The following is a 57,166-nucleotide window of genomic DNA, read 5'->3' on the forward strand; positions in this document are numbered from 1 at the left end:
ATCGACATTGCCCGGGACCCCAAGCGGGACCGCGGCAACCAGTGGGGTCCCGGCAGCGAGGACCTGGTGGTTTCCAGCGATTCGCTGACCTCCCGGTGGTATGTCCGGGCCAACCTCTCCATGGACCAGGCCCGTCTGGCCTGCGGAGAGATCCTGCCTCTGGCCCGCAGCGGCGCCCCCGCTCAGGAGGCCGCATTCCTCACCCAGCCCATGACCTATCCTCAGCTCATGGATCGTCTGGCGGGGGTGGAGACCTGCTCGGTGTTCCGCGTACTGTAAGCGTGCGCATAGAATACAGGGCAGTCCTGTGATTTCATCAACCTTGGAGGGATAGAATATATGGCACTGATTGTACAAAAATTTGGCGGCAGTTCCGTCGCCAACGCGGACCGGGTGCGCAATGTCGCCCGGATCATCACCGAGAACTACCGCAAGGGCCACAGCGTAGTGGTGGTGCTCTCTGCCCAGGGCGACACCACCGACGATCTCATCGAGAAGGCCCAGGAGATCAACCGTCACCCGTCCAAGCGGGAGATGGATATGCTCCTGTCCTCCGGCGAGCAGATCTCCATCGCTCTGTGCGCCATGGCCATCGAGGCCATGGGCTACCAGGTCATCTCTCTCACCGGCTGGCAGGCCGGTGTGAACACCGACTCGGCTTACAGCAGCGCCCGGATCAAGCGCATCCAGACCGAGCGCATCCAGAATGAGCTGGACAAGAAGAAGATCGTTCTGGTGGCTGGATTCCAGGGCATCAACAAGTACGGCGACATCACCACTCTGGGCCGCGGCGGCTCTGATACCTCCGCTGTGGCGCTGGCCGCCGCTCTCCATGCTGACCTGTGCCAGATCTACACCGACGTGGACGGCGTGTACACCGCCGATCCCCGCCTGGTCAAGGGCGCCAAGAAGCTGGAGGAGATCACCTTTGATGAGATGCTGGAGCTGGCCAGCCTGGGCGCCCAGGTGCTTCACAACCGCTCTGTGGAGATGGCCAAGCGCTATAACGTCAATCTGGAGGTTCTCTCCAGTCTCACGGGAAATCCCGGTACAAAAGTCAAGGAGGTTGTCAAAACCATGGAAAAGACTCACGTCAGCGGCGTTGCGAAGGATAAGAATGTGGCCCGCCTGGCCCTCATCGGCCTGGCTGACGAGCCCGGCATCGCCTTTAAGATCTTCTCTCTGCTGGCTAAGAAGAACATCAACGTAGACATCATTCTCCAGTCCATCGGCCGGGATGAGAGCAAGGACATCAGCTTCACCGTGGCTCGCGGCGACAGCGAGGAGGCCCAGAAGATCCTGGAGGAGAACAAGGATTACATCGGCTTTAAGGCTATGGAGGTCAACAACCAGGTGGCTAAGGTGTCCATCGTGGGCGCCGGCATGGTGAACAACGCCGGTGTGGCCTGCAAGATGTTTGAGGCCCTCTCCTCCGCCGGAGTCAACATTAGCATGATCTCCACCAGCGAGATCAAGGTCTCCGTCCTGGTGGATGAGCGGGAGGCTGACCGGGCTGTTCAGGCCATCCACGACCGCTTCTTTAACGAGTTCGGAAGCGCCAACTGATCAAAAAACAGGTCTATATTGAATTTTCGGGATGGGAAACTGTGGAAGTGCATAGTTTCCCATCCTGTTTTCAAGAAAAATGGGGCGGATTCTTTAAAAAATCGATTTTTTTGCCGAAAGTGCGGAATCCAAGCGTTTTTTCCTTTTTTTGTGTTGCAAAAAAAAAGGACTTCTGGTAAAATAATAAATCGACTGGATAACTAACGTGCATTATGGAAAGCAAGGCAACTTGCTTTCTTTGGATTAAGGGCACTTTGCCCTGTTAGGCAAGGAGAATCAAAACACATGGATAGAAATGAGAGAGAGGCCCGCCGCCACCAGGAGGACCGAGCTCTGAATAAGGCTCTGATCTGGGTGGGCGTGGCCATCGTTCTGGAATTTTTGCTGGTACTGGTAAATCGTTACTACATTAACTACAATACGAGTACTGAGTCCATCAATCGGGTTTTGGCGATTCAGGCCGCACTGGTCGGTCTGCGGTGGGTCAGCCTGGCTGCTTTGGTTGTCTGTGTGGTTTGGATGCTGGTTCAGCTGTCCAAGAACGGAAATGCGGTGCTGCCCGGTGTGCTGGCCATTGCGGCCGGCGGGCTGCTGCTGTGCAGCCATGTGATCCTGAACTTCCGGGACGCCGGTCTGCGGATGATGTTCTGGATGGTTCCTGCCTGGGCTGCTCTGGCTCTGGTGTATTATCTCTATCAGCGTGAATTCTTCTTCTCCGCTGTGATCAGCGGTCTGGGCCTGCTGGGCCTGTGGTTTGTGCGCCACGCCAGCCCTCTGGGCCTGTACACCATCCTGGTGGTGGTCGTGCTGGTGCTGCTGACTCTGGGTCTGTTTTTGCTCAAGAAGAAGGACGGCCTGTTCCAGCTGGGCAAGGGCAAAGCCCGTCTGCTCCCCGCTGAGGCCAACTACTCCCTGATTTTCCTCAGCTTTGTGGTCAGCCTGGTGGTGATCGCCCTGGCCGCCTTTGTGGGCGGTTCTATGGCTTACTACCTGCTGTATGCCATGGTGGCCTGGCTGTTTGCTCTGCTGGTGTATTACACCGTCAAGATGATTTAAAATGAAAAAAGCTGTCCCCCAACGGGGACAGCTTTTTTGCGCCCTTTTTCACCCTTCCAGGACGCGGATGCGGGGGACCACAGTCCTGCGGTAGAGGGGGATGGCGATGGCCACGGTGAGCAGCTCAGCGAGAAGGAAGCACAGCCACACCAGCTCCGGCTTCACACGGATCAGAAGCAGGGCGATGGGGAGCAGGAAAATGATCTGACGCAGCAGGGAGACCAGCAGCGAGCAGCTGCTGCGGTCCAGGGACTGGAAAGCGGCGGAGAGAACAATGCTCACGGAGGCCACGGCGAAAGCTAGCGCGGTCATCCGCAGGGCGGGCACGCCCATCTGAACGGCCTCCTCCGGCGCCTGGAAGCACCAGCGCAGCAGAGGGGAAGCGGCCAGCGAAAGGATTGCCGTACCGGCCAGACCGGTGCACACCCCCAGCTGAAGTCCGAAGCGAATGGACTGGGAAATGCGCGGAGCGTCTTTCGCACCGTAGTTGTAGCTGATGATGGGGATGAGGCCGCTGTTCACGCCGAAGATGGGCATGAACACAAAGGACTGAATCTTGAAGTAGACCCCCAGGACGAATACCCCGGTCTCCGACCACAGGTTCATGATCTGGTTGAGCCCCAGCGTCATAAAACTGGAGAGAGACTGCATGACGATGGCTGGAGCGGCAATGCGCAGGATCTCACCGGTAAGCGGGGGAGAGAAGTGGAAGCGGCGGGGAGAGATGGGAAAGCTGCGGCGAAGACGCCACAGAAGAAAAAAGCCGATGCAGGCGCCGGAAATCTGTCCGATCACGGTGGCCACCGCGGCGCCTACCACACCCATATCAAAGATAAAGATGAAGATGGGGTCCAGCACGATGTTCAGCAGCGCGCCCGAGCCCTGAACGATCATAAATCCAGCGGGGTGGCCGGTGGACTGGAGAATACGTTCACAGAGAAACTGCATGCAAAGGCCGATGGACAGTCCGCAGCAGATGGTGAGATAGGCAATGCCCGACTGAACCACCACCGGATTGTCCGAGCAGCTTTGGAAGAAGGGAGTACAGCCTACCAGGGCAAAGATAAGAGCCAGCAGCCAGACCGCGCCGTAGAGCAAAAAGCCGTGGCAGGCCGCATTTACTGCATCCTCCAGGCGGCCTTCTCCCAGGCGCTTGGCCAGAATGGCGTTAAAGCCTACCCCCAGGCCGGCGCAGAAGGCTACGATCATCAGCTGCACCGGATAGGCGTAGGACAGAGTCAGAAAGTCCAGATCGCTGACCTGAGCCACATAGATGCTGTCCACCAGGTTGTAGATGGCACCCATGAGCATGGAGAGCATGATGGGCGAGGACATGGTAAGCACCAGCTTCCGCACCGGCATGGTGCCCAGGATGTTGTTGTGTTGTTCCATGAGATATCGTTCCTTTCTTTTGAATAAAAAAACACGAGCTCCCCCCTGGGAGCCCGTGTTACCAACTGAAATATCCATCCGTGGGGATCGACGGGCCCGTGGGCACGGATGGCGCTGTCTTGTGCCTCAGTATATCAGAATACCCCTGGACCGTCAAGGGCGTGAGAGGGCTTCTTAGGGCCGAAGAGAGGCAAAAAAACGGCAGACCGCTTGCGGTCTGCCGTTTTGAAGCTGAAATACAAATCAAGCGTGGGCGCCGGCGTGGGTAAGGGTGCGGCTACCCTCCTGGGCGGAGGCACGGGGCGCGGCGCTCTCCTGGTGGGAGAGGCCCTTGGCGTTGGCCAGCATAAGTTTGATGCGGTTTTCCTGGTTGATCTTGGTTGCGCCGGGATCATAGTCGATGGCCACGATGTTGCTGGTGGGGTAGTCGTCCTTCAGCTTGCGGATCATGCCCTTGCCCACGATGTGGTTGGGCAGGCAGCCGAAGGGCTGGGTGCAGACGATGTTGTTGGTGCCGGAGTGGATGAGCTCCAGCATCTCGGCGGTGAGCAGCCAGCCCTCGCCCATCTTGTTGCCGTCGCCCAGGTAGCCGTGGACCAGCTTGTGCAGATCCTGGAAGGTGCCGGGGGCGCGGAAGCGGTGGGAGTTCTCCAGAGCCTGGATCATATCCTTCTGGCAGCCCTCAATGTAGGACATAAAGGCCTTGCAGGCCGCCTTCTTGATCCACTTGCCGCCGTACAGATCCACGTCGGACACCCGGTTGTAGATCTTGAAGATGATGAAGTCGGTGAGGCCAGGCACCACAGGCTCCACGCCCTCGCTGAGCAGGAACTTCTCCAGATTGTTGTTGCCCAGAGGGGCAAACTTCACGTAGATCTCGCCCACGATGCCTACCCGGATCTTGGGCTCGCCCTGCACGGGGATGGAGGCAAAGTCGTCGCAGATTTCCGCGAAGATCTTGCGCATCTGGGCGCGGCTCATGCCCTTACCCTGCTCAAAGCCGTTGACTAGTTGGTGGGACCAGGCCTCGATCATGGCGTCGGTCTCGCCGGCATTGACCTCGTAGGGGCGCACCTGGTTGGCCACGTTGACGATGATGTCACCGTACATCATGGCGTACACTGCCTTGCGGATAAAGGGGAGGGTCAGGTTGAAGCCGGGGTTCTTCTCCAGGCCGGACAGGTTGACGGAGACCACGGGGATGTAGGCCATGTCGGCCTTCTCCAGGGCCTTGCGCAGCAGGTGGATGTAGTTGCTGGCCCGGCAGCCGCCGCCGGTCTGGGTGATGAGCAGGCCCACCTTGTGGGGGTCGTAGCCACCGTGCTTCACCGCGTCGATGAGCTGGCCGATGACCAGCAGGGCGGGGTAGCAGGTGTCGTTGTGGACGTACTTGAGGCCCTCATCCACGATCCCGCGGTGGTTGGTGGTGAGCATATCCACCTTGTAGCCCTGATTCTGCAGGAGCTTTTGCATCATGCCAAAGTGGACGGGGAGCATCTGGGGCATCAGAAGGGTGTACTCCTCCTTCATCTCCTTCGTAAAGAGCAGACGGCCGGTTTCATCATACACAAGCTTAGCCATAGAGATGTTTCCTTTCTACATGAAAACGTATTTTACGTTGAAACAGTGGGGTTACTGGGCCTTGCGGGCCTCGATGGCGGCCATCAGGGACCGGATACGGATCTTGACCGCGCCCAGGTTGCTGATATCGTCGATCTTCAGCTGGGTGTAGAGCTTGCCGCCCTGTTCCAGAATGGAGCGCATCTCGTCGCCGGTGATGGCGTCGATGCCGCAGCCAAAGGAGACCAACTGAATAAGCTCCATGTCCTCCTGCGTACACACATACCGGGCCGCGTTGTACATACGGGCGTGGTAGGTCCACTGGTTGAGCACATGGCGGGGAGCCTTATCCTCCAGGTAGGCCACCGCATCCTCAGTGATAAGGATGAAGCCGAAGGAGGTAATCAGGTCATTGATGCCGTGGTTGATCTCTGGGTCCATGTGGTAGGGCCGTCCGGCCACCACCAGGATGGGCCGGTTCTCAGCACGGGCCTGCTCGATGTAGGCGCGGCCGGTGGCGCGGAGATCTTCCTTGTAGGCGTCGTAGGCGGCATAGGCAGCCTTGGCGGCGGCTACGGTCTCACGCTTGGGCACCTGGAACTCGTTGAAGAACCACTCACTGGCCTTGCGCTCAAAGTCCTTGGGACGGTGCAGGCCGAAGTAGGGATTCAAGTAGCGTACCTTTTTCAGGTTGGGCACGTTGGCGGCCAGCAGCTCGGGGTAGTAGGCCACCACGGGACAGTTGTAGTTGTTGTCGCTGACGCCCTCGTTGAAGTTGTAGGGCATGCAGGGATAGAAGATGGCGTCCACACCTGCCTCCACCAGGGCCTCCACGTGACCGTGGAGGAGCTTGGCGGGATAGCACACGGTGTCGGAGGGGATGGTGCGCTGGCCCTTCAAATAGAGCTTGCGGGAGGACTCAGGGGAGAGGACCACCTCAAAGTTCAGGCGGGTGAACAGCTCAAACCAGAAGGGCAGGTTCTCGTACATGTTCAGGCCGAAGGGGATGCCGATCTTGCCCCGGGAGCCGTTGCCCTGACCCTTGCCGTGGAGGGCACGGAGCTTTCCGTATTTGTAACGCATCAGGTCGGGCAGGTGGCTGGGCTCCTCGCCCAGGGGACGAGAGCAGCGGTTGCCCGAGACAAAGCGCCGCCCACCGTCAAAGGTGTTGATGGTGAGGGAGCAGTGGTTGGTGCACAGACCGCAGGTGGCAGGCTTGGCCACGTGGGTAAACTTTTCCAGAGCCTTGGCATTGAGAATACCGCTCTTTTCCAGATGCAGGTCCCGGGCGGCCAGAGCGGCGCCGAAGGCGCCCATGATACCCGAGATGGTGGGGCGGGTCACATCCCGGCCCAGCTCCTGCTCAAAAGCCCGGAGCACCGCGTCGTTGTGGAAGGTGCCGCCCTGGACCACGATGTGCTTGCCCAGGTCATCGGCACTGGCAGCCCGGATGACCTTGTAAATGGCGTTCTTGACGATGGAGATGGACAGGCCTGCAGAGATGTCCTCCACGCTGGCGCCGTCCTTCTGGGCCTGCTTGACACTGGAGTTCATAAATACGGTGCAGCGGGAGCCCAGATTGACCGGGTGCTGGGCAAACAGGCCCAGCTTGGCAAAGTCGGCGATGGAGTAGCCCAGGGCCTTGGCGAAGGTCTCAATAAAGGAACCGCAGCCGGAGGAGCAGGCCTCGTTGAGCATGATGGAGTCCACCGCGCCGTTGCGGATCTTAAAGCACTTCATGTCCTGGCCGCCGATGTCGATGATAAAGTCCACATCGGGGTTGAAGTGGGCGGCGGCTTTGTAGTGGGCCACCGTCTCCACCAGGCCAAGGTCGCAGTTGAAGGCGTTTTTGATGAGGTCCTCGCCGTAGCCGGTGACGGCCGCGCCCTTGATCTCAATGCGGTCGCCGCACAGCTGGTAGATCTGCTTCAGCTGGGGAAGAACGACCGAGACGGGGTTGCCCTGGTTGGACTGATAATAGGTGTACAGCAGGCCGCCGTCCTCGGTGATGAGGGCCAGCTTGGTGGTGGTAGAGCCTGCGTCAATGCCCAGCCAGGCAGGACCTTCATAGGTCTTGATGTCCACCTCGGGGGGGCGCTTGGCGTTGTGCCGGGCGCAGAAGGCACCGTACTCGGTCACGTCCTGGAACAGGGGGGGCATGGTGTCCACCAGGGTGGTGGTGTCCACGCTCTCCTCCAGCTTTTTCAGGGCGTCCTCAAAGAGAATGGGCTCATAGTCGGTAGCGCACAGGGCCGCGCCCATGGCAGCAAAGCAGTCGCCGTCTTCGGGGAAGATGGCGTGCTCCTCGTCCAGCTTCAGAGTCTCCACAAAGCGCTGCCGCAGGCCCATGAGGAAGTGGAGAGGGCCACCCAGGAAGACGATCTTGCCCTTCAGCTCCCGGCCCTGGGTCAGGCCGGCCACCGTCTGATCCACTACCGCCTGGAAGATGGAGGCGGCAACGTCCTCTTTCCGGCCGCCCTGGTTCAGGATGGGCTGGATGTCGCTCTTGGCGAACACGCCGCAGCGGGAGGCGATGGGGTAGATCTTCTCGTGCTTCAAAGACAGCTCATCCAGCTCGTTGACGGAGACGTTCATCAGGGTAGCCATCTGGTCGATGAAGGCGCCGGTGCCGCCGGCACAGGAGCCGTTCATTCGTTCCTCCAGCGCTCCGCCGAAGAAGATGATCTTGGCATCCTCGCCGCCCAGCTCGATGACAGCGTCGGTGTCGGGGATGTATGTATTCACCGCAGCGGCGGTGGCGTAGACCTCCTGGACAAAGTCGATGCCCGAGGCGTTGGCCACGCCCAGTCCGGCCGAGCCGGTGATGACCAGCTTTACCTGCTTGCCCTGGAGCATCTCCTGGATGGAGTGTAAGGTCTCGCAGGCACGCTCACGGGTCTTGGAGTAGTGCCGCTCATAGGAGCGGAACAGCAGCTTATTTTGTTCATCCAGCACCACCACTTTAACCGTGGTGGAGCCGATGTCGATTCCGATGCGCAGACTCATATGAAAAAAGCTCCTGACATGCATTCTAAATTCTAAATTGAACCGATTTCGATCGTTACTTATGATACTTCCCCAAGGGGGAAAAAACAACGATTTTAACGCTTTCTTAACGCGCGGAAAGGGAGGAAATACGCCGTTTTAACGGTCGAAAATTGTGCATTTCTGCCTTGGAAGAACAATTTTTAATGAAATAAAGTAAAAAAGTAAATTGGCGGAATGCACAAAAAACCCCCGGCGGCACGATGCCGCCGGGGGTCCTTACAGGCCGTTAGCCTTTCAAGCCCAGCAGGAGGGCTGCGTATTCACCCAGGGAGAGCTGGGATTGGGTGTGGGACGCATAACTCTCCGGGTCCAGGGGGAAGTCGTTGGTTGTGGTAACATATTGGGCAACTTTTCCATTTTGTTCCACGGTGATCAGGTGGTGATAGGTGCTGTCCGGGTGGTAGAGCATTTGCCCGTCAACCCAGGCGTCGCCTGTCCAGGAGATATTGGACAGATCATCTAGTGCAAAGCCGAAATCGTAGCCATAGATGTTCACCGTGCTCCCGTCGGTCTGATTATCAAAGGTTGCGAGACGTTGGAGGGCAGTGAGCTGAGCAGGCGAATCGACCGTAGGATTATCCGAGGAGCTCTGCAAGGTTACTTTTTCCTCCGACAGCACTTGATCCATGGTCTGGAGGACAGCAGGAGTGGTGACCGTGATAGCGTTTTCCGGCGGTGTCCACCACTGGCGGATCAGGTCATAGAGTTTTGGGGCCTGGAAATAAATCGTATCCTGGTCGATGCGCACGGCCACAATGGAAGGTACGGTTCCAGCACTGAGCTCCCAAAAATTCTCCTCGTCGACCTGGAGATAGACCTCCCAGAGGGAGTAGAGGTGGGGCTCCGGAGTGGGAATCAGATTGTTTGCCTCCTCCTTGAGGGTTGTTAAGATGGAATTGGCTAAGTCGGAGTCTTTTTGGTAGGGACCGCCGTAGACAGACTGGATTTGGTCCGGCTCCAGGTTCTGAAGGCGCTGTGCCTGGTCGACCATATGCGCGGTGACAGGAGTGGAGGAGGACGCATCCTCCGAGGAGACTGCGGCATTGCGCTCGCTCTGCTGCTGAGCCAGAGCGGCCAGAGCGGACTCTACTACGCCAGCGTCCTGGGAGAACACGGCCACCGGGGTGTATTTCTCTGCGTTCAGCTGGGCGGGGGTAACCAGGTAGTCGCGTCCATCCAAGTTGCAAAGGTAATAACGGGACATGCTGTTATCCGGGTTCACCAGAGCAATGGTAGAGGCAGAAAAAAGCGGCTCTGTCCAGTCGGCATCCAGTGTGGAAGGATCAGGGGCTTTGGCCTGACTCAGCAGTGTTTTTGCTTCCTGCAAAAGATCTGCATCGGCAATCGCATCCGGGTAAGCTGCGCTGGAGTAAAGAGGGGGAGAATACCGGATAGATTGAGCATTTTCGACCTGATCCCAATAGGAGGTATCGCCGTCTTGGCTGACATCCTCCGGCTGGTTTTGACTGCCTCCAAAGGTAAATACCGCCGCCAGGGCCAGCAGGACCACTGCCGCAGCGAGGGCCGTCTTTTTGGCCTTCGGGTGCTTGACCAGCTGGGCGATGCGCTCCTGGATGCTCCCCTTTCCCTCTACCATGGAGGTGGAGCAGGACAGCAGATCCTCTGGACGCAGGCTCCGCTGGGCCACCAGGGAGACCAGAGTACGGCCGTAAGGGATGCGTTCTTCATCCCCCAGGGCCTTGACTGCCCCGGCGTCGCAGGAGAGTTCCCCATCCTGCTTGGACAGTGCCACCGCCAGCCACACCAGGGGGTTATACCAGTGCAGTGCCAGAGCCAAACACCGCAGGGCAGACCAGATGTGGTCCTTTTGGCAGTAGTGGGTCAGCTCGTGGGCCAGAACATGGGCGCGGGTGGGAGAGTCTAACGTCAGCTGGGGTGTGAGATAGATGCAGGGGCGGAAGAGCCCAAACAGGCAGGGGGAGGGCAGCGATTCCACGGTATACACCGGCAGTGGGCAGTCATCCAGGTCCAGAGAAGTTCTCCTGCGGCGCAGCTTTGCATAAAAGCGCAGGTTGGAGCCCAGCAATACCAGGGCGAGGATGACCGCGCCTGCACCCCACACCCCCAGCAGAAGCTGGGCGGGGGAGAGCCATACCAGGGAAAACACCGCCCGCTGTCCGTCGGCGGAGGGCTTTACCGTCCCGGTACTGTTGGCGGTGTGGACCTGTCCCTGGTCGTTAAGATACAGATTGGGGGCCTGGCCCGCCTCCACTTCCTCCATGGAGTAGGAGGAGGGCAGAATGGGGATGGTGGTCTGGGTGAGGGAGGTGGGCTCCGGAGTCAGGTCCGCCGCTGTGGGCAGGTTGGGCATGGGAATCTGGAAGGGTACCAGCAGCCGCAGCAACACTACCCCCCACAGGGCGTACTTCACCCGGGGAGAGATGCGCCCGCCCAGCAGGCGACGCAGAGCCAGCACCGCCAAAATGAGTACCGACGAGGTCACAAACCATTGCAGCAGGGTGTTCATTGCTTTTCCGCCTCCTTCAAAATGGCATATAGGGCATCGATTTCCTCTTGACTGAGGGCTTTCTCACTGGCCATGGCGGATACCATCAGCCCCACGCTGCCCTGGTATACCCGGTCCAGAAAGGAGCGGGTCTCCCGGCGCACCGCCTTATCCCGCTCCAGGGCGGGGGTGTAGTACTTGGTGCGGCCATGTATCTCCACCGTCACCAGACCCTTGTCCTCCATGCGCCGCAGGGTGGTGATGGTGGTGCTCTTGGCCCAGCCTACCTTTTGGTGCAGGGCGGTGACAAGCTCCATCACAGTGCTGGGACTGTGCTGCCACAGGCAGTCCATCACATACCACTCGCTGTGGGTGAGAGTCTGTTCCATTCCGTCGCCTCCTATACTGGTTTACTTTGTAGACCTATTATATCCCAGCTGGTCTACAATGTCAACCAAAGGGGCAAAAAACCGGCGCGGGGAATCCCGCGCCGGTAAAAGGAGGGGCGATCAGCCCCGGAAGATCATATCGCCGGAGATCTCACTCAGGCTATGGACTCCGCACATGGCCATGGTGTCCTGGAGCTCGCCCTTGAGCTTGTCGGTGAGCACCTTCACGCCCTCAGCCTGGCCGCCGTAGACGGCGGTGACATAGGGCCGGGCCAGGATACAGGCGTCAGCGCCCAGGGCCAGAGCCTTGCACACATCCACGCCGGTACGGATGCCGCCGTCCACCAGCACCACCATCTGGCCCTTCACGGCCTGGGCGATGGCGGGCAGCACGCTGGCGGTGGCAGGGACGCCGTCCTGAACGCGGCCGCCGTGGTTGGAGACCACGATGCCGGCGGCTCCCGCCTCCAGCGCCTTCTGAGCACCCTTGACGGTCATAATGCCCTTGATGAGGAAGGGCACTTTTACGTACTCAATGATTTCCCGCAGCTCGGCCACCGTCTTGGAGCCGGCGGGGGGATTGAGGCCCTTCAGGAAGGGCAGGCCCGCCGCGTCGATGTCCATGGCGAATACCTTGGCGCCGGAGGCCTTGGCGGCGTCCAGCTTGGCATACAGGGTGTCCCGGTCCCAGGGCTTCACGGTGGGGATGCCCTTGCCGCCGTTGGCGCCGATAGCGGCGGCGGCCGCGGTAAAGACCTCAGGGTTGGTGCCGTCGCCGGTGAAGGCGGCGATGCCGGCCTGGGCGCAGGCGGGAACCAGGATGTTGTTATACTCCAGGTCGTTGTACTTGTCCCCGTAATGGAGGTTTACCGCGCCCACCGGGCCGGCAAAGACGGGCAGGTCATACTCCTGACCGAAAAAGTTGAATTTGGTGTCCACCGGGCCGTTTTCACAGATGGTGTCCATGTTGAGGCAGATCTCCTGCCAGGCCTGGTAGTTGCGCACCGCCACGGTGCCGGTTCCCTTGGAGCCGGGGCCGGGCATAGTGCTGCCGCAGGCCTTGCCGTTGCACACCGGGCAGGCCTTGCAATAGGGGCCGCTGCAGGTGCGGGCGGCGGCCAGAACTTCCTGATAGGTCACGAAAACCCCTCCTTTGTTTCTTCCCTCCGATTGTAAACCGGAGGGCGGGCTCCGTCAAGCGTTTCCGCGGTGTTCCTCCAGCCAGGAGAGCAGGTCGTCCAGCACCTCCGGGGCATTGAGCTCATGGAACATTTCGTGGCGGCCGCCGGGATAGAGGCGGAGCGTCACGTCCCGGCACCCGGCCTGGCGGAACATCTCCACTACTTTTTTTACCCCCTTGCCCATGCCGCCCACCGGGTCCTGGTCGCCGGAGAAGAAGTAAACCGGGGTGCTGGGGTCCATACGGGCCAGGTTCTCCTTTTTTGCGATATACTGAAGGCCGCCCATCATGGCCTCAAACATGGACACGGTGGACTGATACTGGCAGTAGGGATCGGCCAGGTAGGCATCCACCTGGGCCTCATCCCGGGAGATCCAGTCAGCCCCGGTGCGGTTGGGGGCGAATTTCCGGTTGTAGGCCCCCAAAGATAGCTTGTCCACCAGGGGGCTGATCCCCCGGTGACCTAGGCGGCGGCGCTCCATCCCGGCCAGCCACTTGCCCAGGGCAACCAGGGGAGCGCTCTCCTGTCCGGTGCCGGACAGGATGACCCCGGTGAGGGTGCCGGGGTAGTTGATGAGGTAGGTGCGGGTAAGGAAGGAACCCATGGAGTGGCCCAGAAGGAAGTAGGGCTGATCCGGGTACTTCTCCCCTTGGAGCTTGCGCAGGGCGGCCACGTCACGGGTCACCATGGACCAGCCGTCCTTCTCCCCGAAAAAGCCCTCCTCGCCCGGACCGGCAGTCTTGCCGTGGCCCAGGTGGTCCTCGCCGCACACCAGATAGCCGTGCTCTGCCAGAAAAGCGGCAGCCCCCTCATAGCGGCCTATATGCTCCGCAACTCCGTGGACGATTTGCACCACGCCACGGAGCGGGCCCTGGGGGACCCACTCCTGGGCGTGGATGGTGTGGACGCCGTCGCTGGACGGATAGGTAAACTCCCGCAGCTGTGCCATGTTGCTACCCTCTTTCCGGCCCGAGGGCCTGTTTTCCTTAGTTTACCCCAGGGAAAGAAGGGTAGTCAAGGTGCGTCACAACTGCTCCAACAGTGCGCGGATGCGCCCTGCACGCAGTCGGGCGGCGTGCTCCAGCTCCCGGAACAGCTCCCGCAGGCAGGGGTCGCCCGAAGTGCCTGCGGCGTAGTCGGACAACTTGGCGGCCCTCTGCTGCTCCAGCAAAAAGAGACTGCGCAGCTGCCAGGGAGCGGCTCCGGACAGGGGAACGGCCTGAGAGGCGGGGGTGTAGCGCTCCCCGGTGATGAGAAAATAGGCCGCGCACAGCCGCCGGTGGTCCTGACCCAGGCTGGGTAGGAGACTGCTGAGCAGTCGGGCGGTGCGCCCGCCGCAGCGCCGGGCGGTGCTCTGATAGGCCCGGGAGAGGGCACAGGTGTCCTCCATCAGCTGTTCCAGACAGGGGGCGTAGCTCTCGGAATCCGGGCACAGACAGGCAGGCGGGGAGGTCTGGGGGGGACAGGGCGAGACTGGGGGTGTGGGGGTCTCCGGCGTGCCGGGAGAGTCAGGGGAGAAGGCGGGGACGGTGGGCTGGATGGGGCTCAGATCCTGGTCCGGCATGACTCTGCGCCACACCCTCTGGAAGGTGTCCTGGTCAAAGGGCTCCAGCGTGAGCCCGGGTGTTTTCTGCTTCATGGTTCTGCCTCCAAACATGTGGGATTTCTCCCCATCCTATGCCGTGGAAGGGAAAAGGGAAACGCAGCCTTGCCGGGCGGGCCGGTTTGTGCTAATATGGTGTCAATTTGAGCAAATTTCAGGAGGAAGTTCCATGGAACCCTTAGAAAAAATTCAACCTATCTCCAGCGTGGTCAATCAGCCCCATCAGTTCTCCTATGAGAACGGGATCTACGTCACCAAAGTGGAGCCCGGCCGGGCAGAGGGCGTGCTGGAGGTTGGACCGGACAGCATCAACCCCCATGGCATGGTTCACGGCGGAGCGCTGGCCACCCTGGCGGACACGGTGGGAGGCAGCTGTGCCTGTGCCACCGGACGGCGCTGTGTCACCGCCGGCAGCAGCATGGAGTTTCTCCGTCCGGCCAGCGGCAAGCGCATCACCTGCATCGCCACCCCGAAAAAGGAGGGACGCACCCTGTCGGTCATCCAGGTGGAGCTGTACAACGATCAGGGCAAACTGGTGGTCACCGGCACATTTACCTTTTTCATGATGGAGAAAGTGCCCAAATAAACGGGAATTCTGGGGGAAAAACGGGAATCAGCCTTGACATTCCCCCTGGAGCATGGTAGGATACACCCAATCAAATAAAAGGGATAGAGGCGCGGTTCTCATGCGTACTCCGGGACAAGGCCAGGCAGCCGTTCCGGAGGAGAGGGTGAACCGCCGAAGGTCCCCACCGCCTGCCTGGGCGGCGGACCTGGGCCGCGGGATAAGATCCTGCGGACTGTCACTTTTGTGGAGCGCTATCCAGAGGTCCTCTTGCCGCGGTTTTCTGCGGAAAGGGGACATCCGGTTTTGCCATGGGCGCGCTTCGCGTTCATGGTTTTTTGTTGCGCAAGCGCACCGGGAGAGATGTCGTGTGTGTTGGTCGTCCCGGTGGAACTAATTTTTGGAGGGAAATGAGAACTATGAGAATGAACCGACGCTGGTTGGGCCGGATCGTGCTGGCACTGATCCTGGTTCTGACCCTGATGAGCGTGGCCTTTGCCGCCGGAGAGGGCGGAAGCCGCCCCACCGTGGAGTGCTCTGCCTGCCAGGGCTACGGCATCTGCATGGAGTGCTACGGCACCGACCCCGCCTGCGCTGTCTGTGAAGGGACCAACGTGTGCGCCACCTGCGGCGGCGAAGGTGTGGTCCCCGCGGCCAGCAACTTCTACGCTACCGCTTTTGCCCTGCTGCCCCCTGTCATCGCCATTGCCCTGGCTCTGATCACCAAGGAGGTTTACTCCTCTCTGTTTATCGGTATCCTGGTGGGCGGCCTGCTTTACTCCAACTTCTCCTTCGAGGGCACCGTCCTTCACGTCTTTGAGGACGGCATCGCTTCCGTGCTGTCCGACAGCTACAACGTGGGCATCCTGATCTTCCTGGTCATCCTGGGTTCCATGGTGTGCCTGATGAACAAGGCGGGCGGCTCCGCCGCCTTCGGACGCTGGGCCTCCGAGAACATCAAGAGCCGTGTGGGCGCGCAGCTGGCCGCCATTCTGCTGGGTGTGCTCATCTTCATCGATGACTACTTCAACTGCCTCACCGTGGGTTCCGTGATGCGTCCCATCACCGACAAGCACAACGTCTCCCGCGTGAAGCTGGCCTACCTCATCGACGCCACCGCTGCCCCCGTGTGTATCATCGCCCCCATCAGCTCCTGGGCCGCCGCAGTCTCCGGCTTCGTGGAGGACGGCCAGGGCCTGGCTCTGTTCATCAAGGCCATCCCCTATAACTTCTACGCTCTGCTGACCATCGTGATGATGATCTCCATGGTGGTTATGAAGGTGGAGTTTGGCCCCATGCTCAAGTATGAGCGCAACGCGATCAAGACCGGCGACCTGTTCTCCGGCTCCAACCCCTATGCTGGCCTCATCGAGGAGGACGCCGACGACAGCAAGGGCAAGGTCATTGACCTGGTGCTGCCCATCATTGTGCTGGTGGTCTGCTGCGTGATCGGTATGATCTACTCCGGCGGCTTCTTCTCCGGCACCACCTTTGTGGACGCCTTCTCCAACTCTGATGCCTCGGTTGGCCTGATGCTGGGCTCCGCCTTCGGCCTCATTTTCACCCTGATTTTCTACTCCATCCGCCGCTCTATGTCCTTCCGTGACATGATGGGCTGCATCCCCGAGGGCTTCAAGGCCATGGTGCCCGCCATCATGATCCTGACCTTTGCCTGGTCTCTGAAGGCCATGACCGACTCCCTGGGTGCCACCGCCTTCGTGGAGTATGTGGTCAATGAGTATGCCAAGGGCTTTGCTCTGTTCCTGCCCGCCATCGTGTTCGTCATCGGCTGCCTGCTGGCCTTTGCCACCGGCACCAGCTGGGGCACCTTCGGCATCCTGATCCCCATCACCCTGGCCATCTTCCCCCTGAACGACCCCATGGGTGTGGTCTGTGTGTCCGCCTGCATGGCCGGTGCTGTGTGCGGCGACCACTGCTCCCCCATCTCCGACACCACCATTATGGCCTCTGCCGGTGCGCAGTGTGACCACGTCAACCACGTGGCGACTCAGCTGCCCTATGCCACCGCCTGTGCCGCGATCTCCTGCTTCAGCTATGTGCTGGCCGGTCTGCTGATCCACTTCGGCGCTCCCGGTCTGCTGGCTCTGCCTGTGGGCGTTGTGCTGGTGCTGGGCTTCCTGTTCTTCATGCGTACCCACGGCGACGGTGTGGAGGACTAAGAAATATTCCATAGAATAAGGAAAGGCCCCATCCGAAAGGATGGGGCCTTTTGTTGGTTAATCGGGGATTTTCTCGGCGGCAGGGCCGCAGGGCTGGTGCTTCTTTTCCTCCTCCAGCTTCTTCTCACGCTCGGCCAGGCCCTGAAGCACCTGGATGGCGTAGTCGATAGCGGGGATGGCGCTGGCGGTGCAGTACTGCCGGACTTGCTTGAGTTCCTTGATGGCCTGATGAGCGGTCATAGAACACACTTCCTCTCCCAAATATCTCTACTCACATTGTAGCACGAAGGGGGAGCGGGGTGCAAGGGAAAACCAGCGGGCCCCTTAAAACTCTTTGTGTTCCAGGATGCGGCAGGAGATGAGATAGGACACACCCATCCCCAGCAGAGGCAGGAAGGGAAGCAGAAGAACAAATGCGATGGCGGAGGCTTCGGGGATCTGTTCCAGGAAGGAGAGCCCATCCAGCAGCCCAAGTTTAGAGGCTCCGACCAGAAGAATGATGGGCAGGAAGATGACCAGGTAGAAGTAGGGCCGGGCGCGCTCTGGTCCCAGCTTATAGGTCAGGGGAAGTAAGATGTCGCAATAGAGAAGGCCCAGGCCCAGAGAGACCATGACCGTCATGCAGTTTTCCACCAGCTTGGAGTCATGAAAAGCCAGGGACAAGATCAGGCAGGTCACCAGGCCGAACAGGGCGGCAAACAGGGTGAGGATCAGAGCGAAGAGGTAGCGGGCACCCGCCACAGCCCGGCGGCTCAGAGGCAGAGAGAAGGCGTACCGGTCCCACTTGGACAGCTCATCATAGGAGAAGGCACTCAGGGGCAGCATCATAATGATGATCTGTACCATGGCGGTGATGAATGAGATCGGAAAAATCCCTAAGGCCGCCATGACAAAATAAAACAGCAGAAACAGAATGTAAGTTTTGATGGATTTCCGCATGACCAGAAAATCCTTGACGATGAGGCCGGTCATACTGACTCCCCCTTTCCAATGAAGAGCATGATATCCTCCAGGGAGATGGGCTCCACCATCAGCTGGGTGTATTTTTTACGGAAGGCGGCCCGGTCACTCACCAGAGCCTCGCAGCCGTAGGAGCCCTTCCGCACCCGAACCAGGTCCTTGGAATCAACGGTCAGCAGGTCGGCGGCGGTACAGCCCAGGCGGCCGTAGCTGTCCTGAATCACGTCTTTGGCCTCCGAGAGGACCACCTTCCCCTGGTGGAGATAGGTGATGTAGTCGGCAACCTTCTCCAGGTCGCTGGTGATGTGGCTGGAGATGAGAATGGAGTGCTCCTCGTCCTGGATAAAGTTGAGAAACTCGTCCAGGATCTCATCCCGCACCACCGGGTCCAGTCCGGCAGTGGCCTCGTCCAGAATCAGCAGCTTGGGGTGGTGGGCCAGTGCGGCGGCCAGGGACAACTTCATCTTCATGCCCCGGGAGAACTCCTTGACATATTTGCCCTCGGGCAGCTGAAACTTGTTCAGGCAGGAGGCAAAGAGCGCTTTATCCCAATTCTCATAGACCCGGGAGAGAATGGTGTGGATGTCTGTGGGGCGCAGGGTGTCGTGGAAGTAGCACTCGTCCAGCACCACGCCCACCTCTGACTTGGCCTGCTGCTCCTGGGCGATGTTGTCATAGCCCATAAGAGTGATGGTGCCTGCGTCCCGGCGGATCAGATTCAGGATGCACTTGATGGTGGTGGTCTTGCCAGCGCCGTTTTCTCCGATGAGGCCCATGATGGACCCGCCGGGGAGCTTCAGATCGATGTGGTCCAGGGCAAAGTCGCCGTAGGATTTGCAAAGGCCGGATATTTCAATACTATTTGTCATAATCATTCACCTTGATACAATATGTTGAGCGTTTCCGTAAGCTCTTCCAGGGTGAAGCCGCCCTTTCGGGCCTCGTCCACAGCCAGGGAGAGAAATTCCTCCACCCGGCGCAGCTGGGCTTCCCGCAGCAGTTCCCGGTTTTGGGGGGCCACAAAACAGCCTTTTCCGGGAATGTTCTGTAAGAACCCCTCCCGTTCCAGCTCCTCATAGGCCCGCTTGGTGGTGATGACCGAGATGTGCAGCTCCTTGGCCAGCAGACGCATGGAGGGCAGAGCGTCCCCTTCCGCCAGCGTGCCGGACAGGATCTGACTTTTCACTTGGTCCGAGATTTGTTCGTAGATGGGTTTTCCACTGGAGTTGCTGAGAATGATATCCATTTGGCGCACCATATAAACCGCCCGCCCCTGTCCGCCCTGCGCATGGGTCGGACGGAGTTTGCGGCCTTCCTTCCGTTATAGTGTATATATACTATATGCACAGTATATATGCCATATACACGGCTGTCAAGGGGGGAAGGCAAAAAAATTCCGCCCTGGTCCGGAAGAATGGACGGGCGGCTTTACAGTCTATGGACAGTGTGCTATAATATCCGCTACTCAGCCGGAAAACCGGCAAAATGTGTGAGAAATGGGAGAGAAAATAGAGCATGAGAGTGGAAAATGATCTGAGAAACGATCCGATCCGCCCGCTGGTGCTGCGTATTGCCATTCCCAGCATGCTGGCCCAGTTTGTCAGCGTGCTGTACAGCGTGGTGGACCGAATTTACATCGGAAATATCCCGGAGGTGGGCAGTCTGGCCCTGGCGGGCGCAGGGGTGTGCGGACCCATTGTGACTATGCTGGGGTCGGTAGCCTTCTGGGTGGGTGTAGGAGGCTCGCCCTTGGTGAGCATCCGCCTGGGCGAAGGACGGCGGGAGCAGGCCAAACAGATCGTGGGCAACGCCTTTTTGCTGCTGATCGTCATGTCCCTGGCGCTGATGGGGGTGGCTTACGCCACCCGCCGGCCTGCACTGATGCTGTTCGGCGCCAGCCCTGAGACTCTGCCCTATGCCATGGAGTACTACTCCTGGTATCTGACGGGTACCGTCTTTGCACTGCTGTCCACGGGTATGAACCAGTTTGTCATCTGCCAGGGCTTTGCCCAAAAGGGAATGCAGTCGGTGATTTTGGGCGCGGTGATGAACATCGTGCTGGACCCGCTGTTTATCTTCGGGCTGAAGATGGGAGTCAAGGGGGCGGCGATCGCCACCGTGCTCAGCCAGCTGTGCAGCTGTCTGTTTGTGCTCCACTTCCTGTTTGGACCGGCACCCCAGGTGGGGATCTCCTTTGGCGGTTACCGTCCATGGCTGATGGGCCGCATTTTGCTTACCGGTTTGACGCCCTTCCTGATCATTGCGGTGGATAACCTGATGATCATTGTCCTCAATGCCCTGCTCCAGCGCTACGGCGGAGAGAGCCAGGGCGATCTGCTGGTGGCGGCGGCCACCATTTCCCAGAGCTTCATGCTGGTGGTCACCATGCCTCTGGGCGGCATGACAGGAGGGACTGCCTCCATTCTGGGCTACAACCTGGGAGCGGGACAGCCCAAGCGTATCCTGGAGGCCCAGAAGTACATCCTGATCATCGCGGTGGCGTACACCGGGGTGCTATGCCTGGTGGGGCAGCTGTTTGCCGCCCCCTTTACCCGCATCTTCACCCCCGATGTACAGGTGTCCGCCCTGGCAGTCACCGCCATCCGCATCACCTCCCTGGGCATTGTGCCCCTGGGTGTGCAGTATGTGATCGTGGACGGGCTGACCGGGATGGGCATGATGCGCTACTCCCTGCCCCTGTCTGCCTTCCGTAAGCTGGTGTATTTTGTGGCCATCTTTATCCTTCCTGCCGCCTTTGGGGCTATGGCGATCTTCTTTGCCGAGCCCATCTCCGACCTGATCCCGCCGGTGGTGACGGTGCTGTTTTACTGGCGGAAGATCCCCTGGCTCAAGCGGCAGGCGCTGCTCCACGGACAGCCGGAAAAGACCACTCAGGCCTGAGGCAGTGCGGTACGCAGGGCCTTGGCGATCTGGTCGGGACAGGAGGTGGGTTTGCCGCCGCATCGGATGCCCTCCATGCGGGCGATGGCGTCTTCCACCTTCATGCCCTCAATCAGACGGGAGATGCCCTGAAGATTGCCGTCACACCCGCCGATGATCTGTACGGACTGAATGATGCCGTCCTCCACCTTGATGGAGAAGAAACGGGAACAAACCCCGCGGGGGGTATACTCAATAGTCATACATATCGCTCCTTTTGTATCAATGGGAATGGAAAAAGCGGCCCGGCTGACTGGGCCGCTTTTCGTCTTATTATAGCAAATGGAGACAGAAAAATCCAGAAGGGCAAAAAAAGACGGACCATAGAGATACAGCTCAAAGGTCCGTCTGGAGGGGATACTATCATGATTCTGCTCATTTCTACTACATAGGATACGGGGGTTGGGATATACTTATGGGTAAGCGCCGTCGTTTTCGATCAGCCTTCCCGGCGCTGAAGCTGAAGGCGGTCGGCAATCATGGCAATGAATTCCGAATTGGTGGGTTTGCCTTTTACGTTTGAAACAGTGTAGCCGAAGTATTTTTGCAGGGTTTCCAGGTCGCCCCGGTCCCAGGCCACTTCGATGGCATGGCGTATGGCACGCTCCACCCGGGAGGCAGTGGTGCCAAAGCGCTTGGCCACTTCCGGATAGAGGACCTTGGTCACCGCGTTAATGACGTCCATATCCTCTACTGCCAGAATGATGGCCTCCCGGAGATACTGGTAGCCCTTGATGTGGGCGGGTACGCCCACCTCGTGGATAATGGAGGTGACCATGGCCTCCAAGGAGCGGGCTGACTCCTGTGAATTACTAGGGACCGTGGCAAAAGCCGCTAGCTGGCGGATGCGCTGACATACGGCGTTGGGCCGGCAGGGCTTGGACATATAGTGATCGGCCCCCAGAGAGGCGGCGAGGTCAGCCATTCCGCCCCGGGCATAGCTGGACAGAATCAGGATTTTGGGGCGGTAGTCCAGCTCCATCTGAGACAGCCGTTCCAGCACCTCAATACCGTCGATGCCCCCCAGGACGATCTCCATCACCACTACGTCAGGGCGCAGTGTCTTCAGCTGGTCCAGCAGGACCAGTCCGTCCCCGGTCTCTCCCACCACCTGCAGGTCCGGTTCGGCCTGGAGCATCTCGATAAATTGATGCCGGTACTCCTCGTTGGCGTCCGCTACCAACAGTGATACGGTTGCTTCCATGAATGTAAACTCCCTTCTTTGCAAGGCTGGCATTCTGACCGTTACACACACTGAAACGGTCAAATAAAATGTACCATAATCAGACAGTATGCGCAAGATATTTTTACCAAAAAATGGTAAACAAAAGTTCGACATCTTTCGACAAAGTTCGACGTTTGCAGGAAAAACCGGCACAAAGAGAACCAAAATACCGCCCCGGATCGGGTCGTTTCCCATCCGGGGCGGCTGTACTTTTTCAAATCTGTCAGGCGGCTTTTGCGCTGCTTTGGGCGGTTTTTACCATGTTTTCTGCCAAAATTCCGTAACCCCGGGAGGGCTCGTTGATGAGGACGTGGGTGACCGCGCCCACAAGCCGCCCGTCCTGGAGAATGGGACTTCCAGACATTCCCTGGACAATTCCTCCGGTCGTTTCCAGCAGGCGGGGATCGGTGACCTGGATCATGAGGTTGCGGGTGTCTCCGCTGCTCTCCGGATAGAGGGTCAGAATCTCGATCTCATACTCCTCCACCTGGTCGCCGGCAATATTGGAGAGAATGGTAGCTTTGCCGGTGTGCACCTGGTCCCGGGAGGCGATCTCCACGCCCTGGCCGTTTTGCACCAGCGCCTTGTCATCCAGGGTGCCGAAGATACCCTGCTGGGTGTTGGCGTACAGGTTGCCCAGGTCATGCTGGAGATCAAACACGCCGTGCAGCTCTCCCGGCTCACCGCTTAACCCCTTCTTGACGTCAGACACCGTGGCCTTCATGATGCTCCCGGTTTCCAGGGGCATGAGGATGGCCGTGTCCACATCGCTGATCCCGTGGCCCAGAGCGGCAAACACGCCGGACTGAGGATCATAGAAGGTAAGGGTGCCGATGCCCGCCATGGAGTCCCGCAGCCACACGCCTAGCTGATAGGTGCCGTCCTGGTTTTGGGCCGGTTGGACGCTGAGCTGGAGAGACTGATCCTCCCGCTGGACCTGGAGGGTGAGAGGCTGCCCCTGCTGCTGGGCCAGCAGGGCCTGGACGCCCTCGATGGTGCTGACTTGCTGGCCGTTGATGTGGGTGATCACATCCCCTGCTCGCAGACCGCCGGTTCGTCCGGGGGACACAGTGCCGCCGGAGGACTCCACATCGGACAAGCCGGTAACCACCACACCGTCAGAAAAGAGCTTGATACCCACCGCCCGGCCCAGGGGAATGACCGTGTCGCCGATCTCCACCGAGCCGGCGCAGGCGGCGGCGTCCCAGGCTGGGGCGGCCAGAGCCCGGTCCCCCGACAGAGTCAGTACCAGCAGCAGACAGACTGCCGCCGTCCACACACCGCCGCCCAGACGCCGGTGTCCGGGCGTTTGTTTTGATTTTTCCTGCAAAATTTCACCCCCATGTCAATTTTGCGCGGCATCTTTGCCGCCTTAGACAGTATGGACGGTTTTTTCCCGGCGCAAACAGGACGGAGATTCCAAGGCTGCCAAGGCAGATTTTTCAAATGCAAAGCCGGCGGGGAATTGTGGATTTTTCCGGGGAAGTCTTTGCCTTTTCGGGAAAAAATACAAAAAAAGCCTGCCGTGTCAGACACGGCAGGCAAAGGAAAGACTTCAGCGTTTGAACAGACGGCTCAGCAGACCCTTCTTGCGTTTGGCAGGATGGGCGGCGGGCTCCTGGTAGGTGGTTCCCATACCCTCCTCCAGGAACACATCCTGGCTGGAGCAGGGGGCGGCGCCGGTCTTGCGGGGACTCCACTGTCCGTCGGGACCAAGCTGGCGGGCCTTGACGTTGTCGGATACCAGCACGTCGCAGATATGGAAGATGGAGCGGCGCACCTGGGGGTCCAGCACGGGGCAGGCCACCTCCACCCGGCGCTCCGTGTTCCGGGTCATAAAGTCGGCAGAGGAGATGAACAGATCGGCGTTGTCTCCCCGGCCAAACCGGTAGATGCGGGTGTGTTCCAGATAGCGGCCCACAATGGAGAAGATGGTGATGTGGTCGGTGAGACCGGGAATTCCGGGACGGATGCAGCAGATGCCCCGCACGTTCATGACTACCTCCACTCCGGCCTGAGAAGCCTCAGCCAGCTTGTCGATGAGCTTGCGGTCGGTGATGGAATTGAGTTTCAGGAAGATGTAGCCCTCGGAACCTTTTTTGATCTCCCGGTCCATGAGCTCCAGCACCTTGTCCCGCAGCTGGAAGGGGGAGACCAGCAGCTGCTTGTAGTCACCGCTCAGGTTGGCGATGGCCATGTTCCGGAAGAGCACAGCTGCGTCCTCGCCCAGCTCGGGCCGGGCAGTCATCAGGCACAGGTCGGTGTACTGCTTGGCAGTCTTTTCGTTGTAGTTGCCGGTACCCACCTGGGTGATGTACTGGATCTTTCCGCGCTCCCGGCGGGTAATGAGACAGATCTTGGAGTGGACCTTGAACCCCTCGGTGCCGTAGAGGATGGTGCAGCCCGCCTCCTCCATGCGCTCGGCCCACTGGATGTTGTTCTGCTCGTCAAAGCGGGCGCGCAGCTCCATGAGCACGGTGACCTCCTTGCCGTTTTCGGCGGCGGCGCACAGGTACTCGGCCAGCTTGGCCTTGGAGGCCAGGCGGTAGATGGTGATTTTGATGGAGAGCACGTTGGGGTCGGAGGACGCCTCACGCACCAGATGGAGGAAGGGGTCCATGGACTCGAAGGGGTAGAACAGCAGCGCGTCGTGGCGCAGGATCTGGGGCAGAATTTTTTCATCCTGGCGCAGACAGGCGGGGAAGCGGGGGGGGTAGGGAGGATAGCACAGGGCGGATTTGCTCTCCGGGGGCAGCAGACCCTCCAAAGAGAAGACGTAGTTCATGCGCAGGGGGCATTTGGAGAAAAAGACCTGCTCCCGGCTGAGCTTGAGCTTGCTGCACAAAAATTCAATGGCCTTCTCGTCCCGGGTGCTGCTCTGGATCTCCAGACGCACCGGAGCCAGACGGTTGCGCTTTTTCACGATCTTGCGCATGTGCTGACGGTAGTCCTCGTCCACGTCATAGGCCTCGTCCTCAGGGCTGATGTCGGCGTTGCGGGTGACGGAGCAGACCGCCTTGCCCTGGACGCTGAAGGTGGGGAAGAGTTTTTTGGCGTACTCCAGCAGTACGTCCTCGGTGAGGATGTACCGCACACCACGCTCCCGCAGGACAAAATAGGGGGGCAGGCTCTGGGGGATGGGAATGAGACCCAGGGCCTCCTGGCCGTCGCTCTGCAGCCGCAGCACGATGTTGAGCACCTTATTGGACAGGTGGGGGAAGGGGTGGCGGGAGTCCACCACCTGGGGAGAGAGAATGGGCTGCAGCTCGTCCCGGAACCAGTTTTCCACCTGCTTGCGCTCCTTGGTGTCCATCTCGTCCATGGTCATGCGGCAGATGTTGCAGGTGCGCAGCCGCTTTTCCAGCTGGTCCACCACTTTGTCCCGCATCTTGTACAGGGGGGTGACCGCCTGGTAGATGGCGGAGAGCTGCTGGTCGGGAGTCTGACCGGTACGGGCGTCAAAGTGGGGCTCCTTCACCAGGGTCAGGTCGCACAGAGAGCCTACCCGGATCATAAAGAACTCGTCCAGGTTGCTGGTAAAGATGGCGGCAAATTTCAGCCGCTCCATAAGAGGCACGCTCTCGTCCTTGGCCTCCTCCAGTACACGTTCGTTAAACCGCAGCCAGGACAGCTCACGGTCCTGGGTATAGCGGGTATCCACGATTTTCGGCATACAGTGATCCCTCTTTCTTTCGATCCACACACGTGCCATTCCCAGTGGAGGGCACGGTATCCATACTCCATTTCAGTATACCACAGCCAGGTTAAAAAGTTGAGGGAGATTTTGTTAAATGGAAGAAAAAACCGCGGACGCCGGAGGGTGTCCGGCATCCGCGGAAAACAGATAAAACTCAGCACTCACACTTCCAGAAGGCCACCGAGTAGGGGGGCAGCTCGCTGCCGCCTCCGAAGTCGTGGTCCTTGCCGGTGATGAGATCCACCGCCCGGCCGCAGTTTGCGTTGAAGTGGGACACATAGGGCTGGGAGTCGGCGTTGATGGCCACCAGTACCCGTTCTTTGTCGGTCCTGCGCTGGAAGATGGTCTGGCGGTTGGTGAGCACCACGTCCTGGAAGTCGCCGTGGCACAGGGCGTCGCTCTCCCGGTGGGCCTTGGCCATGGCGGCGATGAGGTCGGTGAGCTCGTTCCACTCCGGCGACTCAAAGCAGGGGCGCAGTTCATCGTCGTTGCCGGGCCGTTTCTCCCCTTTGGCGCCCCACTCGCTGCCGTAGTACAGGCAGGGGATACCGGGCATACCGAACATCAGTCCGTAAATGAGGGGCAGATGGCGGGGCTCCTGCAGGATGCTGGCCACCCGGGTCACGTCGTGGTTATCGCAGAAGCACAGCAGGTGCTTGCCCTTGTAGAGGGTCCAGTTCTCCGGCCCAAACTGCCGCTTCAGGCTGTGGACGATCTCAAAGAGGTTCATGGAGTTAAGACTGGAGTAGAGGCCCTTGTAGCACTCATAGTTGGTGCAGCTGTGGAGCATCTGGTCGTTGACCCACTGGTTGTAGTCCACATGAAGGGTCTCACCCACCAGGAAAAATTCCGGTTTCAGGCTGTTGGTAAACTGGCGCAGACGGCGCAGGAAGTCGTGGTCCAGGCAGTAGGCCACGTCCAGGCGCAGGCCGTCGATGTCGTACTCTTCCACCCAGGAGCGCACGCAGTCCAGCAGATAGTCCACCACGGCGGGGTTGCGGAGATTGAGCTTCACCAGCTCGAAGTGGCCCTCCCAGCCCTCATACCAGAAACCGTCGTTGTAGTTGGAGTTGCCGTCAAAGTGGATGTGGAACCAGTCCTTGTAGGGAGAATCCCACTTCTTCTCCTGCACGTCCTTAAAGGCCCAGAAGCCGCGGCCCACGTGGTTGAACACGCCGTCCAGCACCACCCGGATGCCATGGGCGTGAAGGGTCTCACACACCTTGGCGAAGTCCTCATTCGTGCCCAGACGGCAGTCGATTTTCCGGTAGTCCCGGGTATCGTAGCCGTGGCGGTCACTTTCAAAAATGGGGGAGAGGTATACCGCATCCGCCCCCAGACGCTGGATATGGTCCGCCCAATCGGCGATTTTGCCGATGCGGTTGACGGTGACGCCGTCATTTTCCTTTGGGGCTCCGCAGAAGCCCAGGGGGTAGATCTGGTAAAACACACTATTTTCCGCCCACATAAACATCTTCCTTTCTTTCCCAGGGGAAATGGACTGTTTCTATTTTAGCACAAGAAGCCCCCGGTGAAAAGGAAGAATTTTTGTTGGTTCTGCACAGAACAAAATTAAAGGCCAAAGAAAAAACAGATGAGACCATAGATCACGCTGGCACTGATCCCGAATACCAGCACCGGTCCGGCCACTACAAAGAACTTGGCGGCGGTGCCGGTAATATAGCCCTCACTCTTAAATTCCAGGGCGGGAGAGACCATGGCGTTGGCAAAGCCGGTGATGGGAACCAGGGTGCCAGCCCCTGCGTGCTTGGCCAGCTTGTCAAAAAGGCCCAGGCCGGTGAGAAGGGCAGAGAGGAAGATGAGGGTCACCGATACGGCGATGCCTGCGTCGTCGCCGGAGAGTCCCAGGCTCTCGTACAGATTGCGCAGCACCTGACCCAGGGTGCAGATGGCGCCCCCCACAAAGAAAGCCCACAGCATATCCCGCACCAGGGGAGAGGGACGGGCGTGAGCCTGAATAAGCTGATTATATTCCTGTTTGCTGATGTCCAAGGATGACCGCCTCCTTTTTTGCCAGCATGCCCGAAAACCGGAAGAAATATGCGCATTGTCCTCTTTTTCTCAGAAGGGGGACGTGCTATAATGACCACGAAAACCATACGGGAATCCGGCATAGACGAGGAGGAGACGGTCATGGCGTTGGATACAGAGAAATTGTTGGAGCAGGCATCCCAGGCGGTGCGGGAGGCGGGAGAGCTTTTTGCCCGGCGGGATATGGCGGGACATATCCGTCAGAAGGGAGCCACCGACTTTGTCACCCAGGTGGACCTGGAGGTGCAGACCATGCTGCAGAAGCGGCTGGCGGAGATCGCCCCGGAGGTGCAGTTTATGGGGGAGGAGAAGGACAACTCCCAGGTGGATCTGTCCGGTGCGGTGTGGATTCTGGACCCGGTGGACGGCACCACCAACCTGATCCACGGCTACTGTCACAGCGCGGTGTCCCTGGCCCTGGCCGAGGGAGGCGAGGTAACCATGGCCCTCATCTACGACCCCTATGCCGGGGAACTGTTCACCGCCCGAAAGGGACACGGGGCCTTCTGCAACGGACAGCCCATCCATGTCAGCGGGGCTCAGCACCTCAGTGACAGCCTGGTGGACGTGGGCACCAATCCCGGCGAGCGGCACCTGGCCGACCGCACCTTTACCTGGATGCGGGCCATCTATGACGCCAGCCACGACGTACGGCGCATCGGCGCGGCCTCCATCTGCCTGTGCTATGTGGCGGCGGGCCGGATCGACGGCTATGTGGAGGGAGGTCTGAAGCCCTGGGACTTTGGAGCGGGGATGCTCCTGGTCCAGGAGGCGGGAGGCATGATCACCACCGCGGAGGGCAAGCCCCTTACCCTGGACGGCCCCAGCAGTGTGATGGCGGCCAACGGCCACATTGGCCCCGAGCTGCTGGCGCTCATTCACCAATAAGAAAAAGGGATCTGCCTTGGGCAGATCCCTTTTTTATCCCTTTTGATCTTGCAGCATGGCATCCACCTCGTGGCGGGGACAGCGCCAGTCCCCCTCGCCCCGGCGGTAGTAGGTGCCGGCGTAGGGGTCGCCGCCGATGTAGACGGGGCGGTCTTTCTGTGAGGCACGGGGAACGAAGATGGCTACGATGTCGTTTTTCCCGCTGCGGAAGATCTGCACGTCCTCCGGCTGGAGGATGTTGGCGCTGACTACGGTGGGGTCATTCACCATGTCCCAGAATTCGTCCACCAGCTCCTGGGGATCGAAGAGAGGCACGGAGTAGAGGGACTTGTCCGCTCCCTCGGCCACCCCCAGCAGGATGACACCCCCCAGGGTGTTGGCGAAGGCGGAGTAGGTCTCCCACAGGCTGTGGGGCAGACCGCCCTGGGCACGCTTGGCCTCGATGCGGTTGTCCTCCTGGTATTCCTCCAAAAAGTCCAGCTCATCCAGCACAGAAATCGCCCCCTTTTTCTCCAGTATACTCGGAAGAAAAAGGGGGCGCAAGGCGTTACTGCCAATTTTTTTGGGCAAACTCTAGAGCGTTTTGCCAGAAGATTTTTTCTACCAGGGAGCGGCTTAGACCACGGTTCATCAGGTACTCCCCCAGGACGGGCACCTTGCGGCAGTCGTCCAGACAGGGGGGCAGGTCGGCTCCATCAAAGTCGGAGCCCAGAGCCAGACAGTTCTCGGCTCCTAATTCCAGAAAGTGGCAGATGTGGCGGTACAGGTCGTCAAAATCTGCCTCGTTTCCGTCGGAGCGCAAAAACGGACTGTAATAATTAAGACCGATGATACAGTTTCGTATCACCATCTCCCGGATTTGCCAATCCTCCAGGTTGCGACGGTGGGCACAGACGGCGCGGGCGTTGGAGTGGGAGGCGGCGAACGGTTTTTCAGCTATCTCCAGTACGTCCCGGAATCCGGTGTCGTTGAGGTGGGACACGTCCACCGTGATGCCCGCCTCCTCCAGAGCCCGGACCGCCTCCTTGCCCAGAGGGGTAAGGCCGTGGTCGGTCTCGTGACCGGAGCCCAAGGCGTTCTCTCCGTTCCAGGTGAGAGTCACCATCCGCACCCCGTCCCGGCGCAGCTCCTCCACATGCTCCAGACCCGCCCCCAGCAGAGAGCCGTTTTCCACCGTCAGCACCAGGGCGGTTTTCTTTTGCTCCCAGGCGGAAGATATTTCCTGGGCCGTGGTGCAAGCAGAGGCCTGACAGGTGCGGTCCAGAAGCTGCCGCTGGAAGCTGTTTTGATGAAAGCGATAGTAGCCCAGCGCCTCCTGGGGAGTGAGACCGTCGGGGACAAAGACGGCGCAGCACTGACACCAGAGGATGGTCTGGACTTTCGACAGAGCAAAGGCGGAGCAGGGATCGTCCAGGGTGTCCCGGCAGCGCAGAGGGCTCATAAAGGCGGTGAGGGTATCGCAGTGGAGATCGAACACAGGCATGGGGGATTCTCCTTTCCGGTTTTCCACATTCTATGGCTCCGGTGTGGAAGGTTATCCCTCGCCGGGCTTTTTCATGGTGAGGCTGATGCGCTTTTTCCCCTCGTCCACCGACAAAACCCACACCGTTACCACATCCCCTACGGACAAAAGCTCGCTGGGGTGCTTCACCCGCCGGGGCAGCTTGCTGATGTGGACCAGGCCGTCCTGGTGTACGCCGATGTCCACGAATACGCCAAAGTCGATGACGTTGCGCACCGTGCCCTGAAGCTCCATGCCCGGTTTCAGGTCCTTGGCCTCCATCACGTCGGTGCGGAGGATGGGGGGAGGCAGCTCGTCCCGGGGGTCACGGCCCGGCTTCATCAGCTCCTTGATGATGTCGGCCAGGGTGGGCACGCCCGCCCCGCAGACCTCCGACAGAGCGTCCAGCCCCTGTTTCTCCGCCCGCTGCTTCAGCTCGCCGATCTGTCCCTTGCTCACGTCCTCCAGAGTGTAGCCGCAGGCGGCCAGGAGCTTTTCCGCTGCCGCGTAACTCTCCGGGTGGACTCCGGTGTGGTCCAGCACGCTCTTGCTCTCCGGGACCCGGAGGAAGCCGGCGCACTGTTCAAAGGCCTTGGGACCCAGCTTGGGGACCTTCAAAAGCTGCTTGCGGGTAGTAAAGGCGCCGTTCTCCTCCCGGTACTTTACCACGTTCTTTGCGGTGGTGGCGTTGAGACCGGACACCCGCTGCAGGAGGGAGGGAGAGGCGGTGTTGGCGTCCACACCCACCGCGTTGACGCAGTCCTCCACCACCCCGTCCAGGGCCTCGCCCAGTTGGGCCTGAGGCATGTCGTGCTGGTACTGGCCCACGCCGATGGCCTTGGGGTCGATCTTTACCAGCTCGGCCAGGGGGTCCTGGAGCCGCCGGGCAATGGATACGGCGCTGCGGAGGTTCACGTCAAACTGGGGGAACTCCTCGGCAGCTAGCTTACTGGCGGAATAGACGCTGGCTCCCGCCTCGCTGACGATCATATAGGACACGCCGCCCCCCAGCTTCTGGATGAGTTCCACCGTCATCTTCTCGGTCTCCCGGCTGGCGGTGCCGTTGCCGATGGCGATGTGCTCCACGTGGTGCTTTTTCACCAGGGCGGACAGCTTCTGGATGGCCTCCTGCTTCTGGCGCTCTCCATAGGTGGGGTAGACCACCGCCGTGTCCAGCACCTTGCCCGTGCCGTCTACCACAGCGACTTTACATCCCATGCGGTAGCCCGGGTCCAGACCCATGGTCACCTTGCCCTTGACCGGAGGCTGCATGAGCAGGGGCTTGAGGTTCAGGGCAAACATGTGGATGGCCCCCTCGTTGGCCTGGTCGGTGAGGTGGCTGCGGATCTCACGCTCCAGGGAGGGCTCGATGAGGCGGTCGTAGGCGTCATCGGCGGCGGCGCGGACAAAGGCCATGGAGGGCGCGCCGGGGACCAGCACCGCGCGGCGCACGGCCACGTAGGCGGTCTCCGCGTCCAGCTCCACCGAGACCTTCAGCACATCCTCTCGCTCGCCCCGGTTGATGGCCAGTACCTGATAGCCCTGGATGCGGCTGACCGGGCACTTGAAGTCGTAGTAGAGGCGGTACACCGTGTCCTCCGGCTCCTTGTCTGCCGCCTTAGACACCACCAAGCCCCGGCGAAGGAACAGCGAGCGCAGCTCCTTGCGGATGGCGGCGTCGTCGGAAATTTCCTCCGCGATGATATCGCTGGCTCCCTGGAGGGCGGCCTCAATGCTGTCTACCCCCTTCTCCGGGTCGATGAAATCGGCAGCCGCCGCTTCGGGGGCGGGACAGTCCCGACTCTGGGAGAAGAGCAGCTGGGCCAGGGGGGCTAACCCCTTCTCCCGGGCGATGGTGGCACGGGTGCGCCGTTTCTGCTTGTAGGGACGGTACAGGTCCTCCGCTTCGGCCAGGGTTTTGGCGGCGTCGATGGCGGCGGAGAGCTCATCGGTGAGCTTACCCTGATTTTCAATGGAGGTTTTGATCTCGCCCTTGCGCTGCTCCAGGTTGCGCAGGTACTGGAGGCGCTCCGCCAGCTGACGCAGCAGCTGGTCGTCCATGGAGCCGTGGAGCTCCTTACGGTAGCGGGCGATAAAGGGAATGGTGGCTCCCTCGTCAATGAGGGTGACCACGTTTTCCACCTGCTGGGCAGGGCGGCCCAGCTCGGCGGAGAGAGTTTCGATGATCTGATCCATGGAGAAACGCTCCTTTTTATCCGATTACTCATAAGTGTAGCGAAAGCGGGAAAGAAAGTCCAGAAAAAATTGAGACGCAGCCAGGGCGGACGTGATATAATAAAAATAATAAACAGGAGAGGGGGAGGACTATGCGGGAGCTGAGCCAGATCGACCAAGAGCTCAGACAGGTGCGGCGGGACCTGGACCGGGCGGGAAAGCTGGATGCCATGCTGGCCGACCTGGGGAAGCAGCATCTCCAGCAGCGCAAAAAGGCGGCAGAGGCCTTTGAGCGGCTGAACCGGGCAGAGGAGAAGGAGGCCTTTTTGGCCTCCGGCCGGGAGGCAGAGCACGAGACCGGAAAGCTTCGCCGGGACAAACAGGAGGTGGCCCAGGCCCGGGCGCGGTATGAGGAAGCCGAGTGGGACCTGCGGGACTTGGAGGACCGTCTGTGGGACGTGAAGGAGGAACGGGCCAAACTGGAGCAGCAGGAGAGCCGGTATCAGGCTCTTTTGAAGGAAAAGGAGCAGTATTTGTGCTGTACCGGCAGCAGCCAGGTTCCGCGGTTGGTGGAGATCGCCCGGGAGATGGGGACGGCGGACCGCCTGATCCGGGAGGAGCAGGAGGCTCTTCAGGCGGGAGAAGAGGCGCTGAAGCGGCTGAAAGAGCTGGCCGGTGCGTTGGAGCAGGCCAAAGGCCGGGGCTGGGATATGCCGGGAGGGTATATCAGCATGCAGACGGTCCAGGCCTATGCCCGGGACACCCGGGGAGCGCTGAGCCGTCTGCGCACAGAACTGGCCGGACTGACCCCAAAAGATGTGCCTCTTGTAGACCTGGAGGGGTATTCTGCCTTTGCCGATTGTTTCCTGGAGCAATTGTTTTCCGATCTGTTTGAGCCGGAAGGAGAAAAACAGACCCGGGAAGGGGTAACCAACACCCTGTGCGAAGTGGAGGCTCTGGTGGACGGACTGCGCCGGGAATTGGAGGGACAAAAGAATACCAAGCAGTCCCTCCAGCAGGAGCGGGAGAAGCTGCTGGCCGGAATATAGAGGAGGAAGGAACCATGAAGGACTATCAAGAGCAGCTGGAGACCTTGCAGAAATGGATTGACGAGAGCCGAAACATCGTCTTTTTCGGCGGGGCGGGTGTGTCCACCGAGAGCGGAATTCCCGACTTCCGCAGTGTGGACGGCCTTTATAATCAGCAGTACAAATATCCCCCGGAGACCATCCTCAGCCGCAGCTTTTTTGACCGGGACCCGGAGGAATTTTACCGTTTTTACCGCAATAAGATGCTCTGTCTCACCGCTAAGCCCAATGCTGCCCACAAAAAGCTGGCTCAGCTGGAGGCGGCGGGGAAGCTTAAGAGCATCGTGACCCAGAACATTGACGGCCTGCACCAGGCCGCCGGAAGCAAGCGGGTGTGGGAGCTCCACGGAAGCGTGCTGCGAAACCGGTGCATGGCCTGCGGCCGGGACTACCCGGTCTCTGCCATCGCCGACAGCCAGGGGGTGCCCCGGTGCAGCTGCGGCGGCATCATCAAGCCCGACGTGGTCCTCTACGAGGAGAGCCTCAGCTCCCGGGTGCTCCAGGGGGCGCTGAGCGACATTCAGCAGGCGGACATGCTTATCATCGGGGGCACCTCCCTGGTGGTCTATCCCGCCGCCGGGCTGGTGAACTACTACCAGGGCCACCGCTTGGTGCTCATCAACAAGTCCACCACTCCCTATGATAAAAATGCAGACCTGGTTCTCTCCGGTCCCATTGGAGAGATTTTGGACCAGATCAAGGTATAAAAAATTGGCAGGTCAAACGACCTGCCAATTTTTTTATGCTCAGCGACGGCGGTGGGGACGGCTCATGGCAAAACCCATGGCCGCGCCGCACAGGCCGCCTATAATGTGGGTCAGCTGGGAGATGTTGTCCTGGGCGGTGACGGCGTCTACGATCTCGCCGCCCAGATACAAAATGACCACCACAATCAGGGTCAGAGGAATGGAGCCATTGCGCATGCCCGCCAGGGAAGAGAGGACGATCATCATAAATACGATGCCGCTGGCACCCAGCAGGGCGGTGGCGGGGAAGAAGATAAATTGCACCAGCCCGGAGACAAAGGCAGTGAGCACGATGCAGCCCAGCAGCCGCTTGCTGCCGTACTTCTCCTCCAAGGGCGGCCCCACCACCAGAAAGAGCATCATATTGCTCATAAAGTGAGTGTAGTCCGCATGTCCCAGCACGTGGGTGAACATGCGCAGATAGGTCAGCGGGTCGGTGAGAGGGGAGCGATAGACGGTAAACAGCAGCCAGGTGGTGCGTTCTCCGGTAAACTCTCCCAGAGCCAGCGCGCCCAGGGAGAGAAGAAAGAAGGTAAGCACCACCGGGGAGTTATATTGGATCCGCAGTTCCTTCATCTCAGTGGTTGATCACCCGCACCCGGATCATGCCGGGGATCGCACGCAGCTCGTCAGCCACCGCGTCTTTGATGCGGCCGTTCAGGTCCACCATGGTGTAGGCGTAGTCCTTCTTGGACTTGTTGGTCAGGTTCTCCACGTTGACTCCCTCATCGGAGAGAATGGTGGTGATCTTGGTCAGCATGGCGGGGATGTTCTTGTGAATGAGGCACACCCGGGAGATGCCGCTCCAATCCTGGTGGACGTTAGGCAGGTTGACGGAGTTTTTGATGTTGCCGTTGATAAGATAGTCCTTCAACTGGTCGGCGGCCATGCGGGCGCAGTTTTCCTCGCTCTCAGGGGTGGAAGCGCCCAGATGGGGCAGAGCAATGACGTTGTGGACCAGGGCGATCTTGTCGTTGGGGAAGTCGGTGACATACTTGGCGACCCGGCCGGACTCCAGAGCGGCGATCATGTCGTCGTCGTTGACCAGTCCGCCGCGGGCCAGATTCAGCACCCGCACCTGGCCCTTCATCTTGGAGATGGCCTCGGCGTTGATGAAGTCCTTGGTGTCGTTGGTGTAGGGTACATGGATGGTGATATAGTCGGAGACCTTGTACAGCTCGTCCACGCTCTTTACCACATGCACGTGGCGGTCCAGCCGCAGAGCGGCATCCACCGACAGGAAGGGGTCATAGCCGTACACGTCCATGCCCAGGTCCAGGGCGATGTTGCACACCAAAGCGCCGATGGCGCCCAGACCAATGACGCCCAGGGTCTTGCGGTAGAGCTCGGGGCCCACAAAGGCGCTCTTGCCCTTTTCCACGGCGGCGGCCAGATCCACGTTGGGGGTGTGAGCCTGCTCCTGCACCCACTCGGCGCCGCCCAGAATGTCACGGGAGGCGATGAGCAGGGCGGCAATGACCAGCTCTTTCACTGCATTGGCGTTGGCGCCGGGGGTGTTGAAGACCACAATGCCGTTCTCGGAGCAACGGTCGATGGGGATATTGTTGGTGCCGGCACCCGCCCGGGCGATGGCCCGCAGAGCATCGGGGAAGACATAGTCGTGCATGGCGGCAGAGCGCACCAGGATGCCGTCCTCATTTTCCACGTCATTGCCCACCTGGAAGCGGCTCTTGTCCAGCTGGTCCAGGCCGGCGGAGGAGATCTTGTTCAGAGTTTTGATACGATACATAATAATAACCTCGAATCTGGAGTGAATTCAAATTTGTATGTCTATGTGGTGAGACCGCGGGCCACGCCCGCGGTCTCGGGAAAATCAGTTATTCTTGTCGAAAGCCTTGATAAAGTCGCACAGCTTCTCTACGCCTTCCACGGGCATGGCATTGTAGATGGAAGCGCGCATGCCGCCGGTCTTGCGGTGGCCCTTCAGGTTGGTAAAGCCCGCCGCGGCGGCCTCCTGAACGAACTTGGCGTCCAGCTCCTCGTTGCCGGTGCGGAAGGTGACGTTCATCCCGGAGCGGGAGCCCTTCTCCGCGTGGCAGTGGAACAGGCGGGAGTTGTCCAGGGTGTCATAGAGCATGGAGGAGCGCAGGGTGCGCAGCTTCTCCATTCCTTCCACGCCGCCCTGCTCGGCCACCCAGTCCAGGGTCAGGCCCAGCATGTAGATGCACCAGCAGGGGGGAGTGTTGTACATGGAGTCCTTGTCGATCATGGTCTTGTAGTTCATCATCAAGGGGGTATAGGGCAGCTCGTGGCCGGCCAGATCCTCCCGGATAATGACCACCGTCAGACCGGCGGGGGCCATGTTCTTCTGGGCGCCGGCGTAGACGATGCCGAACTTGGACACGTCCACCGGGCGGGAGAGAATGTCAGAGGACATATCGCACACCAGAGGCACGCTGCCCGTCTCGGGGACGTACTGCCACTCGGTGCCGTAGATGGTGTTGTTGGCACAGTAGTAGAAGTAGCTGGCGTCGGGGGACAGCTTGAGCTGCTCCTGGGTGGGGATATAGCTGTGGTTGCGGTCGCTGGTGTCAGCGGCGATATTCACGGTGCCGTACTTGGCGGCCTCCTTGGCGGCGATGCCGGCGAAGTTGCCGGTGACCGCGTAGTCAGCTTTGCCGTTGGGGCCCATCAGGTTCAGAGGAATCATGGAGAACTGGCCGGAAGCGCCGGTCTGCAAAAACAGGATCTTATAGCCGTCGGGCACATTCATCAGGCGGCGCAGCTTCTCCTGGGTCTCGTCAAAAATCTGCTGAAAGACCTTTGAGCGGTGACTCATCTCCATCACTGACATGCCGCTGCCGCGGTAGTTGGTGATTTCTGACCCAGCGCGCTCCAGGGCAGAAAGCGGGAGCATGGAAGGGCCAGCGGAGAAATTGTAGACACGCTCATTCATTTGGGAGAACCCCTTTCATTTTCAAACTGATTCCGGACAGCTCGCCTGCCGGAATACTGTTTATTATAGTAAAGGGGCAAAGTTGTGTCAATCCTTGCGGGGAAGAAATCTCTCCTCCCACGCTCAGGCTTGGGTCTGGGAGGCCTGGATGGAGAAAACGTAGGTCAGATTCTGTGTCTCGCCGTCGATCGGAAACAGGTACTGCTCATAGACCTCGTAGCCGGAAAAGTCCATTTGACAGGTGATGTCCCAGCCGTCGATGTTCCAGGTGCGTTCTCCGGCCACCGTCTCCCGCAGTTCCTGGTCAAGGGTGCTCAGCTCCTTGCCGGGCAGCAGTTCCCGCTGACCCAGCAGGGCATGAACGGCGCGCACGGCGTAGTCAGAGGGGGGCTCGTACAAAAAAGCTTCCTGAGCGGAGACAATGGAGAAGGAGACCTGGGTGAGCTGGCCGTCTTTTTCAGTAAAACGGAAGGTGGGAGGCTCCACGCCCGTGTGGAATACAAAGACATTGGGATCGGTCTGGTACCACTTCCCGTCCGTGCCCAGTTTTTCGCCCGGAGAGTCGGGGGCGCTGGCGTAGGTCAGCAGGTGGTTGTAATTGCTGGTAAATTCCTTCGCGGTAAGAGACCCATGGTGCCAGGGGGTAGCCGCCACCAGAGAGGCCAGCATGGTAAGGACAATGATGGCCGCATAGCAGCCCACATAGCCCACGACCCGCAGCACGCTGCCCTTCTGCTCAAAGAAGGGGGTCCAGCCGCCGGAGGGGTCGGACCAGCCCTCGTCATCCAGGGCCCAGAGTTGGGATACCTGATGGCTGCACCGCTGAAAGGCCAGGATCGAGGTGATCAAGGAGACCAGAGGGATCATCAGGCCCAGGCCAAAAACCACCACCTGGCCGGTACGCCACAGGGCATCCAAAAAACCAAAGTAGCTGCCGTCCGAGCGGGTTAGCTTGAGACCAAAGAGAGCCTTGCCCGGGGTGGTGCCGAAAAAGTGGAGACAGGCCGCCTCCAGTACACACATCAGACCCAGCGCCATGGCGACATTTGCCACATTCAGCCAGAACGACGTGGATAAAATATTGACCCGCAGCACCAGAGATAAAAACAGCTCCCACAGAGTGAGACAGAGGGCATAGTCCAGCGTCCGGGCAAAATACCGCCGCCAGGGACAGCGGTTGCCCAGCGTATCCGACGCGTCCCGCACGGGAGGGAGCTCCGCGGAGATGGCGGGATTCCAGAAGAGGTAGCGCTTCGGCTGGAGATTGTCCCAACTGGGGCGGTCGGCCCGCAGCTGCCGGCACAGTTCCGGGGCGTGCTGAGTCTCCGATGCTTTTTTCTCCAGGGCATCCCCTACCTCAGAGAGTACCTGGTCCAGGGTGCGCGTCCCTTTCTCCAGGGCCTGGATATCTTCCAGGGAGCAGTCCAGCTGCCGCAGGAGCTTGATTTTCAGCAGAGTGTCCAGATCCTCCTGCCGGTAATCCCGGTAGCCGTTGGCGGCTCGGGCGGGGTGGATGAGGCCTAAGCTCTCATAATAGCGCACATTGGCACGGGGCAAGCCGGTGGCGTCCTCAATTTCTCGGATGGTCATAAAGGTGCTCCTTTCCCGATATGGTCCTTTCTGGTGCCAGTATAGGGTATCAAGTTCCTTTACAGTCAAGATATTTTTCACATTTCTACCCTTATCATAACAAGATAGGGAGAAGATGGAAATAAAAAACCGCCCGCAGAGCGGGCGGCCAGATGAGAAACCTGAAAAGGAAGAAAGACTAACGCAGCACCCACTGGAGCATCAGCAGCAGGCCGAAGCCGGGTACTCCCAGCACGCCCAAAATGAGGGCGTTGACCAGGTTGACGCCCAGAGAGACGCCTATGAACTGTCCCACCTGGCTGAACAGAGCCAGCACCGCCAGGCCTACCGCCGAGCGGGCAGCCAGACGGAGAAGACGGCCGAGGGGACGGTGGAGCAGAGCCAGGATGGACAGGGCCAGCAGAGCGACGGCCAGCCAGGGTACATCGGGGGCGGTCATGGGGCGCACTCCAGCTCTTTGACCCGGCGCAGCAGGTAGTCGTACCGGGACTGAAGAGCCTTGATCTCAAAGACATAGGATTCGATCAGGTCGCTGTCGCACACCGTGTTGAAGCCGCCGTAGGCCTGCTGGATCTGGGTGCGGGTGCTGGCCAGGGAGGCCAGAAGCTCCCGCCGCTCCGCCTCCAGGGCGGCGGACTGTCTGCGCCGGGACAAAAAGGGGCGGGCCGGCTGAGCCATGGGGATCCCTCCTTTCGTACACTGCTAGGATATGCTTAGTTTGGACAATTATTCCAACCCCTAAACAAAAAATGGACCTGCCCGAAGGCAGGTCCGGAAAGAAATTGAATTTAAACCAGCACATCCTCGCAAAGAGTCTGCAGCACGGCGGAAAATTCCGCCCGGGTCACAGAACCTGCGGGGTCCAGAACGGTTTTGCCGCCCACCGTGCGGCCGGCCAGAATGCCCTCGGCCACTGCCCATTCCATGGCGGTACGGGCCCAGTCGGCCACATCCCCTTCGTCGGCGTAGCCGCTCAGATCGGCACGCTGGGAGGTGGAGACACCGCACTTTTTCACATAAAGGAACAGAGTCTGGGCCATCTCCTGGCGGGTCAGGCTGCGGTCAGGTGCAAACTGCTTGGGACTGGTACCAGCCATCAGCTGCTGGCTGGTAGCCCAGGAGACCGCATTATAACTCCAGTGAGTCTGGGGTACATCGTCATAGTGGCTGATGGTGCTGTCAGGCTGTCCGGAGATGTTGTAGAGGGTCTGCGCCAGCATGGCCCGGGACAGCTGCTGATCGGGCGAGAAGGTGCTGCGGGTAGAGCCGGTAAGCAGGCCGTGGGACACTACGTAGTCTACCGCGTCATAGTACCAGGCGTTGGGAGCAATATCCCGGAAGTCGGAGGCAGCGGGGGCGGGCAGCTGGTCATACAGGTGCACGTAGTAACACTGCTCGTATTTTTTGTTGTCGCTGGGGGACTGGTAGGCGATGGTAAGCATATACAGGATAGAGTCGGCCTGAGAGGTAGTGGAGCTCAGGTCGGCCAGATAGCTGACGCTGCCGGCGGTGGTGCGGTCCTGGATGGCGGCCTGGCCCCGGGCGAGCAGGGCATTGCCGGTGATGGAGTAGGTGCGGCCCTGGGTCAGCTGGGTGGACACGCCGCTGCTGGCGCTGGTGAGGCTGCCGTCCGCAGAGAGTACGTCGCCCACCGGCCGGTCCTGGCCGCTGAGCAGCTCATATACTCCATCTCCGTTGAGGTCGGTGAGATAGTCCACCGTCAGGGTGACCTGCTGAGCCTGGGGAGTGAGGTTAAAGGTCATGTCCTTGGTCAGACGGTTGACGGGGGTGACGTAGTCCATGGACTCCACCTTGGTAAAGGCGTTGGAGCTGTTCCGGCGGTAGAGAGCCAGATCCAGGTCCAGGGTGGGGGAGTCGGAATTTTTCGCGGAGATGGCCACCTGAGCAAAGCCGCCGCCCGCCAGGGGATCGGCAGCCAGGGCCGGGACCCCCAGAGTGAGGGTCAATGTCAGGATCAAAGCGGCAGTCAGGCCGCGTTTCATGTGCAGCAACATAGTAGCTCCTCTCGAAATGAAATAGAATCCAGCCGATTGACGGCGAAAAAATCGAAACCGGAAGAGACCGGTTTCTGGTAAGATATCAGAAAGTTTTACCTGATCTTGAAAAAATATTATACCGGAATCAAAGAAAAAATGCAAGATGGAAGTGGCTGGCGCCCAGATTTAAGACTGTTTACCGGTAACACGGCAAGAAGTAAACCGAAAAAGAAATGGGTTGACAATCGAGACGGCGGAATGTATACTAATCTCAAATTTGGTTTACGATATGACAAGAGAGGAAGGAACTGTAATGACCCAATCGCCTGTGCCCGCTGCCGGCAGCCGGGGAAAGATCTATGTGATGTCTATGATCGCCGTGATGACTGCGGTGACCTGTGTACTGGCTCCCCTGTCCATTCCCATCGGGGAGGTACCCATTTCCTTTACCAATCTGGTGATCTATTTCACCCTCTATCTTCTGGGATGGAAGCGGGCTTCGGTGAGCTATATTGTCTATATGCTCATTGGTATGGTGGGTGTGCCGGTGTTTTCCGGCTTTGCCGGAGGACTGGGGAAACTGGCCGGTCCCACCGGAGGCTACATCATCGGCTTTTTGCCCATGGCGGTGATCGCCGGTCTGGTCATCGACCACACCCGCAGCCGCCTTTTGCAGCTGCTGGGTATGATTTTGGGAACCGCGGTGTGCTACGCTATGGGCACGGCCTGGTTCTGTTTCTCCACCAACACCGGATTGATGGCCGCCCTGTGGATGTGCGTGATCCCCTTCATCGCGGGCGATCTGGTGAAGATGGCTCTGGCCATGACCATGGGCCCCATGATCCGGGGACGGCTGGAGAAGGCGGGCCTGCTGCAAATCTGAAAAAACGGAGTGGACGTAACGTCCACTCCGTTTTTTTACAGCAATTTTTCGTAGCAGTTGAGATCCTCCGGCAAAAAGCCCTGGAAGAGGAAATGACTGGTGCCCGCAAAGCGGTAGCCCAGACGGGGATACATGGAGTTGGCGGGCTGGTTGTTCACATAGGTGTCCAGACGGATGACCCGCTTGCCCTGCTGACGGCAGTGCTCTTCGCAGAAGGCCACCAACTCCCGGGCCTTGCCCTTGCCCGACCAGGCGGGGTGAATGACCAGGGTGTGGATGACGCCCACCTCGTTGTCCTGAGCGGCGTACTGCCAGGGGATGTTGGCGTACTCAGGCAGCTGTTCCCCATTGAGGTTGACGCAGCCGTACACCTCACCGTTTTTCTCGGCGGTAAAGAGTGTGCCGGCCTCCAGGGCGGCACGGGCGGTGTCCACGGTGGGGTACTTGCCCCGCTGCCAGTTGGTGAAGGAGACCGGACGGGCGTCCTCCTCTGCCAGAATCGCCTCGTAGATGGCGGCGATGGCGGGCAGGTCTTGGGGATTGGCAGGTCGGATCATAAAAAGGCCTCCTTTTCCATCAGTACCGGGGCACCCAGCTGGTGAGGAACCACACCGGGAGCAGCCAGGTAAGCAGGAAGATCAGCAGATTCAGAGGGGACAGCGAGCCAAAGGCGGCCACTGCCGTCAGATAGTAGGCCAGCAGTACCCCTACTGTGGAGCCAATACAGGTGAGGATGGCGCCGAAGCGGGTGGCCCGGCGCAGACGCCGGGCACCTACCACCGAGTCGGCGTAGGGCACCAGGCCCTCCCGGCACAGCACGGCGGTGAGGATGGGATTGTGGGGCTGTTCCGGGTCGGACAGCTCCCGGCGGCGCTCCACAGGGGGAAAGTCCATCTTGTCCGATGCCAGCTTGAAGCGCTGGTGGAGCATGGCGGGGATGATGTTAAAGTCCCGGGTCGCCAGTACCGGCCCCACTTTTTCCCGCAGCAGGGCGTCCAGAGAAGGAAATACCCCGTCATGCAGGCTGTAATTGAGGGCAAAAATGCCGGCCAGATCTCCGTCAATAGCACAGAACACGGCGTTTTTCACGTTCAGGCCGGGGGGAAGGGGGACCTCCATCAGATTCATAAAGGAGGCCGAGCCCACCAGCACCTGATAGCCACGGATGTTGGCGGACAGGCCGCCGCCCTCATAGCAGCACAGGTGGTCGGCCTGGCGGAACAGGCCGCCTTGGGCCCGCAGCAGATCATGAAAGAGCTTGGTCAGGCCGCTGCCCGAGTCCCGGATCAGGGTGGCAGTATAGCTGAGCACCCGCTCGATGGAGTAGTCGCCAAAGACCTTGATGCCGTTGAACTCCACATAGCCGGGAGGAAACAGGTCGCCGTCATAAATCAGTACCCGGTCCCCCTTTCGGGTCTGGAGCAGGCCGGGCCATCCGGCCAGGGCGGCGCCGGTCTGGGAGAGACGGCGGGTCACCTTGTGGAAGGGGCGGCCGTAGACCAAGGCGCTGCCAAAGGCAGCGGCGGAAGTAAAGGTGGCCGACAGGCACCACAGAAGGTACTCAGGCCGGTTGGCCGCCACCGAGGACAAAATGGAGAACAGCAGGCAGGCCAGCAGCAGGATGGGACAGTAGCGGCGGTAGATCCGCTGGGCTCCGTCGTCGGTCTGGATCTGACTGCCAAAGCCGTTGGGCACACCGGACCACTTGCAGTAGGTGTCCCGGCCGTTCCACTTGCCCTCGTCCAGGGTAAGGAGATAGGGCTCCGCCGCCGCGGCGGCCGTGCGGCAGGCCAGACGGAGTCCGCATTTTTTGTGATAGGTCCCGTGGGTCAAAAAGAACAGACCCACCAGAACTGCGGCGGTGTAGGGCAGCTGGCCCTCCCGGTTTTGTACCATGGCCAATACCAAGCCATCGGCCAGAGTGAAGATCACCGACAGGGCGCACAGGGTATCCATGCCCACTTTGCCGTGGAAGGCCCGGGCCAGTCCGGTAAACAGCACATCGGCGGACAGGAGAAAGCCCGCGCCCAACAGGCCGCAGGCGATCCAGACCTGGATCTGATAGTCGTCCAGCGGGGGCAGCCATACATAGTTGAGGGCAGGCACCAGCAGCTGGAATATAGCCACCGCAGCCAGCAGGAAGATGGCCAGGGAGCGCAGGCGCAGGCCCTTGAGTCCCTTTCCATATGTACGGGCCAGCTGCTGGGGGGCAATGTCCTCGGGCATGGGCTCCTCCCGCCGGGGGCGGTGGAGCAGACGGTAGAGCAGACTGGGGATCTGAGGCTGGGGAGGCTCGTCCTCCTGGTCGGTGCCGGGGATCAGCTCCTCCAGACGGCGGATCTCCTCCTCGTCCATCTCCTCCGACTCCTGGAACATCTGGTCGGCATACCGGTCGGCCTTGCGGCCCAGACGCTTGAGCAGAGAGGACAGCAGGCTCTCCTCCGGGGGGAATTCCACCACGCCGGAATCATCTTCTCCGGCGTCTTCCTCTTCCTCCTCCTGGGATGCCTCTTGCTCTTCCTCCTCCTGCTGGGAAGAAGATTCCGGCTCCTGTTCAGTCTGGTCCGGCGGAGAAGCGGTCTCTGGTTCCTCCGGGGCATCCGAATCCTCCGGTTCCTCTTGAGGCATCGGGGCAGGCCGCCGGGGGAAGGCCAGTACCTTGCCCTCCGGCTGGTCCAGGGGAGAGTTTACGGGGACAGCGGTGCGTACCGTGCTGCGCCGGGTGCCATACTCAGCCAGGATATCTTCCAGAGAATAGATCTCTTCCCCAGGCTCCTGGGTGGGATGCTTCGTATTCTCCGGAGTGGTTTTATTGGGTTTTTCTTTGTCACGCTGGCGCATAAGCGGCTCCTTGGTGGTGGTTCGTGAGAATAATTATCCGCCTACGCGCTGCCGGACGGCCTCATAAAGAAGCACGGCGGCGGCGGCCGAGGCGTTGAGGGAGTTGATCTTGCCGAACATGGGGATGGAGACGGTGAAGTCACAGTTTTCCGTGACCAGACGGCCCATGCCGTCTCCCTCGCTGCCGATGACGATGGCGGCCGGGCCCTTCAGGTCGGCCTGATAGAGGGAGGTAGTCCCTTCGGCGGCAGTGCCGAAGACCCACACGCCCGCCTGCTGCAGCTCCTTCAGAGCGGCCACCAGGTTGGGCACCCGGGCTACGGGCACATGGGCCACCGCACCGGCGGAGGTCTTGGCTACCACGGCGGTGAGTCCCGCGGAGCGGCGCTTGGGGATGATGACCCCGTGGGCACCGGCGGCGTCGGCGGTACGGATGACCGCACCCAGGTTGTGGGGATCGCTGAGCTCGTCGCACACCACGATCAGGGGCTTTTCCCCCTTCTCCCGGGCGATGGCGAGAATGTCGTCCACGGTGACATACTCCCGCACCGCGCACAGGGCGATGACGCCCTGGTGGGAGTGGGTACGGCTCATGCCGTCCAGCTTGCGCCGGTCGGCGTCCACCACCACGATGCCCTTTTCCCGGGCGGTGGAGGCGATATGCCCCAGGGTGGCGTCGGTCTCGCCTTTCGCGATGAAAATTTTGTCGATGGTCACGCCGGCGCGCAATGCTTCGATGACTGCGTTGCGGCCTTCGATCACGCCGTCGCTTTCCGCCTCGATGGGGGCGGAACGGCGCAGGGGGGGACGTTTATTCATGGATTGAAAACCTCCAAAATGAGCGGTAAAAAATCAAAATGCGATACAGAATATACTATACCATATTTTCCACCCTGATGGAAGGGAAAAATTGTGCCTGGAATACCGGGTTTCACAGAAAGTTTACAGCACTCTTTCTTGTTTTTAAAGGAAGAGTGTGGTATAGTAATCACTGCGAATCTGAGATGAACCGGGCCGAAAGGCTCTGGTTCCCCATTTTTTTGTGCCAACAAGCGACGGAGGTATTCTCATTTGAAGCCAGAAAAAAACAATAACAACCGAAACAACAAACGCAATGTGATCGGTCTGGTCAGTATTGTCCTCTGGGCACTGTTTTTTACCATTTTGCTGCGCAGCTGCCAGTCTGCCTATGAAAATGCGGACACGGTTCAGGTGCCCTACACCACCTTCAAGGAGTGGTTGGTAGAGGACAAGATCAAAGAGGTCAACGTAGAGACCAGCCAGTACACCTTTACCCTGCGGGAAGGGGTGACGGTGGAACTGCCCAAGGAGGAGAGCAGCCAGAGTGAAAGCTGGATGAACTCCCTCATTCCCTCTACCCAGAAGCCGGAGGATGTGAAGTATATTACTGTGCCTCTGGCCGGAGTGGAAGACAGCGAGCTTTCTGCTCTGCTGGAGGAGCACACAGACGTATCCTACACTGAGCCAGTGGACAGTTCGGCCTATCTGCTCAGCCTGTTCCTGTCCTACATCCTGCCTTTGGTAGTGATGGTGGGCCTGATGCTCTTCCTGTTCCGCGGCGTGGGCGGAAAGGGCGGAATGGGCGGCATCGGCGGCGTAGGCAAGTCCAACGCCAAGGTCTATGTGGAGAAAAAGACCGGCGTCACCTTCCGGGATGTGGCCGGTCAGGATGAGGCCAAGGAGTCTCTCCAAGAGATCATCGATATTCTCCACAACCCCCAGAAGTACACCGAGATCGGCGCCAAGCTGCCCAAGGGCGCCCTGCTGGTAGGCCCTCCGGGTACCGGTAAGACCCTGCTGGCCAAGGCAGTGGCCGGTGAGGCGGGCGTGCCCTTCTTCTCCATCAGCGGTTCCGACTTTGTGGAGATGTTCGTGGGCGTGGGCGCCAGCCGTGTCCGTGACCTGTTCAAAGAGGCCGCCAAGATGGCCCCCTGTATCATCTTCATCGACGAGATCGACACCATCGGTAAGTCCCGCGATAACCGCATGGGCGGCAACGACGAGCGGGAGCAGACCCTCAACCAGCTGCTGGCTGAGCTGGACGGCTTTGACCCCAGCAAGGGTATCATCGTCCTGGGCGCCACCAACCGGCCCGAGGTGCTGGATAAGGCCCTGCTGCGTCCCGGCCGCTTCGACCGGCGCATCACCATTGACCGGCCCAACCTGGCTGGCCGTCTGGCCACCCTCCAGGTGCACACCCGGAAGATCAAGCTGTCTGAGGACGTGGATCTGAAGAAGATCGCTCTAGCTACCGCCGGATGTGTGGGCGCGGATCTGGCCAACCTGGTCAACGAGGCCGCCCTGCGGGCCGTGCGCCATGGCCGCCGCCTGGTGACCCAGGAGGACCTGCTGGCTTCCTTCGAGTTTGTCATCGCCGGCAGCGAGAAGAAAAATTCCGTGCTCACCGAGTTTGAAAAGAAGCTGGTTGCCTATCACGAGGTGGGCCACGCCATGGTGGCTTACAAGCAGAAGAACGCCGAGCCGGTGCAGAAGATCACCATCGTCCCCCACACCGAGGGTTCTCTGGGCTACACCCTGCTGATGCCCGAGGAGGATAAGACCAACCTGCGCACCAAGGAAGAGCTCATGGCCAAGATTACCGTCTCCATGGGCGGCCGTGCCGCCGAGGAAGTGGTGATGCACACCATGACCAACGGTGCCTCTCAGGATATCCAGGAGGCCACCAACATCGCCCGGAACATGGTCGCCATGTTCGGTATGAGCGACGAGTTCGGCATGATGGCTCTGGGTTCCGTCCGCAACCAGTATCTGGACGGCGGCTACGGTCTGGACTGTGCCCAGGAGACTGCCGCCATCATGGATAAAGAGGTCAAGATCATTCTGGACCAGTGCTACAAGGCAGCGGTGGAGCTGCTCAAGGAGAACCTGGAGGATATGCACAAGGTGGTGGAGTACCTGCTGCAGAAGGAGACCATCACCGGCGGCGAGATGGTGGCCATCATCGAGGGCCGCGACCCCGCTCTGGTGGAGGACGCCTACGCATCCACCCACGCCAAGGCAAAGCCTCTGCCCGGGGATATTGAGCCTCCCGCCAAGAATATCCACATGGTCAGTGAGGAGATCAAGCCCCCTCTGCCTCCCCAGGAGGACGAGGGCAGCGACGCCAAGCCGGAGGATCAAGCCTCTGACGACTCCGACAAACCGCAGTCCCCGGCCCAGCCGGAGGAGGAAAACGCCTCTGACTCTGAGGAGACAAAGGAATAACAGCACGGTTTTTAGCCGGGAAGCGAGCTTCGCTTCCCGGCTTTTTCTCTGCAAGGGATCCTTGCGTGACAAAACGGGGGCATATTTGGTATGATCAAGGCAGAAAGGGGGAGTGGTTATGCGTTTATCCATCGCGAAGCACATCCGCAGCCTGCGCAAGCGTGCCGGGCTGACCCAGGAGGAGTTGGCCCAGCGGTTATATGTGACCCGGCAGACCGTCTCCCTGTGGGAACTGGGAAAAACCCGGCCCGACGTGGAGACCCTCCAGGCCATTGCCGACTGCCTGGGGGTGGATCTGCTCCAGGTGCTCTACGGACCGGAGCAGACTGCGGCCCAGGGCACCATACGCCGGCTTATCGTATGGGCGGCGGTGAGCGGAGGAGTCGGGGCGCTGCTCTGGGGCGTGATGGCCCTGGTACACAGCTGGCTGGGGCGGCCGGAACTGATTGGCTCGGTCTGGTTTGTGCCTGTGGGCAGCGGATATCTCTGGATGGGATTGTATGGCTGCTCCCTTCTGGCGCTGCTGTCCGGGATGTGGCTGGGAAAAATTTTGAACCCCGTACCCACTCGCCCCCAGCCGCTGTGGATGGGGATGGGAATGGCGGTTCTGGCGATATGGATCACCTATTGTGTGAGCCTGCAGATACCGCTGCCCTGGGCCAGTTTGGCTGCCTGGCGGATGCAGCAAGCACCGTGGCTGTTTCTGCCCCTGGGGCCGTTCTTCCACCGGAGCTGGCTGTCGTGGCGGCACATGTTGGGCCTGAAACAAGAAAACGCGCTCTGAGAGGAATCTCAGAGCGCGTTTTGATCGCTTACAGGCACCGGCGGTAGGTGCGGGTAATTTCCCGCAGCTTGCCGGAGACATAGGGGTTGAAGGCGTCCATACGTACCCGCCAGGACCAGTTGTGGTCGCCGGAGGTGCCGGGGGTGTTCATCCGGGCGTCAGCCCCCAGGCTGAGCACATCCTGGAGGGGGGCCATGGCCAGATAGCTGCCGGAAGCCCAGGCTCCGGCAATGAGGCCCCAGCCCAGTCCCTCGTCCTCCCGCAGGCGCAGGTACTGCCGGGCAAAGCGGGCCTGGTCGGGGTTGCCCTGGGTCAAAAACTCCATAAAGGTGGGGGTGTCGTGGGTGCCGGTGTACACCACGGAGAATTTTTCACAGTTGTGGGGCAGATAGGCACTCTCCCCCAGGTGGTCAAAGGCAAAGACCAGCACCTTCATGCCGGGGATGCCGCAGGTGCGCACAAATTTCAGCGCGTCGGCGTCCAGGTCGCCCAGGTCCTCGGCAATGAGCTCCAGCTCCGGAGCGGTGCGCTGGAGAGTTTTCAGCAGCTCCATACCCGGGCCGGGCTCCCAGTGGCCTTCCTTGGCGGTCTCCGCGTCGGCGGGAATGGACCAATAGGTGTGGAAGGCGCGGAAGTGGTCGATGCGGATGGCGTCGTAGAGCCGGGCACACCAGGTGATGCGCTCCCGCCAGAAGTTAAAGACGCCCTTCTTGTTGCCCTTCCAGTCGTACAGGGGGTTGCCCCAGAACTGGCCGTCGGCGGTGAAGGCGTCCGGGGGCACGCCGGCCACATTGGCCAGATGGCCATCCTCATCCAGCTGGAACAGCTCCGGGTGGGACCAGCGCTCCACGCTGTCGGCGGAGAGATAGAAGGGGATGTCGCCCATGATGCGGATGTGTTTCTGGTTGGCGTACTCCTTTAAATGGAACCACTGGCGGTAGAAGGTGTCCTGGAGAAAGATGTGGAAGGCCACCCCATCGGGGTCGGGCTGGGCGTCCTCGGGCCACTCCTCCCAGCTGGTATCATACTGGTCGTGGAGGGCGGCAAAGCGGGCGTAATCGGCCAGCCAGGGCAGGTCGGGCTCCTCCTGCTGCTGGGCGGCGGGGAGCTGGGCGTAGCGCTCAAAGGCCTTGCGCAGCAGGGGAATGCGGGTGGCGTTGAGGCGTTCGTAGTCCACCCGGTCCGGATTTTCACACCGGGCAGATTCCAGCTCCTCGGTGGTAAGCAGGCCCTGGGCGGCCAGCTCGTCCAGGTCGATGAGCAGGGGGTTGCCCGCAAAGGCGGAGGTGGACATGTAGGGGGAATTTCCGTGGCCCAGGGGGACCAGAGGCAGGATCTGCCAATAGCTCTGGCCCGACTCGGACAGAAAGTCCACAAAGCGGCGGGCGGACGCCCCCAGAGAGCCGATGCCGTAAGGGCCCGGCAGGGAGGAGACGGCCAGAAGAATGCCGCTGAAGCGCGCGTCGTACATGGAATCAGGGTCTCCTTTCAGGGTTGAATGGGCGGAACCCGGCAGGGGGTTCCGCCAAAAAAATCTATGTCTCAGTATACCAGAAACTCTGGAAAATTCAAGAAAAATCCCCCCGGCACACCTGGTCAAAAAAGGCCAGGGTGCGGTCGTTGGTGTCCCGGCTCTCCGGCCAGTCCCACCAGCCAACTTCAAAGACGTGGGTGGCTCTGGCACTCTGCTGCCGGGACCAGTGGATCACCTGGTGGGGGAAGGGGGAGTGGTCCAGGTAGCGCATGAGCCGCTGGCTCTGGGCGTAGTAGCGGTCGGGCTGGCTGGCGATGACCAGAATGGGAGGCAGAGGCAGACCGGGAGCGGTGTCCTCGAAGCTGACGTGCCCCCGCAGGGGAGAGCGCCGCCAGGGACGGCCCAGCATTAGGTGGAGATACTCCCGGGTGAGAGCCCGGTCCAGCAGGGGGGTGAACAGGCGGAAGCGGTACACGTCGCACACTCCATGGGCGATGGCCAGGGCGGAGAAAGAGAAGGGGAGGGGATCGACCTGATAGAGCTTCTGAAGGTCGGGGCTGAGCTGGACGCAGGCGGTGAGCCCGGTGAGATGTCCCCCGGCGGAATCCCCGGTGAGCAGCACCCGGCTGAGGTCAAAGCCGTGTTCTGCTCCGTGCTCAGCCAGCCAGTGGAGGCTGGAAAAGACGTCCTGCACCTGCCCCGCCACCGTCACCTCAGGCACCAGGCGGTAGCTCATGCCCATAACGGCGTAGCCCCGGGAAGCCAGGTACATGCAGTAGTTGCGGTTGAGCTGCCGGTCCCCGTACATCCAGCCGCCGCCGTGGATATCCACCACTGTGGGCAGGGGACCGGACACGCCTGCCGGGCGATACAGGTTCAGGGTGTGCATGGGATGGCCATCCTCCTCATAGGGCAGGCCCTCCCACACGTCAACCCCCTGAGGGGGCGTCTGGGAGGCCAGACGGATGGCGTCCCGCTGGGTATTCCCGTCCCATTTCTTTTGGATCATGCGGCGGATCAGTCGTCCCATGGAAGATCCCTCCTTTTTGGATTCAGGTACAGCATAGCGCAATGTTTCTCCGGCTTCAAGAAAAAACAACGCCGCCAGAGGATATTTTTCCTCTGGCGGCGAAACAATGATTTAGACCGATTCCCGCCGGACCACGGTGTAGCCCAGCATGGTCTGGCGCACCGGCGCGTCGTCCCGGCGCTTCTGGTCCGCCATGGACAGCAGAAGACGGGCGGCCTCGGCGCCGCAGTCCTCATAATAGAAGTGAGCGGTGGTGAGCTTGGGGGAGATGTGGATCCCGGCCCAGCTGTCGTCGATGCCCGCCACGCTCACGTCCTCCGGCAGGCGCTTGCCCGCCGCCCGCAGGGCCTCCATAGCGCCCAGGGCAATGAGGTCGGTGGCGCACATCACCCCGTCCACGTCGGGGTGCTCGGCCAGCAGCTGCTCCATAGCCGCCCGACCTCCCTCTACGGTGAAGGGGCTCAGACGGGTGGGAATGTCGGGGCTGAGCCCGGCCTGGGTGAGGGCGGCGCGCACGCCCTGGCGGCGGTTGAGGCCCACCGCCACGTCCAGTTCAGTGACGCCGATGTATACCAGCTTCCGGCGTCCCCGCTGGATGAGGCAGTCCATCAGCTCCCGGGCGGCGTTGAAGTCGTCGTGGTAGACACAGGGCACGTTTTGGGAGCGCTGGCCCACTACCACCACCGGTACGGAGCACTGGCGCAGCATCTCCTGGTGCCGGGGGGTGAGAATGGTGGCCATGAGCAGAATGCCCGCCACGCAGCGGCTTTGAAACAGGTCCAGGTAGGTCAGCTCCTGCTGGGGATCATCGTCCGTGTTGGCCAGCAGACACAGGTAGCCCTGCTCGGACAGGACCTGGGTGACACCCGCGGTGACACGGCTGACGGCGTCGGAGCTGATTTTGGGGACAATGAAGCCGATGTAGTCGGTGGATTTTGTGCGCAGGGACTGGGCTGCCGCGTCAGGGCGGTAGCCGGTGCGGTCGATGGCGGCCTGGATGGCCTCCCGCTTGGGCTGGCTGAGGGAGCCGCCGTTGAAGTAGCGGCTGACGGCGGCACTGGATACGCCGGCCAGCTGTGCGATCTCCTTCATAGTCATATGGGGGAGCCTCCTTTGCTCCGGGGGCGGATAGGGTCAGTCCTCGGTGTGGAGCATCCAGACAAAGCCGTAGGGGAACAGCTCCACACGGCCCAGGTCGTCGAAGTCGCCGCCGTATACCAGCTCCCGGTAGGGACCCTGCTCCCAGGAGGAGGCGGTGACAAACTGGTCGCTGAAGTTGAACATGGCGATGAGCTTGCGGCCCTGGTACCAGCGGCCTACGCCCAACACATGGGGGCAGCCGGTGTCAAAGGTCCACACGTCGGCCCGGGCGTCAAAGGCGGGCTCGTCGGCGCGGATCTGCTCCAGACGGCGCAGGCCCATAAACTGCTTGCCCTGGCGGGTGGTCTCGTCGCGGCGCATGTGGGCCAGATCCCACTGGAAATTGCCCCGGTGGATGTAGCGGCTGTCGTCCCACTTCTCGCCGTCGTGGTGGTAGGAGTAGTCGTTGAGCTGTCCCACCTCGTCGCCGCTGTACAGCACGGGGATGCCGCTCTGGGTGAGCATCCAAGCGTGGAGCATCAGGTCGCAGGCGATGGCACGCTCCAACTTGAAGGGATTCTTCTCATAGTCGGCGGCCTCCACCCCACACAGGGAGGCGGTGGTGCCGCACAGACGGGCGTCGCCCAGGCGGGGATCGTCGTTATAGAGCTCGCCCCGGCTGTCGCTGCCCGGCCACTTGCCGGTGAACCAGTCGTTGAGATACTTCTTGTGGGTCACCTCATCAGTGCCGAAGTGCTCCTTGAGCCAGGGGTAGTCCAGACCCCAGCCGATGTCGTCGTGGCAGCGCAGGTAGTTCAGGAACAAAAAGTCCCGGGGCAGGGCGCACACGGTATCCATCTGGTGGCGCAGCAGGGATACGTCCCCGGTGGCCAGCGTGTGCCAGGTGGTGGCCATGGTAGTCACATTGTAGAGCATGTGGCACTCAGGCTTTTCCGGGGAGCCGAAGTAGGGGACCACCTTGGCAGGCTCCATGACCACCTCGCCCAGCAGCAGCACGCTGGGGCAGACGATCTCGCACACCATGCGCATCATGCGCACCAGAGTGTGGACCTGGGGGAGGTTGCGGCAGGTGGTGCCCAGCTGTTTCCAGATGTAGGGGACCGCGTCCAGACGGATCACATCGATGCCACGGTTGGTGAGGTAGAGGAGGTTTTCCGTCATGTCGTTGAAGACCACGGGGTTGGCGTAGTTCAGATCCCACTGGTAGGGGTAGAAGTTGGTCATGACCACCTGCTTGCAGTCATCCAGCCAGGTGAAGCTGCCGGGGGCAGTGGTGGGGAACACCTGGGGGACCGTCTTCTCAAACTCGTGGGGGATATCCCAGTTGTCGTAGAAGAAGTAGCGCTCCCGGTAGCCCGGCTCTCCGGCACGGGCCTTGCGGGCCCACTCGTGGTCCTCGCTGGTGTGGTTCATCACAAAGTCCAGGCACAGGCTGATGTCCTTCTCCCGGCAGGCGTCGGCCAGAGACTCCAGGTCCTCCATGGTCCCCAGCTCGGGCTGAACCCGGCGGAAGTTGGACACGGCGTAGCCGCCGTCGCTGCGGCCCTTGGGGCTCTCCAGCAGGGGCATCAGGTGCAGATAGTTGACGCCGCACTCCTGAATGTAAGGCAGTTTCTCTTCCACACCCTTCAGGGTGCCGGCAAAGGCGTTGGTGTAGAGCATCATGCCCAGCAGATCCCGGCGGCGGTACCAGTCGGGATCGTTTTCCCGGCGCTGGTCCTGCAGGCGCAGGGCGTCCTTGCGCTGGGCCCAGCAGCGGCGGAGCATCTGGACAAAGTAGTCAAAGGCGGCCATATCGCCGTGGTAGAGCTCGCAGTAGAGCCACTTGAGCTCGTCGTAGCGGCTGTCCAGACGGCGCTGGAAGGCGTCGGGGTCGGGATGGACGGGAGCGGGCTGCTCGGCCTGAGGCTCTTCGGCCTCCTCGGCAGTTTCTTCGGCCTCGGGTTCCTCGGCCTCTTCGACGGTCACTTCGGCCTTGGGTTCCTCGACCTCTTCAATGGTTTCCTCGGCCTGGGGCTCCTTGACCGCTTCGATGACCTCTTCGGTATTGGAAAGAACCGTTACAGGCTCCTCCACAGGAGCTTCCGGTGCCTTGGCAGGAGCGGGCTGGACGGCCTCTTTCTGGTCTTCTGCGGGGGTGAGCTCTCCCACCGGGATGGGGATGGCGGGGATCTTCAGCCAGCCGTCCCCCTCGTCGGCCTGGCGGATACGCCAGGTGCGGGCGGGGATGACGCTCCAATTCTTAAACCCGTTCATATCAAGGGCCTCCTTACTGAATTTCCGCCAGGGTGGGCATGGCGGGGATGGCTCCGCTGCGGGAGCAGGTCACCGAGGCAGCGCGGTTGGCAAAGGCCAGGATCTCCTCCAGCTCCTGGGTGGTCAGGCCCTCCAGGGGCTTGTCGCCCCGGGCGACCAGGCGGCTGAGTACCGCACCCAGGAAGGTGTCGCCGGCGCCGTTGGTGTCGGCTACCTTGGTGGGGACTCCGGGCACCAGACCGGTCTTGCCCTGCCAGCGGTAGAAGGAGCCCTTATCTCCCAAAGTGATGAGCACCAGGCGCACGCCATCCGCCTCCAGACGGCGGCTGCCCTCCTCGGGGTCGTTGGTGTCGGTCATCAGAGCCACTTCTTCGTCGGAGAGCTTGATGAGGTCCACCAGGGGCAGGGGAATACGCATCCACTGCTGGGCCTCGTCCTGGGTTTTCCACAGGGAGGCGCGGTAGTTGGGGTCATAGCTCACCAGCACGCCCTTCTGATGGGCGTGGCGGGCGGCAAAGATGGTGGCCGAACGGGACAGTCCGGCAGTCAGGCTGACCGAGCCGAAATGGAGCACTTTGCTCCCCTCCAGCTGGCGCACGTCCACCTCGTCGGGGGACAGATTGCAGTCGGCGCCCCGCATAAAGCGGAAGGAGCGCTCCCCGGAGGGGGAGACGGTGACTACTGCCAGGGTAGTGGCTCCCTCGTCGGTGCGCAGGCCGGCCACGTCCACCTGGTTTTCCTGCAGCACGCTTTTCAGATAGTCGCCGAATCCGTCTCGTCCGATCTTCCCTAAAAAGGCGGTGCGGGCGCCCAGACGGGCGGCGGCCACGGCTACGTTGGCGGGCGCTCCTCCCGGGTTGGCGGCGAAGATGGGCACTCCCTGTTGGTTTGTCCCGGTCTGGGTCAGGTCGATGAGCACTTCTCCAATGGTGGTGAGATCCGTCATAGCGGTCCGCTCCTTCTTGATAGAATTGAAAAAAGTTGAAATCGATTACAAAGGTAATATAGCACAAACGGCTCCCGGGTGCAATGGGGACCACCCTTCGCCGTTTCAACAAAAATATATTCAAAAATTTGGTTGATCAGACAATGGGTATGGTTTGTTACTGTTTTTCAAACAAGAAAACAATTGAAATTTTCTTCCCCCCATGATACCTTGTTGATAGGAATGTTGGTTTGCCTGTCCGGGCGGCCCGATTTTTGGGTTTGAGAGGAGACAGCTTATGCCTTTGGAAGAGTATCATAAAGCGATGCGCCAGGGTCTGAAGGAGGAGAAGGAGGCCATTGCCCGGGGAGAAGAACCGGGTCTGCGGGTCCTGCCTGAAAATCCGGATACCCTGGCGGTGCGGCGGGAATCTCTGGGTGTGGTGGAGATCCCCAGCGAACTGATTGACGGTACCTGCAATGATCTGCGGAAAAATGCCTTCTCCCGGGGCTTTTACCCCGTGCTCCAGGAGGAGAGTGAGTTTGCCCACAAGTGGTCTAACCTGTGCAAGGCCCACCTGGAGGAGGGCATCCGGGACCCCATCAAGGCGGTGGAGTACCTCAACCACTTTTACGTGGTGGAGGGCCACAAGCGGGTGAGCGTGCTGAAATACTTCGGCGCCATCTCCATCCCCGGTGTAGTTACCCGGCTGCTGCCCAAGCCCTCGGACGACCCGGAGGTGGTGGCCTACTACGAGTTTCTGGATTTCTACCAGATGACCGGGTTGAATTTTGTAGTCTTCAAGCGGCCGGGGGAGTACCGGGAGCTGCTCCAGGCTCTGGGCCGCACCAACCGGGAGGCGTGGAGTGCGGAAGAAATTTATGCCTTCCGCTCCTTCTACTATATGTTCCGGGATGCCTGCTACCGGGATAACGCCGACCGGCGGTATATTTCGGTGGCACTGCTGGTCTATCTGAAAATTTTCGGCTATCAGCAGTCCCGCAACAAGCTCTCCTCGGAGATCGGGAAAGAGCTGGTGAAGATCCGCCCTGAGATCCTCAACCGGCTGGAGAATGCAGGAGCGACTCTGGTGCTGGAGGACGCGGTAAAGAAACCACTGTTCTCCTTCTCCACCACGGGAAAGATCTGCGCCGCCTTTATCCACGGCGGCTCGGCGGCTACCTCCAAGTGGGTCTATAACCATGAGTATGGCCGCTACCTGCTGGGCAACACCATGGGCGACCAGGTGCGCACCCTCTCCTATGAAAACGTGCTCACCGACGAGCAGGCCGATGAGGCCATCGAGGATGCGGTGAAAAAGGGTGCGGACATGATCTTCACCACCACCCCCAAGCTGCTGCTGCCCAGCGTGAAGGCGGCGGTGCTTCATCCGGACGTGAAGATCCTCAACTGTTCGCTGAACACCGCCTACCCCTCGGTGCGCACCTACTATCCCCGCCTGTATGACGCCAAATTTATCAAGGGAGCCATTGCCGGTACCCTGGTCCAGGATGGGCGCATCGGATATGTGGCCGACTACCCCACTTACGGAAGCATCGCCGGCATCAACGCCTTTGCCCAGGGAGCGCGGATGGTCAACGCCAACGCCCGGGTCTATCTGGAGTGGGCCAACCTGAAGGAAGGCGGCGGCGTAGAGCGTCTGCACGAAAAGGGGATCGTGTATATCGACCACCTGGACCGTCTGGCCGCCAATACCGGCAATGACATGCACGGCATGCACAACCTGGCGCTGATCCAGTGCCACTGGGGACGGCTGTACCGCAGTCTGGTGCGCCGGGTGGTGGAAGGAAGCTGGAAGCAGGAGGAGCGAGGCAGCAGCGCC

The 57,166-nt window shown here is 60.4% G+C and carries 49 protein-coding genes, 1 pseudogene and 1 riboswitch (2 of these 51 cut by a window edge); of the genes and pseudogenes, 13 read left to right on the plus strand and 37 right to left on the minus strand.

Annotation, left to right across the window (positions count from 1 at the left end):
* The 3 genes from ACEVJL_RS07130 to ACEVJL_RS07140 all read left to right on the plus strand — a co-directional run.
* Window positions 1–279 carry the end of a homoserine dehydrogenase gene (locus ACEVJL_RS07130; RefSeq protein ID WP_008981543.1) on the plus strand. The gene continues 930 nt to the left of window position 1, outside the view, so the window shows 279 of its 1,209 coding nt (coding positions 931–1,209); its start codon lies off the left edge, out of view; it ends in the stop codon at window positions 277–279.
* 60 nt (window positions 280–339) lie between these two features.
* On the plus strand, window positions 340–1,566 hold the full coding sequence (locus ACEVJL_RS07135; RefSeq protein ID WP_235398029.1) for an aspartate kinase: 1,227 nt from the start codon (window positions 340–342) through the stop codon (window positions 1,564–1,566).
* Between the two features lie 285 nt (window positions 1,567–1,851).
* Complete coding sequence (locus ACEVJL_RS07140; protein ID WP_235398031.1) at window positions 1,852–2,622, plus strand: hypothetical protein; 771 nt, start codon at window positions 1,852–1,854, stop codon at window positions 2,620–2,622.
* A 48-nt stretch (window positions 2,623–2,670) separates the two neighbouring features.
* On the opposite strand, the gene ACEVJL_RS07145 is transcribed toward ACEVJL_RS07140, so the two are convergent.
* The 8 genes from ACEVJL_RS07145 to ACEVJL_RS07180 form a co-directional block, all read right to left on the minus strand.
* Window positions 2,671–4,014, minus strand: coding sequence for an MATE family efflux transporter (locus tag ACEVJL_RS07145; RefSeq protein WP_374737323.1), 1,344 nt, complete (start codon window positions 4,012–4,014; stop codon window positions 2,671–2,673).
* A 243-nt stretch (window positions 4,015–4,257) separates the two neighbouring features.
* Window positions 4,258–5,595 (minus strand): 2-hydroxyglutaryl-CoA dehydratase, encoded by a 1,338-nt coding sequence (locus ACEVJL_RS07150; protein ID WP_328246049.1) that lies wholly within the window; start codon window positions 5,593–5,595, stop codon window positions 4,258–4,260.
* Between the two features lie 51 nt (window positions 5,596–5,646).
* Window positions 5,647–8,580: an acyl-CoA dehydratase activase gene (locus tag ACEVJL_RS07155; RefSeq protein WP_374737324.1), complete on the minus strand. Its 2,934-nt coding sequence runs from the start codon at window positions 8,578–8,580 to the stop codon at window positions 5,647–5,649.
* A 268-nt stretch (window positions 8,581–8,848) separates the two neighbouring features.
* Window positions 8,849–11,110, minus strand: coding sequence for a M56 family metallopeptidase (locus tag ACEVJL_RS07160; RefSeq protein ID WP_374737325.1), 2,262 nt, complete (start codon window positions 11,108–11,110; stop codon window positions 8,849–8,851).
* Complete coding sequence (locus ACEVJL_RS07165) at window positions 11,107–11,478, minus strand: BlaI/MecI/CopY family transcriptional regulator (protein ID WP_374737326.1); 372 nt, start codon at window positions 11,476–11,478, stop codon at window positions 11,107–11,109. Before ACEVJL_RS07165 ends, ACEVJL_RS07160 begins: the two co-directional genes overlap by 4 nt.
* Window positions 11,479–11,598: 120 nt before the next feature.
* Entirely contained in the window at window positions 11,599–12,618 is a 1,020-nt protein-coding gene (locus ACEVJL_RS07170; protein ID WP_374737327.1) for an alpha-hydroxy-acid oxidizing protein, read from the minus strand.
* 54 nt (window positions 12,619–12,672) lie between these two features.
* On the minus strand, window positions 12,673–13,608 hold the full coding sequence (locus ACEVJL_RS07175) for an alpha/beta hydrolase (RefSeq protein ID WP_374737328.1): 936 nt from the start codon (window positions 13,606–13,608) through the stop codon (window positions 12,673–12,675).
* 75 nt (window positions 13,609–13,683) lie between these two features.
* Window positions 13,684–14,298: a hypothetical protein gene (locus ACEVJL_RS07180; protein WP_374737329.1), complete on the minus strand. Its 615-nt coding sequence runs from the start codon at window positions 14,296–14,298 to the stop codon at window positions 13,684–13,686.
* 133 nt (window positions 14,299–14,431) lie between these two features.
* On the opposite strand from ACEVJL_RS07180, the gene ACEVJL_RS07185 reads away from it, so the two are divergent.
* Together ACEVJL_RS07185 and ACEVJL_RS07190 are read left to right on the plus strand one after the other, a co-directional pair.
* Window positions 14,432–14,848 (plus strand): PaaI family thioesterase, encoded by a 417-nt coding sequence (locus ACEVJL_RS07185; protein ID WP_235395414.1) that lies wholly within the window; start codon window positions 14,432–14,434, stop codon window positions 14,846–14,848.
* 76 nt (window positions 14,849–14,924) lie between these two features.
* Window positions 14,925–15,092: riboswitch (Lysine riboswitch) on the plus strand.
* 160 nt (window positions 15,093–15,252) lie between these two features.
* Window positions 15,253–17,007 carry a Na+/H+ antiporter NhaC family protein gene (locus tag ACEVJL_RS07190; protein WP_374737330.1) on the plus strand — a complete coding sequence of 585 codons (1,755 nt, stop codon included), beginning with the start codon at window positions 15,253–15,255 and terminating at the stop codon, window positions 17,005–17,007.
* Between the two features lie 57 nt (window positions 17,008–17,064).
* On the opposite strand, the gene ACEVJL_RS07195 is transcribed toward ACEVJL_RS07190, so the two are convergent.
* From ACEVJL_RS07195 to ACEVJL_RS07210, 4 genes are all read right to left on the minus strand, one after another.
* Entirely contained in the window at window positions 17,065–17,247 is a 183-nt protein-coding gene (locus ACEVJL_RS07195) for a hypothetical protein (protein WP_008981556.1), read from the minus strand.
* 84 nt (window positions 17,248–17,331) lie between these two features.
* The gene (locus ACEVJL_RS07200) at window positions 17,332–17,979 is read right to left on the minus strand and encodes an ABC-2 transporter permease (RefSeq protein WP_325207485.1); all 648 of its coding nucleotides are present in this window, start codon (window positions 17,977–17,979) and stop codon (window positions 17,332–17,334) included.
* Window positions 17,976–18,836 carry an ABC transporter ATP-binding protein gene (locus tag ACEVJL_RS07205; RefSeq protein WP_374737331.1) on the minus strand — a complete coding sequence of 287 codons (861 nt, stop codon included), beginning with the start codon at window positions 18,834–18,836 and terminating at the stop codon, window positions 17,976–17,978. Before ACEVJL_RS07205 ends, ACEVJL_RS07200 begins: the two co-directional genes overlap by 4 nt.
* 2 nt (window positions 18,837–18,838) lie before the next feature.
* The gene (locus ACEVJL_RS07210) at window positions 18,839–19,213 is read right to left on the minus strand and encodes a GntR family transcriptional regulator (protein ID WP_110442154.1); all 375 of its coding nucleotides are present in this window, start codon (window positions 19,211–19,213) and stop codon (window positions 18,839–18,841) included.
* Window positions 19,214–19,482: 269 nt separating this feature from the next.
* Here ACEVJL_RS07210 and ACEVJL_RS07215 point away from each other — a divergent pair, with 269 nt between their 5' ends.
* Window positions 19,483–20,868, plus strand: a complete 1,386-nt coding sequence (locus ACEVJL_RS07215; protein WP_374737332.1) for an MATE family efflux transporter — start codon at window positions 19,483–19,485, stop codon at window positions 20,866–20,868.
* Here ACEVJL_RS07215 and ACEVJL_RS07220 read toward each other — a convergent pair.
* The 6 genes from ACEVJL_RS07220 to spoVAC all read right to left on the minus strand — a co-directional run bounded on the left by ACEVJL_RS07220 (window position 20,859) and on the right by spoVAC (window position 27,842).
* Complete coding sequence (locus ACEVJL_RS07220; RefSeq protein WP_110442062.1) at window positions 20,859–21,110, minus strand: TIGR03905 family TSCPD domain-containing protein; 252 nt, start codon at window positions 21,108–21,110, stop codon at window positions 20,859–20,861. The genes ACEVJL_RS07215 and ACEVJL_RS07220 overlap by 10 nt on opposite strands.
* A gap of 236 nt (window positions 21,111–21,346) precedes the next feature.
* Window positions 21,347–22,111: a sporulation transcription factor Spo0A gene (gene spo0A / locus ACEVJL_RS07225; protein ID WP_374737333.1), complete on the minus strand. Its 765-nt coding sequence runs from the start codon at window positions 22,109–22,111 to the stop codon at window positions 21,347–21,349.
* Between the two features lie 244 nt (window positions 22,112–22,355).
* A complete protein-coding gene (spoIVB, locus tag ACEVJL_RS07230) occupies window positions 22,356–23,462 on the minus strand; it encodes a SpoIVB peptidase (RefSeq protein ID WP_325207483.1) in 1,107 nt (368 codons plus the stop codon).
* A 225-nt stretch (window positions 23,463–23,687) separates the two neighbouring features.
* Window positions 23,688–25,805: a polyphosphate kinase 1 gene (ppk1, locus tag ACEVJL_RS07235; protein ID WP_374737334.1), complete on the minus strand. Its 2,118-nt coding sequence runs from the start codon at window positions 25,803–25,805 to the stop codon at window positions 23,688–23,690.
* 178 nt (window positions 25,806–25,983) lie between these two features.
* Window positions 25,984–27,297 (minus strand): alpha-amylase family glycosyl hydrolase, encoded by a 1,314-nt coding sequence (locus tag ACEVJL_RS07240; protein WP_374737335.1) that lies wholly within the window; start codon window positions 27,295–27,297, stop codon window positions 25,984–25,986.
* A gap of 104 nt (window positions 27,298–27,401) precedes the next feature.
* Window positions 27,402–27,842, minus strand: coding sequence for a stage V sporulation protein AC (spoVAC, locus tag ACEVJL_RS07245; RefSeq protein WP_235395438.1), 441 nt, complete (start codon window positions 27,840–27,842; stop codon window positions 27,402–27,404).
* A gap of 90 nt (window positions 27,843–27,932) precedes the next feature.
* Between spoVAC and ACEVJL_RS07250 the strand changes: the two genes are divergently transcribed.
* Entirely contained in the window at window positions 27,933–28,769 is an 837-nt protein-coding gene (locus tag ACEVJL_RS07250) for an inositol monophosphatase family protein (protein WP_374737336.1), read from the plus strand.
* Window positions 28,770–28,802: 33 nt separating this feature from the next.
* Here ACEVJL_RS07250 and ACEVJL_RS07255 read toward each other — a convergent pair whose 3' ends face one another.
* From ACEVJL_RS07255 to ACEVJL_RS07265, 3 genes are read right to left on the minus strand one after another with little or no spacing between them, the layout of a single operon-like run.
* Window positions 28,803–29,261 (minus strand): AlbA family DNA-binding domain-containing protein, encoded by a 459-nt coding sequence (locus tag ACEVJL_RS07255; protein ID WP_374737337.1) that lies wholly within the window; start codon window positions 29,259–29,261, stop codon window positions 28,803–28,805.
* A 55-nt stretch (window positions 29,262–29,316) separates the two neighbouring features.
* The gene (locus tag ACEVJL_RS07260; RefSeq protein ID WP_235395452.1) at window positions 29,317–30,252 is read right to left on the minus strand and encodes a dipeptidase; all 936 of its coding nucleotides are present in this window, start codon (window positions 30,250–30,252) and stop codon (window positions 29,317–29,319) included.
* Window positions 30,253–30,303: 51 nt separating this feature from the next.
* Entirely contained in the window at window positions 30,304–32,466 is a 2,163-nt protein-coding gene (locus tag ACEVJL_RS07265; protein WP_374737338.1) for a Tex family protein, read from the minus strand.
* Window positions 32,467–32,597: 131 nt separating this feature from the next.
* On the opposite strand from ACEVJL_RS07265, the gene ACEVJL_RS07270 reads away from it, so the two are divergent.
* Entirely contained in the window at window positions 32,598–33,494 is an 897-nt protein-coding gene (locus ACEVJL_RS07270) for a hypothetical protein (protein WP_374737339.1), read from the plus strand.
* A gap of 14 nt (window positions 33,495–33,508) precedes the next feature.
* Complete coding sequence (locus ACEVJL_RS07275) at window positions 33,509–34,240, plus strand: NAD-dependent protein deacylase (protein ID WP_374737340.1); 732 nt, start codon at window positions 33,509–33,511, stop codon at window positions 34,238–34,240.
* A gap of 39 nt (window positions 34,241–34,279) precedes the next feature.
* Here ACEVJL_RS07275 and ACEVJL_RS07280 read toward each other — a convergent pair whose 3' ends face one another.
* The 7 genes from ACEVJL_RS07280 to ACEVJL_RS07310 form a co-directional block, all read right to left on the minus strand.
* Entirely contained in the window at window positions 34,280–34,855 is a 576-nt protein-coding gene (locus ACEVJL_RS07280; RefSeq protein ID WP_008981575.1) for a rhomboid family intramembrane serine protease, read from the minus strand.
* A gap of 1 nt (window position 34,856) precedes the next feature.
* A complete protein-coding gene (locus ACEVJL_RS07285; protein WP_374737341.1) occupies window positions 34,857–36,029 on the minus strand; it encodes a phosphoglycerate dehydrogenase in 1,173 nt (390 codons plus the stop codon).
* 84 nt (window positions 36,030–36,113) lie between these two features.
* Window positions 36,114–37,196, minus strand: a complete 1,083-nt coding sequence (gene serC / locus ACEVJL_RS07290) for a 3-phosphoserine/phosphohydroxythreonine transaminase (RefSeq protein ID WP_151076282.1) — start codon at window positions 37,194–37,196, stop codon at window positions 36,114–36,116.
* Between the two features lie 123 nt (window positions 37,197–37,319).
* Entirely contained in the window at window positions 37,320–38,786 is a 1,467-nt protein-coding gene (locus ACEVJL_RS07295; RefSeq protein ID WP_374737342.1) for a MerR family transcriptional regulator, read from the minus strand.
* A gap of 178 nt (window positions 38,787–38,964) precedes the next feature.
* The gene (locus ACEVJL_RS07300; protein WP_020989885.1) at window positions 38,965–39,225 is read right to left on the minus strand and encodes a pro-sigmaK processing inhibitor BofA family protein; all 261 of its coding nucleotides are present in this window, start codon (window positions 39,223–39,225) and stop codon (window positions 38,965–38,967) included.
* On the minus strand, window positions 39,222–39,464 hold the full coding sequence (locus tag ACEVJL_RS07305) for a YaaL family protein (protein ID WP_110442075.1): 243 nt from the start codon (window positions 39,462–39,464) through the stop codon (window positions 39,222–39,224). Before ACEVJL_RS07305 ends, ACEVJL_RS07300 begins: the two co-directional genes overlap by 4 nt.
* A gap of 110 nt (window positions 39,465–39,574) precedes the next feature.
* A complete protein-coding gene (locus ACEVJL_RS07310) occupies window positions 39,575–40,801 on the minus strand; it encodes an S-layer homology domain-containing protein (RefSeq protein WP_374737343.1) in 1,227 nt (408 codons plus the stop codon).
* A gap of 295 nt (window positions 40,802–41,096) precedes the next feature.
* Between ACEVJL_RS07310 and ACEVJL_RS07315 the strand changes: the two genes are divergently transcribed.
* Window positions 41,097–41,666 (plus strand): biotin transporter BioY, encoded by a 570-nt coding sequence (locus ACEVJL_RS07315; protein WP_235395479.1) that lies wholly within the window; start codon window positions 41,097–41,099, stop codon window positions 41,664–41,666.
* Between the two features lie 35 nt (window positions 41,667–41,701).
* On the opposite strand, the gene ACEVJL_RS07320 is transcribed toward ACEVJL_RS07315, so the two are convergent.
* Genes ACEVJL_RS07320 through rlmB form a run of 3 tightly spaced genes read right to left on the minus strand, consistent with a single transcriptional unit; the run spans window position 41,702 to window position 45,326 of the window.
* Window positions 41,702–42,223, minus strand: a complete 522-nt coding sequence (locus ACEVJL_RS07320; protein ID WP_235395481.1) for a GNAT family N-acetyltransferase — start codon at window positions 42,221–42,223, stop codon at window positions 41,702–41,704.
* Between the two features lie 19 nt (window positions 42,224–42,242).
* Window positions 42,243–44,507, minus strand: coding sequence for a hypothetical protein (locus ACEVJL_RS07325; RefSeq protein ID WP_374737345.1), 2,265 nt, complete (start codon window positions 44,505–44,507; stop codon window positions 42,243–42,245).
* Between the two features lie 33 nt (window positions 44,508–44,540).
* Window positions 44,541–45,326 (minus strand): 23S rRNA (guanosine(2251)-2'-O)-methyltransferase RlmB, encoded by a 786-nt coding sequence (gene rlmB / locus ACEVJL_RS07330; protein ID WP_110442079.1) that lies wholly within the window; start codon window positions 45,324–45,326, stop codon window positions 44,541–44,543.
* A gap of 252 nt (window positions 45,327–45,578) precedes the next feature.
* On the opposite strand from rlmB, the gene ftsH reads away from it, so the two are divergent.
* Both ftsH and ACEVJL_RS07340 read left to right on the plus strand, forming a co-directional pair.
* Window positions 45,579–47,753: an ATP-dependent zinc metalloprotease FtsH gene (ftsH, locus tag ACEVJL_RS07335; protein WP_374737346.1), complete on the plus strand. Its 2,175-nt coding sequence runs from the start codon at window positions 45,579–45,581 to the stop codon at window positions 47,751–47,753.
* Window positions 47,754–47,871: 118 nt separating this feature from the next.
* Window positions 47,872–48,537 (plus strand): helix-turn-helix domain-containing protein, encoded by a 666-nt coding sequence (locus ACEVJL_RS07340; RefSeq protein WP_374737347.1) that lies wholly within the window; start codon window positions 47,872–47,874, stop codon window positions 48,535–48,537.
* 28 nt (window positions 48,538–48,565) lie between these two features.
* Here ACEVJL_RS07340 and malQ read toward each other — a convergent pair whose 3' ends face one another.
* The 6 genes and pseudogenes from malQ to ACEVJL_RS07370 form a co-directional block, all read right to left on the minus strand.
* Window positions 48,566–50,008, minus strand: a complete 1,443-nt coding sequence (gene malQ / locus ACEVJL_RS07345) for a 4-alpha-glucanotransferase (RefSeq protein WP_374737348.1) — start codon at window positions 50,006–50,008, stop codon at window positions 48,566–48,568.
* A 97-nt stretch (window positions 50,009–50,105) separates the two neighbouring features.
* Complete coding sequence (locus tag ACEVJL_RS07350) at window positions 50,106–51,041, minus strand: alpha/beta hydrolase (RefSeq protein WP_374737349.1); 936 nt, start codon at window positions 51,039–51,041, stop codon at window positions 50,106–50,108.
* Between the two features lie 111 nt (window positions 51,042–51,152).
* Window positions 51,153–52,040 carry a LacI family DNA-binding transcriptional regulator gene (locus tag ACEVJL_RS07355; protein WP_328245330.1) on the minus strand — a complete coding sequence of 296 codons (888 nt, stop codon included), beginning with the start codon at window positions 52,038–52,040 and terminating at the stop codon, window positions 51,153–51,155.
* Window positions 52,014–52,142: pseudogene (locus ACEVJL_RS07360) on the minus strand (LacI family DNA-binding transcriptional regulator); the annotation flags it as partial. The pseudogene ACEVJL_RS07360 and the gene ACEVJL_RS07355, both read right to left, overlap by 27 nt.
* A 33-nt stretch (window positions 52,143–52,175) precedes the next feature.
* A complete protein-coding gene (locus tag ACEVJL_RS07365) occupies window positions 52,176–54,398 on the minus strand; it encodes an amylosucrase (protein ID WP_374737350.1) in 2,223 nt (740 codons plus the stop codon).
* 13 nt (window positions 54,399–54,411) lie between these two features.
* A complete protein-coding gene (locus tag ACEVJL_RS07370; protein ID WP_374737351.1) occupies window positions 54,412–55,344 on the minus strand; it encodes a carbohydrate kinase family protein in 933 nt (310 codons plus the stop codon).
* Between the two features lie 277 nt (window positions 55,345–55,621).
* Here ACEVJL_RS07370 and ACEVJL_RS07375 point away from each other — a divergent pair, with 277 nt between their 5' ends.
* Window positions 55,622–57,166 carry the 5' portion of a BMP family ABC transporter substrate-binding protein gene (locus ACEVJL_RS07375; RefSeq protein ID WP_302667188.1) on the plus strand. 330 nt of this gene lie beyond the right edge of the window, so the window shows 1,545 of its 1,875 coding nt (coding positions 1–1,545); the start codon lies at window positions 55,622–55,624; the stop codon falls past the right edge of the window.

The organism is Flintibacter porci, from assembly GCF_041925195.1.
Classification (GTDB): Bacteria; Bacillota; Clostridia; order Oscillospirales; family Oscillospiraceae; genus Lawsonibacter; species Lawsonibacter porci.

Coding starts and splice junctions, on each gene's coding strand:
- ACEVJL_RS07135 (WP_235398029.1), top strand. CDS start 340: ATGGCACTGATTGTACAAAAATTTGGCGGCAGTTCCGTCGCCAACGCG.
- ACEVJL_RS07140 (WP_235398031.1), top strand. CDS start 1,852: ATGGATAGAAATGAGAGAGAGGCCCGCCGCCACCAGGAGGACCGAGCT.
- ACEVJL_RS07145 (WP_374737323.1), bottom strand. CDS start 4,014: ATGGAACAACACAACAACATCCTGGGCACCATGCCGGTGCGGAAGCTG.
- ACEVJL_RS07150 (WP_328246049.1), bottom strand. CDS start 5,595: ATGGCTAAGCTTGTGTATGATGAAACCGGCCGTCTGCTCTTTACGAAG.
- ACEVJL_RS07155 (WP_374737324.1), bottom strand. CDS start 8,580: ATGAGTCTGCGCATCGGAATCGACATCGGCTCCACCACGGTTAAAGTG.
- ACEVJL_RS07160 (WP_374737325.1), bottom strand. CDS start 11,110: ATGAACACCCTGCTGCAATGGTTTGTGACCTCGTCGGTACTCATTTTG.
- ACEVJL_RS07165 (WP_374737326.1), bottom strand. CDS start 11,478: ATGGAACAGACTCTCACCCACAGCGAGTGGTATGTGATGGACTGCCTG.
- ACEVJL_RS07175 (WP_374737328.1), bottom strand. CDS start 13,608: ATGGCACAGCTGCGGGAGTTTACCTATCCGTCCAGCGACGGCGTCCAC.
- ACEVJL_RS07180 (WP_374737329.1), bottom strand. CDS start 14,298: ATGAAGCAGAAAACACCCGGGCTCACGCTGGAGCCCTTTGACCAGGAC.
- ACEVJL_RS07185 (WP_235395414.1), top strand. CDS start 14,432: ATGGAACCCTTAGAAAAAATTCAACCTATCTCCAGCGTGGTCAATCAG.
- ACEVJL_RS07190 (WP_374737330.1), top strand. CDS start 15,253: ATGAACCGACGCTGGTTGGGCCGGATCGTGCTGGCACTGATCCTGGTT.
- ACEVJL_RS07195 (WP_008981556.1), bottom strand. CDS start 17,247: ATGACCGCTCATCAGGCCATCAAGGAACTCAAGCAAGTCCGGCAGTAC.
- ACEVJL_RS07200 (WP_325207485.1), bottom strand. CDS start 17,979: ATGACCGGCCTCATCGTCAAGGATTTTCTGGTCATGCGGAAATCCATC.
- ACEVJL_RS07205 (WP_374737331.1), bottom strand. CDS start 18,836: ATGACAAATAGTATTGAAATATCCGGCCTTTGCAAATCCTACGGCGAC.
- ACEVJL_RS07210 (WP_110442154.1), bottom strand. CDS start 19,213: ATGGATATCATTCTCAGCAACTCCAGTGGAAAACCCATCTACGAACAA.
- ACEVJL_RS07215 (WP_374737332.1), top strand. CDS start 19,483: ATGAGAGTGGAAAATGATCTGAGAAACGATCCGATCCGCCCGCTGGTG.
- ACEVJL_RS07220 (WP_110442062.1), bottom strand. CDS start 21,110: ATGACTATTGAGTATACCCCCCGCGGGGTTTGTTCCCGTTTCTTCTCC.
- spo0A (WP_374737333.1), bottom strand. CDS start 22,111: ATGGAAGCAACCGTATCACTGTTGGTAGCGGACGCCAACGAGGAGTAC.
- ppk1 (WP_374737334.1), bottom strand. CDS start 25,805: ATGCCGAAAATCGTGGATACCCGCTATACCCAGGACCGTGAGCTGTCC.
- ACEVJL_RS07240 (WP_374737335.1), bottom strand. CDS start 27,297: ATGTGGGCGGAAAATAGTGTGTTTTACCAGATCTACCCCCTGGGCTTC.
- ACEVJL_RS07250 (WP_374737336.1), top strand. CDS start 27,933: ATGACCACGAAAACCATACGGGAATCCGGCATAGACGAGGAGGAGACG.
- ACEVJL_RS07260 (WP_235395452.1), bottom strand. CDS start 30,252: ATGCCTGTGTTCGATCTCCACTGCGATACCCTCACCGCCTTTATGAGC.
- ACEVJL_RS07265 (WP_374737338.1), bottom strand. CDS start 32,466: ATGGATCAGATCATCGAAACTCTCTCCGCCGAGCTGGGCCGCCCTGCC.
- ACEVJL_RS07270 (WP_374737339.1), top strand. CDS start 32,598: ATGCGGGAGCTGAGCCAGATCGACCAAGAGCTCAGACAGGTGCGGCGG.
- ACEVJL_RS07275 (WP_374737340.1), top strand. CDS start 33,509: ATGAAGGACTATCAAGAGCAGCTGGAGACCTTGCAGAAATGGATTGAC.
- ACEVJL_RS07280 (WP_008981575.1), bottom strand. CDS start 34,855: ATGAAGGAACTGCGGATCCAATATAACTCCCCGGTGGTGCTTACCTTC.
- ACEVJL_RS07285 (WP_374737341.1), bottom strand. CDS start 36,029: ATGTATCGTATCAAAACTCTGAACAAGATCTCCTCCGCCGGCCTGGAC.
- serC (WP_151076282.1), bottom strand. CDS start 37,196: ATGAATGAGCGTGTCTACAATTTCTCCGCTGGCCCTTCCATGCTCCCG.
- ACEVJL_RS07295 (WP_374737342.1), bottom strand. CDS start 38,786: ATGACCATCCGAGAAATTGAGGACGCCACCGGCTTGCCCCGTGCCAAT.
- ACEVJL_RS07300 (WP_020989885.1), bottom strand. CDS start 39,225: ATGACCGCCCCCGATGTACCCTGGCTGGCCGTCGCTCTGCTGGCCCTG.
- ACEVJL_RS07305 (WP_110442075.1), bottom strand. CDS start 39,464: ATGGCTCAGCCGGCCCGCCCCTTTTTGTCCCGGCGCAGACAGTCCGCC.
- ACEVJL_RS07310 (WP_374737343.1), bottom strand. CDS start 40,801: ATGTTGCTGCACATGAAACGCGGCCTGACTGCCGCTTTGATCCTGACA.
- ACEVJL_RS07315 (WP_235395479.1), top strand. CDS start 41,097: ATGACCCAATCGCCTGTGCCCGCTGCCGGCAGCCGGGGAAAGATCTAT.
- ACEVJL_RS07320 (WP_235395481.1), bottom strand. CDS start 42,223: ATGATCCGACCTGCCAATCCCCAAGACCTGCCCGCCATCGCCGCCATC.
- ACEVJL_RS07325 (WP_374737345.1), bottom strand. CDS start 44,507: ATGCGCCAGCGTGACAAAGAAAAACCCAATAAAACCACTCCGGAGAAT.
- rlmB (WP_110442079.1), bottom strand. CDS start 45,326: ATGAATAAACGTCCCCCCCTGCGCCGTTCCGCCCCCATCGAGGCGGAA.
- ACEVJL_RS07340 (WP_374737347.1), top strand. CDS start 47,872: ATGCGTTTATCCATCGCGAAGCACATCCGCAGCCTGCGCAAGCGTGCC.
- malQ (WP_374737348.1), bottom strand. CDS start 50,008: ATGTACGACGCGCGCTTCAGCGGCATTCTTCTGGCCGTCTCCTCCCTG.
- ACEVJL_RS07350 (WP_374737349.1), bottom strand. CDS start 51,041: ATGGGACGACTGATCCGCCGCATGATCCAAAAGAAATGGGACGGGAAT.
- ACEVJL_RS07365 (WP_374737350.1), bottom strand. CDS start 54,398: ATGAACGGGTTTAAGAATTGGAGCGTCATCCCCGCCCGCACCTGGCGT.
- ACEVJL_RS07370 (WP_374737351.1), bottom strand. CDS start 55,344: ATGACGGATCTCACCACCATTGGAGAAGTGCTCATCGACCTGACCCAG.